We start from the raw sequence: 44,816 nt of genomic DNA, 5'->3' as shown, positions 1-44,816 counted from the left end.
CACCCCGGCGATCATCGGGACCGGCTGGCGGTTCCTGCTGCCGATCTACGCCAGCGAGTTCTCGGTCCCGGTACCCGCCGGCGTCTCCGACCGGCCCGCGGCCCGGCACCTCGCCTACCTGGTCGGGATCACCGTGCTGCTCGCTACTGCCATTCTGGCCCGGGCCAGCGCGCGGCGGCCGATCGTCGCGGCCGGTCTCTCCGTCGGGCTGATCCTCGCCGTCGGCGGCGGGCTAACCCAGTCGCGGCCCGATCCGGGCATGGCGGCGGCCCGCGCGACGGTCGAAGACCGGCCAGCGAGCATCCAGTCGTGCGTGACCCGCGCAGACGTCACCTACTGCTTCTTTGACGGGTTCGGCGGCTTGGTCTCCGGATGGGATGCGGTGGTGACCTCCGTACGCGCGGTCGTGCCGGACACCGCAGCCTCGCCCGGGCCGCCGCTCGCGGTGCGGCAACGGATCTCGCTCGACGAGATCTCAGCGGAGGGTCACAGCGGATCGATCGCCGAAGACGTGCGAACTGTGGCCGGTTGGAAAGCCGCGGACGCGGCGGCGGGCACCCCGGAGGCGGTACGGGTGGGCACCGAATGGGGCGACGATCGGTCAACCGCCGTTCTTGCCGCTGGGGTCGCCTACCGGCTGATGGCCGGAGAGGCGTACGGCGGCGGGTTCGGACTGTGTGGGGCTCGGGCGGCGCTGCTGGTGTGGTTGGTCGGGCAGGCGTCGCCGGCCACTCTGGCCGGTTTGCGCTCGCTGAACGAGACGAGTTGGGGTTCGCTCAGCTTCGGCGACAGGTCCACCATGTTCGGCATCTCGGCACCCGACCGGGCGGCGGCACCGGCGCTGGAGCTTCTGGAGCGGCCGTCTGCCGAGGTGGCGCCGCTCGTCGAGCGGCACTGGGCCGAGCTGACCGCGCCAAACACACCGCTGGAGCGCTTCGGTGCCATCTTCGGGGTGCCAGTCCAGCCGCTGTCGCGAGATGAGGGCGTGTCATGCAGTGTGTGAGCGGAGTAACCGCCGCGGACGCCATCGACGCGTCGGGCCAAGCCATCGGCGCGTCCACGCTGAGGCGGGGCGGGCGACTTCGCACGGCGGCGGCGCTGATCTGGCCGACGCTGCGGGCGACGCGCATCTCGCCGCTGTTGGCGGCCGGGCTCGTCGGTGTGGTGATCGTGACCCCACCGGCCGTTACCGGGTCGGTCCTGCAGCCCGACAACCACATCACGTTGCTGCGGTTGGTGATGGTCTGCGTCGGCATCGGCGTCACGTTCGCGCTCGACGACCCCGCGAAGCCGACAAAGGAGACCCTGCCGATTCCGGCCTGGCTCGGCGCGCTGGTACGGGCGGTCGCCGCTGCGCTCGTCGGCGGCGCGTGCTGGGCGGCAGCGCTGATGGTGACCCGGTCCGGGCCAGAGACCGCGTCGCTGCCGTACCCGGACCTGACCCGCGAGGCCGCGACCGTCGCGGCGGTCGCGTTCCTCGCCTCGGCAATCGGCTGGCGACGTTCACCGCGCGGGATCGGCAGCCCACTCGGCGCTCCGATGCTGCTGCTCGGGATGACGGTGATAGCGCTACTGCCGGCCTCGGTGGCGCTACTCATCGGCATGGGCGACGCCTGGGACGCAGCCCACGACCGCTGGACGTACCTCCTGGCAGGCACGCTGTTGGCGACCGTCGGGGTGCTCACCGTCCGCCGCTAGCCGCGCCCAGAACCAGGCCCAGGGCGCGAATGACTGCCCCTGGGCCCGGTTCTGCTTCTGGGACGGCATCAACTTCACCCACCTGCGTGGCAAGCTCAGCCACTGCGGCCCGGCAGGACCTGCACACCCACGACTGACACGACCGCACCGGGTCGGTGGCACAGACCCTCGCTAGTCGTCGCTGGCCTCAGGATCTCGCAGCGGGCGCCGGCGGTCGCCGCCGAGGTCGGGCAGGTGAAACGAGTGCCGCCGTGGACGTTGATGTGGGCGCTGACGTACGGCGACAGCCGTTGCACATCGGCGTCGAGAACCGGGTAGCCCTCGGCGCGCAGCCGGGCCACGGCGGCGTCCAGGTACACAGTGTTCCACAGCGTGACGCAGTTGAGGACCAGGCCGAGCGCGCCGAGCTGATCCTCCATGCCTTCGGTGTAGGCGCGGTGCAGCTCGCCCTTGCGGCCGTGAAAGACGTGCCGGGCGCGGCTGTGCCGGCTCTCCTGCAGGTTGCGGATGCTCTTGATGTCACGCCGGTATCCGGCGGTGTCGACGTAGGCGAGCACGTGCAGGGTCTTGAAGATCCGCCCGAAATGGGCCAGAGCGTCGCCGAGCTGAGTAGGTTGACCGCCGTGTTGCAGCATCCGCATCGCGTCGTAGGCGCTGACCGCGCCAGTGTGAATGGAAGCGACCAGCCGCAGAATGTCCGGCCAGTGCCGGCGCACCCGCTCGAGGTCGACGCGGCCACGGGCGGTGGCGTTCAGCGGACCATAGTCGGCGGCCAGGTTGATCCGCCACAGCTTCGCATCCGGCAAGTCGGCCAGCTGCGGCCGATAGTCGAAGCCGAGCAGCCGCAACAGGCCGAACACCATGTCGGAGTAGGAACCGGTGTCCGACACGACCACCTCGGGCCGGCGGCCGCCGTCCTGCCGATACAGCACATCGATCATGTGTAGGGAGTCGCGTGGGGTGCCGGACAGCACCCGCCCGGCCAAGCCCACCGCCTGGTCATTGACCAGGTTCAGCCAGGTCGTGCCACGCCTGCGGCCAAAGTACTTCGGGTTCGGCCGGGCGTGGATCGTGCGGACCGGCACCACGAACCGGATGCCGTCCACCGCGGCGACCAGGCCGCCGCCCCACGCCTGCGCCAGCTCGACACCGCCCTGCGCCACGATGAGCGGGGCGTTCGCCGCCGCATACGTCTCGGCGCGCAGGTAGTTCTGGTCGACGTGGCCGATCCGGGCCCGGGTCAGCGCGGGTGTTCCGGACACCACCGGGGTGTAGCCGACGTTGAGGGCGTGTGCGGTCAGCGCGGCCGCGATCGTGACGTGTAGGTCGGCCAGCCGCGCCTCACCCCCGGACACCGCGGTGAACGCCGCCGGAAACGCCGGCCGCCAGCTCATCACCTCCAGCAGCAGCTCACCCAGGTCGACCCGGGGCAGCATCGCCTCGACGCGGCGGCGCAGGTCCATCAAGCTCGGCGGGTCCGGCACCGCCTTGATCTTCTCGGTGTGCAACCGTCCGTCGGCGTCGATACGGACCTCCGCATCGGCGTCAACCGTCTCGGCCAGCCGGGCGGCGACATGCCGCCATGCCGCGTCCAGCTCGCCGGCGTCGGCGTCGAGCAGCCCGTCCGGCTGCTCCGGCAGGCGCAGCACGTCCAGCACCGGTCCGCGGGTCGCCTCCCACGCCGGCCCGGTGAGCAACTGCGCCCGCGGGTCTGCCCACCGCGAAGATGTCGCGGCGCTTGAGCCTCTGGTGGAACAGCTCCAGCACGCAGAACACATAGGCCCGGTCCACCGTGCCCTTCGGCCGGCCGGGCGCGAACACCAGCGGCCGCCACCAGCCCGGCGGCACCACGTCCACGCTGGCGTGCCGGGCATCCAGGAAGCCTGTCGGCACCTGCTTGGTCGCCCGCGCCGCCATCAACTCCGGCAGCCCCTGCAACGCGTACAGCACCGGCGCTGCCTCCGCCGTCGCCTCCAGCCGGATGGTCTTGACCAGCAATGGACCGAACCGGGCCACGACCTTGTACCGGTCCATCAGCTTGGCCCGCCACTCACCGTGCGGGTCTGCCTCCGGCGGCGACGTCATCTGCGCCAAGTTCGCCACCGCCGTACGCAGCTCCGCCCGGGACACCCGGCTCTCGATCGCGTCCCAGATCACCTCCACGCTGATGCCGTCGCCCCACTCAACGGCCTCCAACAGCACCTCGACCGCCGCCGCGCACTTCGCCGCGTCCCGACTCAACCGCGGGAACCGGCGCAGCTTCTCCTTGCTCGATTCCCGCTCCGCCCGGCCCATCAACTCGGTGGTCATCAGCACGCCGAACAGCTCAAGCGCGTCATCGGTGGCCCGGGCCTCCAACATCACCACCGTGCTCAGCAGGGTGGCCAGCTTCCGCGCGTACCCGTGCCGGCGCAACGCCGGCGCTTTACCCGTCAGGCCATACCGGGCCAGCTCCGCAGCCCGCCGCGGTGGAACCACACTCAGATCCGCCCCGCCCACCCCGAGCCCGGCCAACTCCGTGATGCGCTCCAACGCTGCCGCCAGCGCCGTGCCCGAGACCCGGGTCGGGCCGCGGCGCAACCGCTCCAACTCCGACACCCGCTTACCCTCGGGCACCTCCAGCAGATCCTCCAACAGCCGGGCCCGCTCCGCCGTGACCAGCCCAGCCACGGTCTCCCACAGCCGCTGCAACGCCGCGTGGCGAACCTGCGCAACCAGCCGAGCCAGGGTCGTGACGCCCGGCAGCAGCACCCGACGCTCGCGCAGCCACAGCACCGCAGCATCGAACAACGCCTTCGGCCCACCCCCAGTCAGCCACGCCTGATGATCAATCGACCGAGCCAGGTCCTGCTGCACACCAGAGAACTCGCGATACCCGTAAGCCGCCGCGATCTCTGCCTGATGCTCGAACCGGGTCGACCGCCGCTCCAGGTAGCCCTTCACCGCCGACGCATCCGCGACCTCAACCTGCTCGGCCAGGAAATCAAGCACCTCGGTCGGCACATCCAGCGGGTCCACAAGGAACGTGCCCAAAAAACCGCACCGTCACCAACTGAAGCCCGAACCCAAGCCGATTGTGATCACCCCGCCGCTTCGCGACCAGCTCCAGGTCAACGTCATCGAGATAGAAGAACCGCTCCAAGTCAGCCCGCGACGGCGGCCCCACGAACCGCCCAAAGACCGACGCCTGCTCATCCGTGAGGAACTCGACCGGCACGGTCGATCAACCCACCGAGCATCGACTGCCACGACTGCGCTGGGTCTAGCGTGACTTTTCGTTCCGATGCTCCCCCAGGGCCTGCCCCAGCCTGGACCTGCCAGCCGGGACAGCAGCAAGAACCGTTGCGCCTCAGGCAAGATCGACAGCCGCGAACCGGCGGCCTGGTAAGCGGTACCGGGCAGCGCAAGGTTGGGACAGCAGCGGAGATAGGCCGGTCGGCATTCGCGAGCGCTGGAGACCCAGGCACCAAGACGCAACCCGTCAAAGGGTGGCGCTGGTGTCGGGAATCAACCCGGACGTGGATCCCGAGGGCCCGAGGCCGAGCCGCGACTGCCGATCCTATGACGCCTCAGCAACGAATACCGGCTCAGCATAGTAGGACTGAGGGCTTGCGCTCCTCATGCTTCCGCCATACCCGCGATCGGTGGAGTTCCCATGGCTGTGCGACGCGTCAACATACGCCACCGTCTAGAGTTGAAGCGTGGACGCGATGTCTCATCTGCTCAGTGATCTGAATGCGCGAGACGCCTTCGTGCTCCGCTGTTCCCTGCAACCGCCATGGTCGATGCGCATCGAGGACGAGGCTCCCGTCAGCGTGGTGGCGGTAGTGCGGGGCCAGGCGTACATCTGTCCGGACGGCGCGGACGCAGTGCTGGTTCGAGCGGGAGATGTCGCGGTTGTGCGCGGGCCCCGACATTATCGGGTGTCCGATGAAATCGACAGTCAACCGCAGGTGTTGATCCGCCCGGGCCAGGTGTGCATCCCTTTGGCTGGGGCGGACACCCCGCCGATGAGCACTGTCGGAGTGCGGACCTGGGGAAATGCTGTGGACGGCTCGACGTTGATGCTCGACGGCACCTACGAAGCGCAGAACACGATAGGCCGACGGTTGTTGAGTAACCTGCCCGAGCTGATCGTCGTTCCTCGCGAACAGGTGCCCGCTGCGCTGGTCAGCTATCTCGCCGAGCAGATCTCGCGCAACGATCCGGGACAAGACGTCGTTTTGGACCGGCTGCTTGACCTAATGCTGGTTGCGGTTCTGCGCTGGTGGTTCGCCGAGCGCCAGGTCGAGGAGCCCAACTGGTACAGGGCGCACGCCGACCCCGTGATCGGGCGTGCCCTGCGATTGATGCAAGGCAGCCCCGCCTCGGCCTGGACGGTGGCCGGTCTGGCGACAGAGACCGGCCTGTCTCGCGCAGCGTTCGCCCGGCGCTTTTCCGATCTCGTTGGCGAGCCGCCAATGGCCTTCTTAACTAACTGGAGGCTTGCGCTGGCTGCTGATCTACTCTCCGAATCCGATGCGACAATTACCTCGGTAGCCGCGAAGGTCGGGTACGCCACCCCGTTCGCCTTCAGCGCGGCATTCAAGCGTGTGCACGGAGTCAGCCCTCAGCAGTTCCGCCAGGAGCGAGGCGCTCCGACCTTGACTGAGGCAAGCATGGGTCCCAGAGGGATTCAACGGCGAGTAAAAGCAGAGGCAAACCCACCCGCCTTGCACGGCAAAACTGGACGGTGAAGAACATGGGCTGCGTCAACGCATCTTTGTGAGCCGAGCCGTTGTCAGACAAGATTCGCTTGCCAGTGGCATCCGCACGCGACGAGACAGGTGACCCTGTTTTCCGAGCGCTGTGCCGCTGTCCGGTACTTCGTCTCCAGGTTGCCGGGACGATGGCAGCGCGCCGGCGCCCGAACTCCCTCCGGTGGCGGGATATGGCCTGCCAGGGCCGCAACCGAGCGGACCCGGCAGACAAGGCGACTGAAGTTACCCGGCTTCCCCAGCCTGTCGAACTGGGTGCCCACAGACGGTGATCTGGCCGTCGATCCACTCGGCTGCACCAGCCGGGGACGGCACGGCTGAAGGCAAGAGAAAGTCCGCCGACGCGCGAACCATCGCGCGTCGGCGGACTCGGACACCGGCTCTTTCTAGCTGAGCTCGAGGTCGGTGACGCCTGCGGCCTGGGTAGCCCATCCGGCGTTGAGGGGTCCTTCCTTCACGTTGACCGTGCCGTTGGTGTGAAGGACGCCCACGCGGTCACCGTCGAGCTCGACCGACTGGCCGCCACTGGCGACAGAGTCCCAGCCAGACCAAAGATTCCCCTCCTTAACCTGGACCCGACCGTCGGTCAACACCACACCGATGCGGTCACCAGCCAACGACAGATCCTTGACGCCCGCGGACTGAGTAGCCCATCCGGCGTTGAGGGGTCCTTCCTTCACGTTGACCGTGCCGTTGGTGTGAAGGACGCCCACGCGGTCACCGTCGAGCTCGACCGACTGGCCGCCACTGGCGACAGAGTCCCAGCCAGACCAAAGATTCCCCTCCTTAACCTGGACCCGACCGTCGGTCAACACCACACCGATGCGGTCACCAGCCAACGACAGATCCTTGACGCCCGCGGACTGAGTAGCCCATCCGGCGTTGAGGGGTCCTTCCTTCACGTTGACCGTGCCGTTGGTGTGAAGGACGCCCACGCGGTCACCGTCGAGCTCGACCGACTGGCCGCCACTGGCGACAGAGTCCCAGCCAGACCAAAGATTCCCCTCCTTAACCTGGACCCGACCGTCGGTCAACACCACACCGATGCGGTCACCAGCCAACGAGAAATCCTTGACGCCCGCAGCCTGCCAAACCCAATCCGCAAACAGATTGCCTTCCTTCACATACAACTCACCGCCCTTCACCACCCCCACCCGGGCGTTGACGCTCGCGGCGGCGCAGTTGACACTAGTGTGCCGGTAGGTCGCGCCGTCGTACTTCATTGCCGTGCTGTCAACGACGATAGGAACTCGCACACCGTCGGCCAGCTGTTCATAGTGGAGGTGAGGGCCCGAAGAGTTGCCGGTTGATCCAACTCGGCCAATCAGCTGGCCCCGATCGACCGTCTCGCCAACCCGAACGCTGATCGCGTTCAGATGCGCGACCCGGGAGCGCCAGCCCGATCCGTGATCGACCACCACCTCGTTGCCATAACCGCCGTTCAAGCCAGCCGCGACCACCGTGCCGGCAGCCGAGGCCAGTGCTGGAGTGTCCAGGTCCGCAGTCCCGGCCAGATTGAAGTCGATTGCATTCGGCACCTCGTTGGAGTGATGAAAGTAGTCACGCTGTTGCCCACAGGTCCAAGGAGCGCGGAAATCCGGCCGAGCTCCGGCAACGGTGGCCGAGAAATCGGCGACCCCGGCGCTCACAGGCGCGACCGAAGTCAGAGCCGCCACTAAGGTAAAAACAAAAGTGGTACCTGCCGTCAACCCCACGCGGCGCGCGATAGCTCCACTTTCACAAGATGGCGTCATGCCAGCCCCTTTCATGGTTTTCAGTGACGGAGACAGACGATGCTCTGCTCGGAAACCGGAAGGCTTCCGCCGTTGAAATACCTAAGGGCGCGCTTGAAGTCGTCGCACCGCTCCAGGTCTTCCGTGGTCGACGCCCTGTAACCGATGTAGCGGGAAATGAGGCCCATGTCGTAGCTGTCGGCAGCGGCGTTCGAGCCCGACCTGGACACGGTCCAGTACCAGCGTGCAATGGACGCACTCCAGGCGAGCGACGCTGCAGCATCAGGATTTGCAAGAAAGTTTTGGCCAAAATAGGTCCCAGCAGGACCGTAGTTGAAGTCGCCCGTAAGTTGGACATAGCCACGGCCGCGGTAGGTCGAGGTGCTGCCAGCTTCCACGGCGTTGTAGCGCCATCCACTCTCGTGTCGCAGCGTGGACAGGAAGGCTGCCTTTCGGGCAGGGGAGGTGATCCCGCCGATTGCCATCTGCTGATTAAGGGACGGCAAACCCTCTGCGACTACTGCCGCGTTGGGGATCGCTCCCCAAATGTTCTGCAGGTCCTGCATGCTCACAGGCGTTGCCGGCGCCGCAGAGGCTGCAGCGATTTCGAGGTCGGTGACGCCTGCGGCCTGGGTAGCCCATCCGGCGTTGAGGGGTCCTTCCTTCACGTTGACCGTGCCGTTGGTGTGAAGGACGCCCACGCGGTCACCGTCGAGCTCGACCGACTGGCCGCCACTGGCGACAGAGTCCCAGCCAGACCAAAGATTCCCCTCCTTAACCTGGACCCGACCGTCGGTCAACACCACACCGATGCGGTCACCAGCCAACGACAGATCCTTGACGCCCGCGGACTGAGTAGCCCATCCGGCGTTGAGGGGTCCTTCCTTCACGTTGACCGTGCCGTTGGTGTGAAGGACGCCCACGCGGTCACCGTCGAGCTCGACCGACTGGCCGCCACTGGCGACAGAGTCCCAGCCAGACCAAAGATTCCCCTCCTTAACCTGGACCCGACCGTCGGTCAACACCACACCGATGCGGTCACCAGCCAACGACAGATCCTTGACGCCCGCGGACTGAGTAGCCCATCCGGCGTTGAGGGGTCCTTCCTTCACGTTGACCGTGCCGTTGGTGTGAAGGACGCCCACGCGGTCACCGTCGAGCTCGACCGACTGGCCGCCACTGGCGACAGAGTCCCAGCCAGACCAAAGATTCCCCTCCTTAACCTGGACCCGACCGTCGGTCAACACCACACCGATGCGGTCACCAGCCAACGAGAAATCCTTGACGCCCGCAGCCTGCCAAACCCAATCCGCAAACAGATTGCCTTCCTTCACATACAACTCACCACTCTTCACCACCCCCACCCGACCAGCCCCAGCCGGAAGAGGTGCCGCAGATGCTGATGATTCGACTGCCACGACGGCAGTCAAAGACAGCATGGCGGTAAGTGTCCACACGTGCGTCTTTTGGAGCCTGTTCATTCCTTCGATTCTCCATCTCAAGGCAGCCGTCTTCGGCCCTGAGCCGCAGTTGAGACAGCCGACCTGCCCGCACGATCATGGGCACGATAACGGATTCCACTATCGCGGAACGGGCTCAACTATCGACAGCGACTGTTGCCGGGCTGTTTCTACCCGATCGTCAACTTCAAATCAGCTTCTAAGTGGCGACACTTGCTCCGAAGTCAGGAAAGTTTCCAAGGAGGTCAGCAAACGAAAGTGGGTCCGCCGGGGCCTTATCTGACCGCCCAGCGACGCATTTTCCCACCTCAACAGGCTTCTAGCACTCCAGCCGGGGTTGTTGACTTTTACTGAGCGGGCGGCACGGTCCGGAGCGGATGCGAGGGCAGGCCACCGTCGATCATGGACGGTTGGCTGGATCAGCCATGACCCGGCGGTGGCTGCCGGATACAGGGCAGACGCCCAACAATGGCGGATATTGTTCGATGATCTGATGATGCTGTTGGGCAGCGTTCCTGCAGGCCAGAGCCGCGGCGCCGGATGCGGGACTTCGTGCGCGGGTTGCTGGCGCCGCTACCGGCCAAGAATTGCTGGAGTATCGCCGAGCATGGCGGCGATGCCGGTCCGGACGGGATGCAGGAGCTGCTGAGCAGGGTGAAGTGGGACGACGCCGCGGTGCGTGCCGACGTCTACGTTTTTCGGCGAGCAGCTCGGCGATGCCGAGGCGGTGCTGGTTATCGATGAGACCGGTGATCTGAAGACAGGCCGACACACCGTCGGCGTCCAGCGGCAGTACTCCGACACGGCCGGCGAGATTGAGAACTGCCAGCTCGCCGTGCACCTGGTTTACACAACCGAGACAGCCCACGCGATGCTGGACACGGCCCTCTACCTGCCAAAGTCCTGGTGCGACGACCCGCAACGCCGCGCCGAGGCTGATGTCCCCGAGCAGGTGCGCTTCGCGACCGAGCCACAGCTGGCAGCCCGCATGATCGAAGCTGCGGTCACCGGCGGGTTGCCCTGTCGTTGGGTCGCCGGCGACGAGGCATACGGTCACGATCCGCGCCTGACCGCCCAGCTCCGCGCCCTGCGCCTGATTTACGTTGTGGCCGCGGCCCGCTCGCATCAGGTGAGCACCGGCCTCGGCGTCTACCGCGTCGATGCGCTAGCCGCAGGGCTTACCGCCGCCGCCTGGCAGCACATGTCCGCCGGCCAAGGCGCGAAGGGGTACCGCTACTACGACTGGCCCTTGGTCGCCATGCCCTACGCCACCGACAGCCACGGCGGGCACCACTGGCTACTCACCCGCCGCAGCCGCAGCACCGGCGAGCTGACCTTCTACCGCTGCTGGTCACCGCAACCCGCCGCGCTGCACATGCTCGTCACGGTCGCCGGGCGCCGCTGGAGGTTCGAAGAATCGTTCCAAGCCGCGAAGACCGATCTCGGCCTTGACCAGCACCAACACCACCGCTGGACGTCCTGACACCGCTGGACCACCCTCACGATCCTCGCCCATGCCTTCCTCGCCGCGGCCACCGCAAACCACGCCACAACCCCACCGGGCTGATCCCGCTGACCGTCAACGAGCTACGCCACTTGTTCAACACGCTGATCATCGAACCCGCCCGCCGCCGATCCGACCCGCTGCTCTGGTCCATCCGCCGACGCCGCCACCAAGCCCAAGTCGTGAAGAGCCACTACGCCCGCGAAAACCTCATCGAGCCGTGATCACGATCCCCGGCTGGAGTACTAGCTGTTGCGCGGCACGAGGTTCACGACGCCCGCTCCCGGAACCCGATTGCGTGGGACCGGTGGGTTTGAGTAGTGTTGGTGCCATGTCGAGCCCTGAGGCATCCAAGGTGGGGGCTTTCGGTCACGCCGTCAGCCCCCTGAATCACTGAGCGCATAGTCCGCTTCCCAGCAGTCTTCGCTGCGTGGGACATTTGCGTGCGCGCCTTGGGGCGCTGGCCGCGGTGACGAGACGTCTTCTTCTCCTTCTCGCTCACCTCGGAGCTCTTGATGCCTCTTCCGCTGTACCTGCTTGCCGTGGCGATCTTCGCCATGGGCACCTCGGAGTTCATGCTTGCCGGCTTGGTGCCGGACATCGCTACAAGCCTCGACGTGTCGGTCGGGGCCGCCGGGCTCCTCACCTCGGCGTTCGCTGTCGGGATGATCGTCGGCGCGCCGCTGATGGCGGCGCTTGCGCGCCGTTGGCCCGCCCGGGCCAGCCTCTTGAGCTTCGTGCTGGTCTTCGCCGTAGCCCACATCGTGGGCGCCCTCACGACGAGTTTCGCAGTTCTGCTTGTCACCCGCGTGCTCGCGGCCCTGGCCAACGCCGGCTTCCTGGCGGTGGCACTGAGCACCGCGACCACGCTCGTCGCACCTGATCAGAAAGGGCGCGCGCTAGCGGTGCTGCTCTCGGGTACGACGGTGGCCACCATCGCCGGGGTTCCCGGCGGTGCACTGCTCGGCACGCTGCTTAGCTGGCGGGCAACCTTCTGGGCGATCGCACTGCTTTGCCTTCCCGCTGCCTACGGTGTCATGAAAAGCATCCCGGGCCGTGCCGGAAAGACCCCTCAGCGCGCTCCGGCTGGCTCGTCTCTTCGGAACGAGATCGCCCAGCTCGCGATGCCCAGGCTGGCTCTGGTCATGCTGCTCGGTGCCCTAATCAACGCTGCCACCTTCGCCACGTTCACCTTCCTGGCACCGATCGTGACTGACACCGCCGGCTTGGGCGACTTGTGGGTCTCGGTCGTGCTGGTGCTCTTTGGGGTCGGAGCCTTCGTCGGCGTCACCCTCGCGGGACGGCTCTCCGATCAGCGTCCCCGCCTCGTGATCGCAGTCGGTGGCCCATTGCTGTTGCTCGGCTGGGTCGCGTTGGCGACCCTGGCTGCCCAGCCGGTGGCGCTTCTGCTCCTCGTGTTCGTACAGGGCACGCTTTCCTTTGCATTGGGCAGCACCCTGATCGCCAGGGTGCTGTATGAGGCAGCAGGCGCCCCCACTATGGGAGGGTCGTACGCGACCGCGGCGCTCAACATCGGTGCCGCTGGCGGCCCCATCGTTGCGGCAGCGACCCTCGAGGCCAATGCCGGCGACCTCGGGCCGGTGTGGGTCAGCGGCCTCCTGGTTACGGTCGCACTGCTCATCGCCCTGCCGCTCCAGCGATTCATTACACCCCGCGTCGGTCAGGCGATCCGATGACCCACGCGAATGCTCCGCTGAGCATTGAGGGACGGCGGCGACTCATCCAGCGCTGCCAAACCCGCCCAATCGCTCATGTTGCCGCCGAGATAAAGAACTCGCGGGCCCGCGCCAGCAAGTGGGTCAATCGCTGGCGTCACCACGGTGAAGTCGGACTCCAAGACCGGTCCTCGACCCCGCAATGCAGCCCAAACGCAACACAGCCAGAGGTCATCGAACGGATCGAGACCTGGCGACGAGAGAAGAAGTGGTTCGCCGGGCGGACCACCGACGGACTGCTCGCCATCGGGGTCCGCATTCATCGCCGCACGGTCACCAGACATCTGGCTCGACTTGGCCTTGGACAGCGCAGGTTCATCGATCCGAACGGCGAGAACAACCGCAAGCCGGGCAAGATCACCGCCAGGTGGCCCGGACACATGGCGCACCTCGATGTGAAGAAGGTAGGCCGAATCCCGGACGGCGGCGGCTGGCGCATCCATCGTCGAGGCAGCAATCAGGCCAAGGTCGCCGGCCGAGCGAAGTCTGCGGGCGCCAAGCGCGGCTACGTCTATATGCACTCCATCGTCGACGGCTTCTCCCGTCTTGCCTACACCGAACCGCTGGCTCACGAGAAGGGCGCCACCGCAGCTACTCTCCTCTCTCGGGCGCAGGTTTGGTTCGCCGCACACGGCATCACTCACATCCACCGGGTCATCACCGACAACGGTGCCTGCTACCGATCCGGCGACTTCGCTCGGATCGGTAGCAGCCAGACACGGCATCAGAAGACCAAGCCCTTACCGCTCGACACAACGGCAAAGTCGAGCGCTATCAGCGCATCCTTGCCGAGGAACTGCTCTACGCCCGCGAGTTCACCAGCGAGGACGCACGATCAGCCGCAATCGCGGTAAGGAACATCCACTACAACTACCACCGGCCACACAGCAGCGCAGCGAGTGATCGCGTTCGACGAGTTCGGGCCCCTGGTGATCCGGCCGCGGGCCGGTGCCGGGTGGGCGTCAGCCGGGCACCCACACCGGCTGCCGGCGAACTATCACAAGCTGCACGGGTTCCGGCAGTTCCGCGGCTGCTACCCCGTTGGTGATGATCAATTCTGGGGCGTCGTCCGACGGCGCAAGAGCACGGCGAACACCCCGGCCGCGCTCACGTCGATCCGCGCCGCCCGCCCGGACGGTGCACCGATCTACGTGATCCTGGACAATCTCTCGGCTCACAAGGGGCCGCAAGATCAGCAGGTGGGCGGCCTGCAACAAGGGCGAGCTCTACTTCACCCCGACCTACGCCTCCTGGGCCAACCCGATCGAGGCCCAGTTCGGGCCGCTGCGCACCTTCGTCATCGCCGGCTCGAACCACCCCAACCACCCCGTCCTGACCCGGCGGTCGCAGTCCTACCTGCGCTGGCGCAACGCCAACGCCCGCCACCCCGACGCCCTGGCCGCCCACCGCCACGAACGCGCCCGCATCCGCATCCGCATCCGCATCCGCAGTAACGACAACGACACTGGGGCCAAACCGCCACCCGAGCTGCCTGACCCCAACACCGTCAACGTCCCTGGACAGCACACCTAGACGATGGACTTTTCCCGACGTCGTGGCGGGGCCGGCGTTACCAGCGGCCCTACCCTTGGGGAGTCGATCCACCGGCTTGGGCTGGCGACCGTAGACCAAGATGACGTCGTCCCACTGTTCGGTCAGAACCAACCGTATCGCGCTCTGGCTCTTGGCCCCCGTGCACGGCACGCGAGTACACGTCCTGCAAAGCGGGGAGTCAGTCCCCAGCTTCGGTTTACGAGATCCACGTGGGAGCCTCGTCGAGATGGTGGCGTGTTCGACGACGGCGGAAGACCCCCGGTCCCTCCGCTGGAGGGATTCTCCGCACATTTCGCGAGCCGTCCGCGAATCGACGTCGGATGCCGGCAAATCTGAATGATCAGACTGACGAACATGCAGCTGCTACGACTAGGGCGGAGAGCCAGTCACGGGCGGGTGCGGTTACTGCACGGTGGCCAGCGAGTGGGAGCAAAGAGACTACACAACCACCATCGAGATATGACGGCACGGAGATCGCGTCGCCTCCGAGCCCCGGAATGCTGATGCCTTGTCTCCGCAGAAGGCGTTTTCAAGGTGTACCATCAATGTCCTCGGCCACAGTTGCTGCACTCCGGTCGCGTCGGCGACCGATCGGTCGTGCACGACCAAAAGCGTCCGCCCGACCCCATCGCCCCGGAATATCGAGTAGATCAATACGCTTTATGGATTTGGGGAGAACTGGGTCGACCTGTAGATGGTCTTCGTGGGCGTCTATTCCCAGCATTGTTCTCAAGAGCAGAAGCGGCACGCCAGCCGACCAAGCCTGAGGGCTGCAGGCTGTTGGATACTCAACCGGATAGCTGGTCAGATTACGGTCGAAGCCGGCAAATGCTTCTGGTAAACGCCCTTGGAAGAACTCTGAGGCATCGATCATGGCTTCGGCAATCCGCGCGGCTTCAGCGGCAAATCCATAGCGCCGCAAACCCCATGCAATGAAGGAATTGTCGAACGGCCACACAGTGCCCACGTGATAACCAAGAGCATTGTAACGTGACTCGCCCTCGGCAAGCGTGCGCACGCCCCACCCGGAGAACAGCCTCGGCCCCATGAGTAGGTCGACAATCCTCTGAGCTCGGTCCGCGTTGACGATACCGCTCCACAGCAGGTGCCCGATATTAGAGGAAAGCACCTCTGTGGGCCGGCCATCACCACCTAACGCCAACGCATAATAGCCTTTGTCAGACAACCAGAAATCCCGATTGAACCGTTCTTTCAGGTCGTCGGCTTCACTATCCAAGCGTCGCGCGTATTGGCTATCCCCCCAAAAGCTCCTTGCCAGCCGAGCGCTCCGTTTCTTAGCGTCATAAACATATCCTTGCAGCTCGCAAGTAGCACGAGGAAACGCTGGCAGGCTTCCGTCCTCGTGAGATATGGCATCCCACGAGTCCTTCCAGCACTGATTTTCTAACCCCGTATCCTCGTTTCGACGCTGATAGGAGAGATAACCATTCCCCATCAAATCACCGTACTCGTCTATCCAGGTGAGTGCCGCACGCGCGAAGGGCTCCATGCTTCGCACTAGATCCTGATCTCCCGTCCACCGCTCATATTCGTCAAGCAGTATAAGGAAAAGAGGCGTCGCGTCAGCGGATCCATAGTATGGCGAATGTGGTTGCTCCTCGAATGCGGCTGACTCGCCTGAGCGCGCTTCATGCAGGATCTTTCCAGGCTCTTCCTCCCGGAAGTCGTCCTGCCTGCTGCCTTGCAGCGAAGCCAAAACCCGCAGGGTCGTCGCGGCGAGCTCCGGGACGAAAGGCAAGGCTTGCAGGCTGGTAAGCAAGCTATCACGACCGAACACCGCCATAAACCAAGGTAGACCGGCTGCTGGAAGCGTCCTGCCGAATTGCAGTGTGGTGTAGCGCAACGCGGCGAGATCCACGAGAGTGCGCTGATAGGCCTCGGACAAGATCTTTGAGTCGCACACCAGTTCCGGTGCTTCTGCAAGCCACTCCCCGAGCTCGCGATGCAAAGCAGTTCGTCCGCGTTCTGGCTCACCTTGCAGGTTGGAGCGGATGTCTCGCCCGTCCGCGCCTAGCATCTGCACTCGGAGTTCGGTGGTCCAGCTCGCATGCGGCCCGAGATGTATGCGGAAGGTGAGGCCCTTCTCATCCATGTCGGCCGGGTGGGAGCTTGATATGACCGTCTCCCTCCGGAAGGTGTCTCGTACGTATCCAAGCCTGAGCCTGTCGCCCTCAAGGCGAGTGTACGAAGTGCCCCTTTTGGCACCGACGTCTTTGATCTCGAAGAGGTCAGCGAAATCACTCGCGGCGTCTACTCGAACATTGAGATCGGTTGATTCACCACCAAGATTGAGGACTGTCAACGACTCGTCGAAACTTCCTCCTACTGTTTGCTGACGGATGACGGAGATCTTCGCATCCACATAGTGAGTCGCTCCCCCTGGGACTAGGAAAAATCGCGCCTCAAAGTAGTGGACGTCGTCCACCGACAGAGCTGTCATCTCCTCCCCGTCGATGCGCAGTTGCCAGGTCGACAGAAATCGCGTGTCGAAGGAGAACAGTCCGGTAGGGAATTTATTTGACGGATCCAGGTCACCGTTGCTCCCGGCGACCACGAAAGTACTTCCGTCCAGGATCCGAATTCCGCTTTCATTCATTTTTTGCCCTACTTGGTGCAAGGCGTGCGTACCGCCTGTCAGACATGCCCGGCTTCTGAGGTAGTAGGCGTTCGAACGCCCGAAGGAGGTACAGCGATCCATGAACCAGGTAGACATGCCGAAGCCAGCCCGAGCGCATATCTTTCGCACCAGATATCGCGGCCTCGAAGAAGTCTCTTGGCATATTTATAACGCAGTCGGCATTGCCTTCTTGCTGGGCGATCGCGATTTCGCCGTTCTGAAAGGTTATGATCCAGCTTTGAACTTCGCCATCATTTTCAAGGTCGAAACGAAGTCTACCGGTGATATCAGCCAGCATGCTGTCATGCCCTCGGCGCCGCAGTCCGTCGAAGAAGATCTCAACGTTGTCAGGCATAGTCCCTCCCTCCTACACTCGATGGCGTCAGGCTAGCGACCGGCCCAGTGGTCTGCAGTCAGAGTTACAGTCATCACCCTAGCTAAGGGTGGATTGGGTTCGCCGCTGATTGGAAGGCTCGCGCTGTATCGGAGCTGGGTAGAAACCGGGCAGGCGAGCCTAGCTTCAAATACGCAGACTGGCGACCGGAGGACGAACGTTCACCCGGTCGGGGCTACAAAGCCAGTCATCTGCGCCACCGAAGTGAATTGAGACCGCACCATGTCATCGCAGTGGCAAGGATCGAAGCCGCTACTCGCTTGGCCGGTCGTTGCCCGGATAGATCGAAGTTCCCCGTAGGACAGCTCGCAATGCGGTCCTCCCGATCAGCGCAGTCAGGGAGCCAGCCTGCCCGCAGGCAGCTAGTACTGCAACGGCGGTTGGTTAGGGGTAGCCGTGTCGTCGGCAGTGGCAGGTTCGGGCTTGGTGTTGGCGTCATCGGCGCCATCGAGATCAGGCCCAGACTTGCTCGGGTAGGCGAGTTGATCGGACTACGAGTGCGGTGAGCAGTCTTCGGATCTCCGGTATCGTGTAGCCGATCATCATGTCGTCGCCGGTGCTGGATCCCCTTTTCGCGTCGTATTCGCGGGCGCCGAGACGAGTCAGGCCGGTGGCCGGGTTGGTGCTGCCGTCGACGAAGCCACGCGTGGCGGCCGGCCAGCCAGTGGTGCCGCGGTCGTTGCCGAACGGGTCGAGCCGCCGAGGCGTCACCGCGTGGCTTCTGGAGTCGATCACGGCGACCGCGGTGCCATTGCGGTCCGTGGCCGTCCACTTCAGACCGTTGGCTGCCATGGTGCGCAGGCCAACGCCCGGGTAGTACCGAGCTGCGGCGACCGTTGTCTTGGTGGTGGTGTCGACGGTGACCTCGCTGCTGGCGACAATGAGAACTGGACGCGGAACTCAGCTTTCGTAGTGCTCCACACCGAGCGCGCCTCACCTTGGCCACCCCTCGCCTGCAGCCGCTCGGCGAGCAATCCCAATTTCGCCCCACTCGCCCTTCGACGTAGCGGAAGAATCAACGGTTGATTTCCGCCCGCGAACTCAGTCAGGCGAACGGCCCCCACCCTTGCGAGGGTGGGGGCAGTTCGCCTGACGGGACCCGTCTCGGCGGGCCGGACGACGGGTCGCTCTGTTCCCGCCTGGCAATTGGTCGGTGATCAGGCCCGCTCAGGTAGCGCGCAAAATGCCACGTTAACGGGCCAATCAATGAAGCTCACGGCATCACTCCTGCTGTGCCGATAGGATCGTGTCGCGTTCTCTTTCGTATGCAGTCGTCGCCCACTCCCGTCGCTCTAGATAGGCCTCCCAAAAGTCATGCGTCCTCCAGGCGTTCGGTCCGATCGTCAGCAGCCCGGATTCGTCGAGCGAGACGGTCCATCCTAGCGGCATTGTTGACGAGGTGACTTCGAATAGACGCACGTCGTATAGCGCTGGCGGCTCACCGCCAATGACCTCTATTCGGAAGTAGGATGGCCGGTCGGCAAGCGACGAGATTTCAAGCACCGTGTACTCGCGTCCTACCGATAGGGCATCGATCCCATGAGACATACCTTCTTGCCATTGGCCCACATATCGAACCCTCATCGCTACCTCGCGTTCATCACAGCTTTGTAGTCGTAGTCGTAGGAAACGCTTCCAGTCTTTGAGTTGTAGTAGTAGTGAACTTGAAAATCGCCGTAGGAACTGTGATGCGTTCTCGTCGTGTATTTACCCCAGTCCGCGATATCGCTGCCATCGCGGGTTAGGTGAGACCGGAGATGCTGGTTGCCGAGGTCGCTGCCACGAATGATCAGTCGCGACTCGGCAATAGCTTGGTTGGCAAGGCGGCCACTGGGCGTGAATACGGAATTCACGGATTCCGAACGGTACTGGTCTGCCAATTTTTGCCCATCGGCCGTCCCTGGAACAGAGCAGCCGTTGTTGTTGTGGACCAAGATGGGCGTGTTGTCGGCCATCACATAGTACGTGTGCACAGTGGCAACGGTCAGGTCATACATGATCTTTGCGCCGCGGTGGTTGTGCACCTTGCGGACAGTCGTGGTCCTGCCATTCAGGGCACGCAGACGTTCGCCCTCCCGCAACATGCCCGCGTCGACCCACTCCGACCGCGTCACGCTCCAGAACGGGTGATGCTGAGTGGTCCGGATCTGGACCTCACCGTCCACGGTGGCGACGGTCACCTCGGTGAGATCGTTGTCCTGGTTGGTGTGGGTCTGGGTGACCTTTCGGGTGGTTGTCTCTCCGGTTTCGGGGTCGGTCGCGGTGACCTCGTCACCGACATCGACATCTTCGATCGCCTTGAGTTGGCCGCCGGCCACGACGACCTTGGTACCCGGCGCGAAGCTGTGCTTCGCGCACGACTCGGCCGCATTGGCCGCGGAGGCGAGAACGTCATCCGCCCACTTCTGGTTCTCCCGCCATCTGCCGATGGCCTTGAAGATCTTTCCGCCGGTGGAGATGATTTCGTCCCACTTGCCGAGGATCTTGAAGAATTTAGCCGGAGTGAAGTTCAGCACCGCGTTCAGGCACGAGCCAAAGCCCTCGCCGTTGGCACAGTCGAGCACATCCTGGACGCCGATCAGGTCGAGCAGCAGCTGGCCGCCGGCTTCGATGATGACGGTGATAATCGGCGTCTCTTTGACCTTTTTGGCAACGCTGACCGTCGAAGGGCTCGGACCTGCTGATTTCCCGGACTTCTTGCTGGCTGGGTTGTTGTAAACCGGGGCGACTTTGCCCTGCGCCCGCAGTTGCGGTCCGGTGTTCGCGCTGGTGTTTTGGTTGCAGCGGCCGTCCGGGCAGTTGTAGAGCAATCCGCTCGCGTCGTTCATGGTGACCGGGCTGTTGTTCGCGTAGGCGTACAGGTTCAGCCGTTGCGGATCTCCGGCGGCGACGATCGGATCGGTCGAGATGAACTTGCCAAGTTTCGCGTCGTATTCGCGGGCGCCGAGACGAGTCAGGCCGGTGGCCGGGTTGGTGCTGCCGTCGACGAAGCCACGCGTGGCGGCCGGCCAGCCAGTGGTGCCGCGGTCGTTGCCGAACGGGTCGAGCCGCCGAGGCGTCACCGCGTGGCTTCTGGAGTCGATCACGGCGACCGCGGTGCCATTGCGGTCCGTGGCCGTCCACTTCAGACCGTTGGCTGCCATGGTGCGCAGGCCAACGCCCGGGTAGTACCGAGCTGCGGCGACCGTCGTCTTGGTGGTGGTGTCGACGGTGACCTCGCTGCTGGCGACAAACAGAGTGGCGCGGTTGCCCGGGTCCTTGCGGATGAGCAGCTTGCCCTCGGCGTCGTAGATGTGCTCGGTCGCGGTGTTGTCGGAGTTAGCGATCTTCGTAAGCAGGCCCTGCTTGTCCCAGGTGAGGGTCTGGGCCTTGGTCCCGGTCGGGTCCGGCCGCGTCACGGTGTTGCCCGCGGCGTCGTAGCTGTAGCCGGTCACGGCGGCGCCGGTCACGTTGGTCACCGCGTGCGGCCGCGCCACGTTCTCGCCCGATGCCGGGTAGGTGTATTCGTCGGTCTTCGCACCGGCACCGCCGGCACCCCGCTTGACAACCGACTTCCGGTTGCCGATCTCGTCGTAGGTGTAGCTGTTCCAGTACGGGGACACACCGGCGACCACGCCCGCCGTCGGCGCTGTCTGGCAGGCGGTCGCTCCGGTGGTCCAGGCCTCCTTCATCCGACGCAGGTAGTCGTAGGTATAGCACTGACGGTCGGTCACGGTGCCAGTCAGGTCCGCGTTGGCGGCCTGGTTCGTGGTGGACAACACGTTGCCCGTCGCGTCGTACGTGTAAGACATCCGGTGAAGAGCGGCGCCGTCGGCGTTGCGCAGCATGGCCGAACCGGTGAGACGCCCGGTCTTCTCGTCGTGGAACGAGTCACGCACGACCCTTGAGTCGATCTCGGTGCCGACTGGCTTCGGCCCGAGTAGCGATCGTTCGTGCTGGCCGATAGCGGAGTAGGTGGTGCTGGAGACATAGGTGGAAGTTGGCGTCGACACCGTGTTCAGGGAGCCGAGGTCCGTGAACGTGTTGTTGACCGTCTCAGAGGGCATACGCAAGGCGTCGAGCGCCGGGTGGGTCATCGTCGCCGGCGTGCCATCGGCCGCGTACGAGGTCCGCGACGTGTAAGTGGTCAGCGGGAACGTGCTGTCCCCGGTAATGGTCAGCGTCTCCTGCTGCGGTCGGCCGGCGGCGTCGAAGTCGCTGAACGAGCGCTTGTACTGGGCGCTGCCAACGAACCGGGTTGACGCCGTGTGGTAGGCGGTTGTCGCATCGTAATCGTTCTGGACGACCTTCGTCCCGGTGGTCTTGTTGTCCAGCCAGACCTGCTGGACCCGGTCCAGCGAGTCGTGGACCTGCTCGACGCGGTGGTTGCGGGCATCGACAGTTGCCTTCACCCGATTCGCGTCGTCGTACTCGGTGACGGTTTTACCGTTGTCGGGATCATGCGCCACGATCTGGCGGCCACGGTCGTCGTACTCGTAGCGCCATACGTTGCCCAGGTGGTCTTTGACTCGGCTCGGCTCGCCGTTCTTGTGATAGGCGTACTCAGTGACGTCAGCCGTACCGCTGGGTGCCGTGCCGTCTACCGGTCGGTCACGGAACTGCGCAAGTTTGACGGCCTGGCCGCGAGCGTTGATGTGGCTGGTCGTGACGACGCCCCCCTTCGGGGGCACGACACTGACCCGGTCACCGCCGTAGAAAGTGCGGGTCTCGTTGAACGCCGGCTCGTCCTTCCACAGCGAGGCCTCAAGGGTTCGCCGACCGGCACCGTCGTACGCATAACCGGTGGTGGCGACCGACGCCCCGGTCGCGGGCTGATACAGGACCTTGTCCGGCGTCGGCGGCTTGGTGTTGTCCCAGTAGGGCGTGCGGATCTTCTCGACCAGGCCGCGCGAGTTGTAAAGCGTGTCGGCAAGGACGCGGCCGCCCTTTGGGCTCGGGCTCTGGGTTTGCCGTAGCCGCATGAGGCCGTCGAACAGCTCGTACGTGCCGACGTAGGTGGCATTCGGCGTCAGGTTCTCGGTGTAGATGTAGCTCGGCCCGTCCTTGCGGAGCTCGTACCTGAACACCTGCTGGGCCTTGCCGTCCGGCGGGGTCTGGCCGGGCCGGTAGATTGCCGTCGTCCGGCCGGCGGCGTCGTACTGCACGAGCGTGGTCCGCGAGCCGGGCTCGACGACCTTGTTCGGCACGCCCCACGCCGGGTCGAGGTTGGTGATCGTCGCCTGACCGGCCGGGTTCGTCACCTTCGTCGCGGTGGTCAGCCCGTTGTTCTCGGTGTACTCGGTCTCGGCGACGCGCCCGAGCTGATCCGTGACCTTCTTAACCCTGCCGTACTCGTCGTAGGTCGTGGTGGCGGTGGTGAGGTAGTTGGGCTGGTTGCTTGTGTAGTCCTTGACCACCTGGGCCGTGGTGGCGTTGCCTTTAACCGGAGGGATCGCCGATTTGGTGGGATCTGCGGCGTCGTAGAAGGTCCGGGTGTCGGACACCACCGACGACGATGGCGGCGTAACGCCCTCGGCCACGCAGTCGCTGTTCAAGGTCCGCTGCCGGTAGGGCAGGTTCACCAGCCAATTGTTGATGTTCGGCTGGTACCAGTTCGTGGTGCACCGTTTGTCAGACTCCGCGACGTCGAATACCTCGACGACGTTGCCGAAGTCGTCGAACTTCGTCCGGATGCTCGTCGTCCGCTCGCCGGGTGGCGATTGGCTCAGCAGAGCCGTACGGCTCACGACTGTGTTCTCGGTCTGCCGATGTGAGCGCCACGGGTTACCTGCGACGACCTCCTTGGTCACGTAGTCGGTGACGTCACTCGCGATTTTGACGGTGCCGTCGTACGTGGCGACCTCCCGGGCCATGCCGACCAGCGCCTCATGGTCGACGACCTGCGTCCCCCGGGTGTCGGTGACCATGAAGGACCGCGTGCCCCCGGCCTTCTTCTTGTCGCCGTTCATGCCTCGGTGGGTGACATAGGTACTCTTCGAGGTCGGCTTGCCTCGATCGTTCACGTCGGGGTCGCCGACCACGACGTCGACCTTTTCGTAACCCCGCCACTGCGACCAGGTCCGCCGGTTCTCGGGTACGAGCCGGTTGTCCTCGTACGCCCACGCTCCCGTGCCGTTGTAGGTGTACTTAGTGACCAGCGGTGTGCTGCCGCTGAAGGAGTCGTACTCCTTGATCTCGGCGACCACGTACTTGTGGAACCAGTCGTCGACGGCATCGGGAAGGTCTGGCGGTGACCAGCGCATCGGGAAACACCGGCTGCCGTTGTCGTCCACCGCCGGCCGCGGCGTCGGGCATGACGGGGCGGCATAGGTGACCAACGTCTGGCCGCCTGACTCATTGGTGATCGTGCTGATCCGTGGCTTGTACAGCTCGGTCAGGTCGTCGCCATAGGTCTCGACCCGATTCTCCAGCGGGATCGGGCCGAACTCGACCTCCGGCATCCGGTTTTCGCCGGCGCCGGACACACCCTTGTGCGTAATCCCGTAGAGCCACAGCACCGACGCCTCATGAAGGAACGCCGGGAACTCCTGCCGGAAATCCCACCGGTCGACGTCACCGTACTGGCCGCTGCCCGTGTGCTGGAAGGTGGTGATCGCGGTCAGTCGCTTCTTGGTCCAGAACGTCGGTGCGTTCTGCTCTCTTTGGCAGGTGGTCACGCACTCCTGGTCCAACGGGGTGTCCCGCCACCCGCCCGGGGAGCAGTCCGTGAAGCATCGGTCGGCGACGGTGAATTCCACCTTCGCCGGCGCGGGAGCGGTGCCGCCGTCGCGCAGGCCGTACTCGATCTTCTTCAGGAAGCCGCCTCGGTTGTACTCCTGCCGCTTGGTGTTGAGGTTGCCGCCGTAGAAGTTCTGCTCCTTCTCGTACTGGTACCGCACGACGTTGCCGCGCAGGTCGACGGACTTGTCGAGGTTCCACTTGTACGTCTGAAGGCAGGAGGAGTCGGCAAAGGCCGTCTTGTTGCACGGCTCACCCGGGTTGTTGCCGTACACGGGCACGTTGAACGCTGAGTCGGCGTACTGGCCGAAGTAGTGCTTGGTGCCATCCGTGCCGGTCACCACCCAGTACTCGCCGGCCTTGCCGACCAGGCCCGCGTCACCGTTCGCGGCGTTGTAGAACCGGTTGATCCGGGTGCCGTCATCGACGCGCGGACGCCATTCGTCCTCGTTGACCTTCACTAGCGGTCCGGACGAGTTGCCGAACGACATCGTGAAGTTCTCCGTCGGCGTGTCCCAGCAAAGGTCACCGGTCTTCACCGTGAGGTTGCTGGTGCCGCCCAGGTTGTCCGCGCACGACATGAATGACCGCTCGATCGAGCCGACATCGAGGCTCCAGCCCTCGCCGAGCCACGAGGTCTGGTTATTCCGCGACACCGTGCGTCCGTCGGTCGCCTGCGACGAATAGCTTGCCGCGAGCTTCGGCGCCATCGCGCTCGGCACGGGCGGCACCCGGAACGGGTAGCTATAGGTGAACCCGCCGCCCGACGTCGACACCTGCCACGCCCCCGTAGCGGAGAAAGGCGTGGCCGAGAAGTCGCCCGAGCCGCCTCCCGCGGCCGCAGTCAGCGCAAACGTGCCGGCCGGCACCTCCGCGGACAATCGCCCCGCCCGCGGTTCGTTGCGCACGGCGGTGGGCTCGGCGGACCCGTTGTGTGAAACGAGCCGCAGCCGGGCCGCCCAGTCGCCGCCATACGCTTCACGGAACGCCGAGTAGTCCACGGAAATCAAGGTTTTTCCGGTGCCGGACGCCACACCCTCCGACCGCACCGAGAAGACCACACCCTCGACGTTCGCGCGCTCGGTCGCCTTACGGTCCCATACTTTCACCCGCACCGGTGACGCGGCGGCCGCACCCGGCCCACCGGCCATCGGCGCGACGGTCACCGGCAGACCACCCACCTTCGCGGCCGCCGCCGGCTGGCCGGACAGCCGCGGTGCCGATGCGGTCCGCTTGGCGGCGGCCAGGTCGAGCACCACCTCGCCGCCGGCCGGCCACACCGCAGCGGGGCGCCCCGCTGCCTTAAGTGTCTGCGGTGTCTTCTGCTTGCTGCTCGTGACTGGCACCATCGGCACCGGCTTCACGCTCTTGGGCAACGGCGGGCTACCGACGGGGGCGGCGATCGCGGTCTTGGCGCCAGTGACGCCGACCACGGCCACGAGCAAGGTAGCGAGCCCTCCCGCAAGGGTTCGACGCAATCTGCGGTGGTTCATGTATTCGTGTCGTCCTGTTCCGTGTTAAGAAGGGCAGGTCATCGCAGGAAGGTGCTGATCCAGCCGAGCGGCACGGCCTCGCCGATGGTGCCGACGTCGCCGCAGGCGTAGTCCGTCGACTCGAAGCGGTCGCCGGTCGTGGCCTCGCAGCGCCACAGCATGGTCATCTCCGGCGTCACTCCCGGATAGTTCTCTGGGTACACACCGCCGGTCGCGATCACCAGGCGGGCTGTGGGGTCGGCCGAGCGCTCGCAGTCGCCCGCTCCCGAGAGGTAGAAGTCATCTGCGCCGTTCTTCGTCCGGGCGCAAAGATAGAGTGACTTCAGTCCGGGCGCGGGCTGCATCGGCACATAGCCGAGCGGCTGCTGCGCCTGGAAATCGGTGGGCACGCGTGCCACCCCCGCAGCACGATCGCCGACGCCGGCTCGGCGGTAGCCCACCAGGTTGCCGTAGTCCAGCGCGTAACCGAGCCGACCCTCGTTAACGGAGCCAGCGGCACCCTCGCAGTCCTGGTGGCGTGAGACGTAGTGCCCCCGGCCATCCAACAGCCGGCACCGGTAAAGAGGGGTGGACGGCCTGCCCCCCGGCGCGGTCCGGTACAGCTTGCCGAGCCGGCCGAGGAACTGATGGGTGATACCAGTTTCCGTGCAGTTCGATTCCACCGTCAGGAAGTAGTCCTTGCTGTGGGATCGACATGCATAGATTTCATTCGTGGGCTCCGTCGTGCCCTCTGGAGCCAGCTGCCCAAGCGGCTCCTCGAATGTCGTCGTGGATGGCACAGCGCCAGTGGTGATCACGTGGTAGCCGTCGTAGCTGTTGTACCGCGAGAGCTGACCGCTGAACGGGTTCTCCGCCGCGCGGTCCCGAAGGGTGTAACTCCGGATCGCCTCCGATTCAATTTGCTGCGAGTTTCGTACGCCTGACCAGGCATGCACGTCGGCGATCCAGCCGAGCCACGGCTCGACCGGAACTCCGGAGCTCGTGCCGTGACCGATTGTCAGCGCACCTGCCGCCTGCCAGGGCTGCACACCGAGGGCCGCCGTCGCCTTAAGCTGTGCGCCGACGTAGAGGCTGATGCTGTTCGTCGCGGCGTTGTATACGCCTGCAAGGTAGGTCCATCCGGTCGTTGCCGGAGCCACCACCTCTATGCTCGCGGCCCCCGGGCTGTCAGACTGGGACATCGAGAAGACCCAGCCTCTGGCGGCGTCATGCCTTAGGGCGAACCCGTGCTTGTTCGTCCCGCTCTGACTCATCACCGTGCGCACGCCGGTGGCCCCGTCGCCGAGACGAACGCGCGCAGTCACGGTAAAGCTGTTATCGGTCCGCACCACCGCCGGCGTGGTGAGGCCGCTACCGGTCGAGCCGGTGAACTTGGCCGAACCCCTGGCATCGCCGAGCGGTCGCACCGTGGAGTCGAACACGACGCTCCCGGTGACCCGCCGGTACCAGCCGGACATGTCGATCGCGGGATCCGCCGTCCGCTGTGCCACCTCCAACGGCAGGAACAGCTCCTCGGTGGCCGGCCCGGTCGCCAGGTCGGCGATCTCGTTCGGGGGCAGCCGCCGGTCGAATGCGTAGACCTCGTCGATCGTGCCCGGCCAGAACTCGCTGGGCGCGCTGTTCCATCGGGATCGCCCAAGTGCCAGCGGCCCCGCATCCGAGGGCGAGTTCGCGGCGCGGGCCTTCACAGCGCTCAACGTGCCGTTGACGTAGAGCTGGACCTCCCTCGCCTCCGAATCCCAAACACCGGTGAGGTGTGTCCAGGCGTTCAACGTGATAGGCGAAGGCGACACCGCAGCGGTGGGTGCACCGCCCGCGACATTCGAGTCGAGCATCGCGAAGCTCCACCGGTTGTCTGCGGTGGCCTTCAGCTGGAATGCGGAGGTGACCCTTCCGTCTTGAGAGACGATCGTCGCGTTGCTGCCTGACCGCTCCAGCTTCGCCCACGCGGACACGGTGAAGGACTTCGTCGGGTCCAGCACTTGACGCTGCGTCTGAACGGCGGACGGGGTGGACAAAAAGCGCAGCCCGTCACCGTGCCTTCCGGCTCGGAACCCGACCTTCGCCGCATCGACCGGGAGATGGTTGCCACCCGTTCCGTAATCTCGTGCCTGTGTTTCCGAAAGGCCGTCCAGCGGCCAGTACCCCTTTGCCGGGTTGCCGGCCTGCACCTGGTAGTCGAATGAGACCTGGTTACTCTCGTTGCCTGCTGCGTCGACCGTGCGTACGTACAGTCTGGCGGGACCGCCGGCGATCATGGTCACCGGTACCAGTGCGCTGCCGTCCGGCTGAACCTCGGCAAACGACCGGCCGTGTGCGTGCGTGCCCCACAGGAAGCCCTTCAACGGGGCCTCACCGGACGGGGACGCCGCCGCCGTGAAACGGAACATTTTCGGCAACCCGGCCTTGGCGGGCGTTGTCTTCTCGACCGGCTCGACGGTCGTGGGCGGCGCGGGCATCGTCCGGTCGATCGAGACGTTGCACCAACCGGTGAGTGCGCTCCAGGCACCACCGTCGAACGACCGGGCCCGGTAGTGCAGCCTCTTGCCCGTCTCAGTACCGGCAGACGGCAACGTGGCGGTCAGCGTTGCCAAGGACCAACCGCCTTGAAAGAGGGTATAGGCGGTCTTGATCGCCGAGTCCGGCTCCGAGCGCTGCTTCCATTGGAACTCGACCTGCGTCTGGCTGCCGGTGTCCACGTCCCATGCCTTCGCCGAGAGAATCGGCCCGCGCGAAGGAGTCGACACGTCGCGGTTCGGGTTGACCCACGACTCGTCGGCCGTCATGCACGGCGTACCTTCAGCGGCCAGGTAGTCCGGACGGTCCGGCGGCGAGTTGTAGGTGACGTTCAGGCTCGGATCAGTCCGGAATTTCTTCCAGGCCAAACCGTCGTTCTCGTCGGCCGCAGTGAGGACGAATGCCGTGGAGCTGCGATCCTCCAGCCCCGCCAGGGTGAACCTGGTTAGCGCGTCGAACTCCACATTGCTGGCACCACAGTTGCCGTTATAGCCGTGAGCCACGTTGCGCTGATCCATGAAGATCCACCCGCCTCGGCGGGCATCCATCGTTCGGTAGGTGTCGCCCGGACCGAAATCCGCCGTCGCGAACAGATTCACCGGTCGCGGAGTGCAGCTCGGCGCGTACACCTCGTGCGTCATCAGCTTCGCCCTGGTGACTTGCCGTCCATTCAGGAAGCTGGTGTCATACCGAAAGTACGACCGCGCGGTACGGATCCCATCGCAGGCTGCCGACGGGTAACACTCGCCGACCTTAGCCACGCCATCGGTGTCGATGCCGCCGTTCCAGCCATTCTGGTCCGGCTTGCCCTCGAACACCAGCGACCAGCCGATCCGGGGGTGAGATGCCGGGTAGCCCGGTTGCTCCAGCAGCGAGAAGCTGGCCGTGAACGTGCCGTTCGGGTTTGCCACCACCGCCCGGCCCGGAGCGCTGTCAGCCGGCACCGGCACTGGCTTGCCCGTCCGGCGTGCCTCCGCCGAGGCAACGGTGCCGCGCGGTGGCTCTTGGGGTTTGGCCACCTGCCGGCCTATCATCATCGCCGATGCCGGTGCTGCGTTTAACCCGCTCAGCACTACGAGGCCGACAAGCGTCGCCCGTAGCAGTAGTCTGCCCATCACTGACCTCCGAGCCCAGCCGCCCACGTCAGGCGGACAAAATCCCGCCAGAGGATTGCTGAACGCTCATTCAGCGCGACCGCACTGCAATCTCAGTCGAGCGTCACGCCTGTGAAGTCGCGTCGCGGACGAGGAGAGAAACGCCGGCTGCCCTGCACCCGGAGGCCCAGCGACCCGCCCCACGCGCGGCGCGCGGCGCGCTCTTGCTTTTTCAACGTGATAGACCGGCTAGCGCTGTTCCTGCAACTGGCTCTTAGTACTGCAACGGCGGTTGGTTAGGGGTAGCCGTGTCGTTGGTGGTGGCAGGTTCGGGTTTGGTGTTGGCGTCGTCGCCGCCATCGGAACCAGGCCCAGACGCGCTCCGGTGGATGGGTTGATCGCATCGTGAGTGCGGTGAGCAGTCGTCGGATCTCCGGTACGGTGTAGCCGATCATCATGTCGTCGCCGGGGCTGGATCCCCTTGTGTGGTAGGGACAGCCCGGCGTGGACGGCCACGGACAGGGTGATGTGGGCGTACCAGGCTCGCCAGTCGCGGACCTGATACTCGTCGAGGCCGGCTTCGTTCTTGGCCTGCTGGAAACACTCCTCGATCCCCCCGTCCCCCCGCGATCCGGGCCAGGTCGACCAGACGGGTGCGGCGCAGTCCGTAACAGACGTAGTACGCGATCTCCCGGTCGTCATACTGCGCCGCGGGCGAGCAGCCAGTGCCCCCGACCGGGCTGCCAGCAAACACGCACCGGCACCCGCGCCCACCAGTACACGCCGGGCCGGTGGACCCCGGCGCCAGCGGACAGCCGGCCCCACGCCCGAGCCGGCAGCACGGCAACGAGTCGATCGGCGCGGGAAGCGCCCATCCTGGGGGTAATCATGTCGTCGTTGCGGCGCATCGCGACCACTAACCCACATCCCGCTGCTCCAACCACACCCGCAACGACTTTCGACTGCCCGTAGGCCTCGTCCACCGTCACCCGCCCCACCGACACCCCGACATCCAACGCCCGGGCCAGCACCTCCCGGGCCATCCGCACCTTCGTGGCGAACAGCACCCCGTCCAGGATCCCCGCCACCCGACACCGATCCCGGTCATCGGTCCACGACGCCGGCAGGTAAAGCTGCCAATCGGCCAACGCGCGACCCTTCACGGACCGTTAGGCCAGAACACCCCAACCTGGCAGTTCTCCGTCCGAAACTCGGGACGTCGCCCCTGATTGCCCGGCGACCGGCCACTGCCAAACCATTCCGTGGTCAGAGCCAGCCGTTGTCGCGGGCGGTGCGTCCCGCCTCGGCCCGGTCGGCCGCGCCAAGCTTCTGTACGGCGGCGGAGAGATGGTTGCGGACGGTGCCGGTGGACAGGTGCACCCGGCGGGCGATCACCGCGACCGGTGCGCCGAACTCGGCCAGCCGCAGCGTCTCCAACTCCCGTGGCGTCAGCGGGCACGCCGGAAGGGTCAGCGCGTCGGCGGCCAGCGACGGGTCGACGTACCGTCCGCCGGCGTGCACCCGGCGAATCACGTCGGCGAGCGCGCCACCGGGCGAGCCCTTAGGCACGAAACCGCGCGCCCCGGCGGTCAGCGCCTGCCGCAGGTGCCCGGGGCGGCCGTGCCCGGTCAGCACAACCACCGCGCACTCAGGACGGACCCGGGCCAGCTCGGCGGTCACCGCGATGCCGTCCAGGCCGGGCATCTCCAGGTCCACCACCGCCACGTCCGGGCGATGGGCGAGCGTGGCGGTCACCGCCGAGGGCCCGTCGGCGGCCTGGGCGACCACGTCGATGTCCGGTTCGAGGCCGAGCAGCGCGGCGACCGCGACGCGGATCAGGTCCTCGTCGTCGGCGAGCAGGACGCGGATCACGACGGCACCGGCACGGTCGCCTCCAGGGTGAACACCCCGTCCTCCCGGCGGACCCGCAGCTCTCCCCCAACCGCGGCCAGTCGGTCGGCCAGGCCCCGCAGGCCGTGGCTGTGCTCGTCCGGGCCGCTGTCGTCGGCCCCGTCGTTGGCGATGGTCATCCTGGCCCCATTCTCGTCCCGGTCGATGTGGATCCGGCACCACTCGGCCCGGCTGTGCCGCAGCACGTTGGTGCCCGCCTCGCGCAGCACCACCGCCAGCTCGGTGGCGGCTGGCTGCGGCAAATCGACGCGGGGCGGCACGGTGCAGCGCACCCCGCAGGAGCGCAGCACATCCGCCACAGCGGCCAGTTGCTCACCGAGGTCGACGGCCCGGTAGCCGTGCACGCTCTCACGAACCTCGGTGAGCGCGGACGCGGCCAATCGTTGCACCTCGGCGGCCTCCTTCCCGGCCCGCTCCGGGTCGACCGGGGCGAGCCGCGCGGCGAGTTCGGCCTTCAGCGCGATCACGGTGAGACTGTGCCCCAGCAGGTCGTGCACGTCGCGCGCGAAGCGCAGCCGCTCCTCGGCGGCGCCCAGCCGCGCCTGGGCGGCTTGACCCTGCCGAGCCTGCACCAGCAGGTCCCAGAACCAGACCTGGAACCAGTTGACGGCCGCCACGCCCACCCCGATGCCGCCAGTGACGGCCACCGACCGCCCGACCGACCCGCCGGTCCACAAGGCCACGGCCGCCGACACGAGCAGGGTGCCGGCGGTGACCGCCAGCGCGCCCGGGAGGCGGACCAGCAGGGGGGCCATCCCGACCAGGGAGGCCCCGATCCACGCCCAGGTCGGCCAGACCCCCGCGGCGACCGGGGCCACCAACGGCACGGTCAGCGCCGCCACGACGACCAGGCCGAGCTGGGCGCGACGCCGCCACCGTTGCGCGAGCCAAGGGGTGACCGCCGCGTACAGCACAGCGGTCTGGGTGGCCGCGAAGAGGAGGATCCCGACCGCGCCGAGCACGACGCGGCCGGCGGACGGCTCCCGGGTCAGGCCGACCGCGGGCAGCAGAACGCTCGCCCACACGCCGGTGGCCAGCGACAGCAGCGTCGCCCGCCGAGCCCGGTGCAGCCGCCGGTCCGCCCGGGGGGCCACCGCCTCACTCGCCACACACCGATCCTAGTACTGCGTCGGCAATAGGTTAATTGGATTGGGTTCGTGTTAGTTGGTTCGCCTTTGGCGGGTGTTGGTGTTGCCCGGTGGCGGGGAGTTGGACCGGTTGGATGCGCGGGTTGGTTCTCGGTCTCGGCGGGTGGAGCTGCGGGTGTGGGTGTGGGTGCGTCAGTACGTGTGCGGGCTGGTAGCTCACCGGCCAGCGCCACCCTCTTGTCCTGATTGTCGACCAGGCCATGCCGAGGCAGGACATGGACGGTGCGGACGCCCTGCTGCGAGAGTGACATCATGGTCGTCAGGCAACGATTAGCGTGTCACTGTCCGCTGAGGATGACGAGTTGTTGGGTGGCCCGGGTCATCGCGACGTAGCGGTCGACCGCCCCGGAGATGCCGGTGCCGAACGTTTCCGGGTCGACGAGGACGACCAGGTCGAACTCCAGCCCCTTGGCCTGCTCCGGGCTCAGTGACCGGACCCGGGCCGTGGGCGGGAAGGTCGGGTCGCCGATGACGCAGGCGATCCCGTCGGTGTGCGTGGCGAGCCAGGTGTCGAGGATCGTCAGCAGGTCGGCGACCGGTCCGTGGACGACGGGAAGCCCGTTGCCGCGGATGGAGGTCGGTACGTTGGCGTCGGGGAGCACGGCCCGGATGACCGGTTCGGCCTGCGCCATGACCTCCGCTGGCGTCCGGTAGTTGATGCTCAACGACGCCACTGTGACCTGGTCGAGCCCGATCCGCTTGAGGCGTTCCTGCCACGACTCGGTGAACCCGTGCCGGGCCTGGGCGCGGTCTCCCACGATGGTGAAGCTGCGCGACGGGCAACGCGTCAGCAGCATCTGCCACTGGGCGTCGGTCAGCTCCTGCGCCTCGTCCACGACGATGTGCGCGAACGGGCCGGCCAGCAGGTCCGGGTCGGCGTCCGGCAGCGCGGACTCGTCGACCAGGACCTCGCGCAGGTCGGGTTGGCGCAGCATCGCCAGCAGACCCTCGCCGTCGTCGTAGGTGTCGGCCGCGAGCAACTCGTCGACGACCCGGGCCATGTGCTCGCGTTCCACGGCGGCGGCCGGGTCACGCCGGCGGGTGCGCCCCGACCTCTCCGCGTCGCCGAGCCGCTGCCGGGCCGCGTCGAGCAGCGGCAGGTCGGACACGGTCCAGGCCCGGGGCTCGTCGCGTTGCAGCTTGCGGACCTCCTCGGGGCTGAGCCACGGCGCGCACCTACGCAGGTACGCGGGCACCGACCACAGGTCACCCACGACATCGGCCGCGTCGAGCAACGGCCAGGCTCGGTTGACCGTCGCCCGCAGCTCCCTGTTACGCAGCAGCGAGTCGCGGAGCACGTCGTCCGGCTCCTCGCCGTCGTACCTGTCGACGAGGATCGTCAGCAACTCCTCCCAGATCTCCTCGCGCGCCTCGTTGTGCGGGGTGCCCGGACCCGGCGCCCGGAACGCGTCGGCCCAGTCGTCGGCGCTCAGACGGACGTCGGAGTCGCCGACCGGGACCGTCATCGCGGCGGTCGGTGGGTCCTCGTAGAACCGGACGGCGGCGTCGATCGCCCGGACCAACTCGGCCGAGGACTTCAGCCGGGCCACGTCCGGGTCGGTGTCGGCGGTTGCGGTGGCCCCCTCTTCGACGAGGTCGCGCAGGGTGCAGGTCTGCACGTCCTCCTCTCCGAGGCTGGGCAGGACGTCGGCGACGTAGGCCAGGTAGGGCTGGTGCGGCCCCACGAAGAGCACCCCACCCCGGCGTTGACCGAGGCGCGGGTCGGAGTAGAGCAGGTACGCGGTGCGGTGCAGGGCGACGACGGTCTTGCCGGTGCCCGGACCGCCGTCGACCACGAGAGCGCCGGCCGACTCTGCCCGGATGATGGCGTCCTGGTCTGCCTGGATCGTGCTGAGCACGTCGCGCATCCGGGCCGACCGGGCGCTGCCCAGACTGGCGATGAACGCGGATTGGTCGTCGAGCGCGACGGCGTGCCCCACGAACCCGTCCGGCGTGAACACCTCGTCCCAGTAGTCGCTGATCCGGCCGCGGGTCCAGCGGTACCGACGGCGGCTCGCCAGGCCCATCGGGTTGGCATGCGTCGCGCCGAAGAACGGCTCGGCGGCGGGTGAACGCCAGTCGAGCAGCAGCCGCCGACCCGTGCTGTCGGTCAGACCGCGACGCCCGACGTACCCCGGCTCCGGGTTGTCCGCCTCGACCACGTGACCGAGGCACAGGTCCAGCCCGTAGCGGCTCAACGAGCGCAGGCGGGCGGTCAACCGGCGGACCTCCTCGTCCCGGTCGACGGCCTGCCGGCCCTTGCCCCCGGGCGCCCGGCGCGCGGTGTCCAGACGGTCGGACAGCTCGGCGCTCAGCTGCGCGAGGCCCTGCGCCATGGCCGCGAAGTGCCGCTCGTCGTGGGCGATGAGCGCCGGGTCCGCCTTGGGGGCGAGGTGAGCAGGGAGGTCGAAAATGTCACTCGTCAGCGGCCTCACGTTAACGGCTCCAATCTAATTCCGGTCAAGACCAGGCGCGTGCGCAGTAGCGGACTGGGAGATCGCCCCGATTTCAATCGGGGCGATCCCCCATCGATGCACGCATGTCGGCTGCCGAAGCCCGGATACAACCAGTGGCATGTCAGCTAGTTGCCGGGGTTCTGCCGATGCGGCTCAGCGTTGCTGCGGACCGCCTGCGGCAGCCTCTTCCTGAGCCCGCCGCTCGTCACCGGTCAGCGTGTGCAGGGCCTTCTCCTTGATGAAGAGAACCGCGACCAGCGTCAGGGCGGCAACCGGCGCGGCGATCAGGAACAGCTCGCTCGTCGCCTGGCCGTACACGTCCGCGACGACTTCGCGGGCTTGCGGCGGGAGCGCCGTCAGGTCGGGGACCGACGTGGTGCCGCCGCCGTCCACCGTCGCCGCACCGAAGCGCTCAGCCATCAACGTGGTAACCCGGGCGGCGAGTACCGCGCCGAGAGCGCTGACACCGATCGCACCCCCCATGCCTCGAAAGAACATGAGCGCGGACGTTGTTGCGCCCAAGTTTTGGGCTGGCACATCGTTCTGCGCAGCGAGGACGAGATTTTGCATCAGCATGCCGAGACCAACGCCCAGCACGGCCATATAGATCGACACCAGGAGCACGCTGGTCTCCGCATCGATGGTGCTCAGCAGTGCCATCCCAACGGTCATCACCGATGCTCCCGCCACCAGGTACGCCTTCCAGCGGCCGTACTTCGTGACGAGCTGGCCTGCGATCGTCGAGGACATGAGGACGCCGAAGATCATCGGCAAACTCATCAGACCGGCGACAGTCGGCGACTTGCCGAGCGAGAACTGGAAGTACTGGGACAGGAAGACCGTGCCACCGAGCATCGCTACGCCGACGAGCACGCTGGCAATGATGGTCAGCGAGACTGTGCGGTTGCGGAACAGCGACAGTGGGATGATCGGCTCGCGCACCCGTGACTCGACCCGAACAGCCAAGCCAAGCAGGATTAGTCCACCGGCCAAGAACAGCACTGTCTGCCAGGACAGCCAGGCAAAGTAGTTGCCCGCCAGAGTCGACCAGATCAGCAGATCGGCGACGCTGGCCGTGATGAGAACTGCGCCGAACCAGTCGATGCTGACCGGGCGCCGCACATGCGGCAGGTGCAGGGTGCGCTGTAGAAGCAGGATCGCCGCGAGCGAGAACGGTACGCCGATGAAGAAGCACCAACGCCAGCCCAACCAGGAGGTGTCGACGAGCAACCCACCGATCAGGGGTCCGGCGATGGTGGCGACGCCGAAGACAGCACCGAACATGCCGGAGTAGCGGCCCAACTCACGCGGCGGAATCATCGCAGCCATCACAATCATGGCGAGCGCGCCCATGCCGCCGGCGGCGACGCCCTGCACGACACGGCTGAAGATCAGTACCTCGACACTTGGGGTGAAGCCTGCGATGAGCGAGCCGGCGACGAACAAGCCGAGGGAGAGCTGGATCAACAGCTTCTTGCTATAAAGGTCGGCCAACTTGCCCCACAGCGGCACAGTCGCTGTCATACCCAGCAGCTCTGTGGTGACGATCCAGGTATAGACAGACTGCGAGCCACCGAGGTCAGCGACTACTCGGGGCAGGGCGTTCGCGACGATCGTCGATGCGAGGATAGACATGAATAGGCCGAGCATCAGGCCGATGAGCGCCTGGATGACCTCTCGGTGGGACATCTTGCTAGCGGACTCGGCGACTGCGCCTCCCGATACCGACTTGTCGGCGCGAGCCGCGGACGGTTTAGCGTCGGCGGTGACCAGTCGGGTGCTGGCGTCCGATTGTTTAAAGCGCGTCATCAAAATTCCTCTTGAGTAGAAACTGCAGGCCCTCTTGCGAGAATGCTGACGGAGCCTGCTGCGCAGAGTCGGCGGGCGGCCGTACGGAGTCGTCCACACTCAGCGTCATCGCGGTGCTAAAGAAACTGTGGCATGAGTTAGATGTCGCCCAGGACCGACGGTTGCTGAACGCAATCGTTTAGTTCCGGCGTTCGGAGTTTTGTCGCGCGTTCCAGCACGAATCTTTCCTAGATAGATCATCCGCAGTGATTGACGCAGAAACGGCAGCTATTGCTGGCTTACCAGGTCCAGCCGGAGTCACCTGGCTACCGATATTCACCCATACGGAGCGGCCCGGGCCCGGCAACCCCACGTGCGAGGCCATCGGTCCGAGCCGTCCAGGGGTGCAGCCGACGATGGTAGAGCGAAGACCGGATGAGCTGCCGGAGGTCACTAACATCCTCCTGGTGGCCATCCTTGGCCATCGATCGCCTGTCGGTCACGCCAAAACAACCTTCCGGCCACACGGCCCGTCGCGTCTCTAAGCCGCTGCGGCCAACTTGTTGAACCGACCATCGGCCAACTCCGCGGCAGGCCGCAGCGGAGCCGGCGACGATGGCGGCGCCACAGCCACCCGACGCGCCAGCTGACTGTGCGGCAGCACCCGCGCGCCGACCCCAACCATCCCCAGCGCGGAGTACTCGCGATTGCGGGACCTCGGCGCAATCGCTCGGGCGTGCGAGCCGCCGAACATTGCGACCCTCACCGACGGACCGACGGCGTCCCGTGAGCTGATCAACATGAACATAGGCATTTCACAAATCCCCCATATCCCTTCGTTCCTGACCTCGGTCGGCAATTGTGCTGCATGACCCGGGTCTTGCCGCAAGCCCCCCAGTGCGGTATAAGTTAGAAGAGGCGGAAGACAGGCACTGCCCGCGTCTGGTCAATCAGATGGATGGGCACGCTGGTGACGAAGCGGCACATCAAGGCTTGCCTGGTACGGACCGCCCAAGGATCCATGGCACCCCAGCGCCGCTCCCGCGTGTGAGCGACTTCCTCAGCTATGCCAGCAAGGCAAGAGCACCTCCTTGGTAGCTCCTCGGTTCTGACGGCGCTCTTCGTCGTACCGCTCGCTGCCTCCGGCCACGCCTTCAGTCGCTAGCCACCTTGTTCACCGCCGCCCGAGGCTTCACTCAGGCCAGGTAGCAGAAGGTCCTGCACGGCGTTTCTCGATTTCACCAGGGTGAGGAAGCCTGCCGGCGGGACAAACCGGGACCGGAGGAGTCGGATTCAATGTGACCGAATTTGCCCAGGATCGCCCGGTGGGATGCCAGAGTGTTGCCCGCCTGGCGGTTCACCATGGGAATACGAACCTGGCGGTTAGGTCAAGCAGCCAGACCGAAATGATCTCGGGGACGTGCCAGCTGCTGTTCGGGTTCGTTGGACAGCGGTGGCACTAGCGGTGCCGGCACCGCGATCTGGGCGAACGTTGCCGGCGGACCTCTGGTGAGCCCGTGCCGCCGCGAGGACGACCGCCACGCCGATAGCCGGCATCCCTAGGATCAAGGCGACGACCGAGCCTGTCGATCGACTCAACGCCGACGTGTGCCGACGTCCCCTCGGCAGCGACGGGGCGGATGGGGCGGCCACGAGCAGGACACGCTAGCGCCGTGGATATAGGCGGCGTACACACGCCTGCCACAGTGGTCGATTCGTCAACACGCGGTCGCGATCACGGCAATTGAGGATCTTGCCGGGTGGGCGCTCGGGCTTGAAGGGTGCCCGCGACGCGGAGCGATGATTCGTCGCCGATGCGGGCCGGGCCGTAGCACGCGGTAGCGCGAGACCCAGCTAGTAGGCGACAGGCCGGTTCATGTGCCCGTCCCCATTAGGCATATGAACCGGCCTGCTTGCGCGACCGACAGAGGCCCTGTCGGTTTTTTACCCCACGGTGGAACCGACTTGACAGTACCTATCCGCGCCCGCTGAGCGGCTTCAAGCGAGCACCAACGTCATCGCGGACGGCGCACCGCGCAAGCGACCGCTCGATGGTGAGTTGAAGCTGAAATGACGCCAGTTTGGTGGAATATGAAACCATAGGCTCGATATTGAATTCGTTTTGAGTGACGTAATACTTAACCTTCGCCGCTATAACTAGGTCACTTCGTAGTACAGCTTCTTGTGGACCTCGGTCGAGCTCTGATCCGAACGGTCTGACCCCGGGTCGGGCTCGCCACATCCGGTGAGCCCGACCCGGGGCCGTTCCGCGATTGGGTGTTACAACACTCCACTCGCACGTTGTCACCACCGTGTCGGCCGTCCGACGCGCCCCCTGTCTGGAGGACCACCCCATGGGCCGTTATCTGTTGAGACGGCTGCTCCAACTCGTGCCGGTCTTCATCGGTACGACGTTCCTGATCTACTGGCTCGTCTGGGCCGTTCCGGGCGATCCGTTCGCCGGCAAGTGCGGTGAGCGTCGCTGCCCGGACCAGTACATCGCCTTCATGACCGAGAAGTACCACCTCGACCAGAACGTCTTCGTGCAGTACGCCAACTACATGAAGAACCTGCTCCAGGGCGACTTCGGTCAGACGTTCTCGCAGCGCGAGATCAGCGACATCATCCTGACTTCGTACCCGAACACCCTGAAGCTGGCCGTCGTGGCGCTCGCCATCGAGGCCGTGATCGGCCTCGGCGCCGGCGTGCTGAGCGGTCTGCGGCGTAACGGCTTCCTGGACAACCTGGTCCTGGTCTCCACCCTCTTCCTGATCGCACTGCCGGTCTTCGTGGTCGGCTTCGTGCTCCAGTGGCTGCTGGGTGTGCAGTGGGGCATCATCAAGCCGACCGTCTCCTCCGAGATGCGGTGGTCCGAGCTGATCGTGCCCGGCTTCGTGCTCGGCAGCGCGTCAGTGGCGTACATCGCACGGGTGGCAAGAACGAGCATCGCGGAGAACCGCCGCGCGGACTACGTGCGCACCGCCATCGCCAAGGGCCTGCCGATGCGCCGAGTCGTTGGTGTGCACCTGCTGCGCAACTCGCTCATCCCGGTGGTGACCCTGCTCGGCACCGACCTCGGCGCCCTGATGGGCGGCGCGATCGTCACCGAGGGAATCTTCGGCATCAACGGGATCGGCCGCCAGGTCTTCCGAGCGATCATCACCAAGGAAAGCGCCACTGTAGTAGGCATCGTGGTCGTCCTGGTGCTGGTCTATCTCGTGATGAACCTGCTGGTTGACCTGCTCTACGCCGCCCTGGACCCGAGGATCCGTTATGAGTGACCCGAGTACCGCATCGATCGTCAGCACCCCTGGCGCACACCCCACCGACTCCGCCGCCCCCGCCACCGCGGGCCAGCCGCAGAGCAACGACAAGCCGCGCGGCCTGCTCGGCGACGCATGGCGGGACCTGCGACGCAAGCCGCTGTTCTGGATCTCGGCCACGCTGATCGTGATTTTCCTGCTGATGGCGGCCTTCCCGGCGCTGTTCGCCCCGGGCGACGCGGTCAACGGCTCGCTGTCCCGCAGCCTCGACAAGCCGTCGGCCAATGGCTGGTTCGGCTACGACGTGCAGGGCCGTGACGTCTACGCTCGCGTCATCTACGGTGCGCGTGCGTCCATCCAGGTCGCCGTGCTCTCCGTGCTGGGCACCCTGCTCATCGGCGGAACCATGGGCATCATCTCCGGTTACCGCGGTGGCTGGGTGGACGCGCTGCTCAGCCGGATCGCCGACGTTTTCTTCGGTCTGCCCTTCGTGCTCGGCGCGATCGTCATCCTGACCACCTTCAACGGCTCGGGCGCCGGCAACAGCAAGAACAAGATCATGGGCCTGGTGACCGCGTCCCTGATCGTGCTGAGCTGGCCGGTCGTGATGCGACTGATGCGCTCCTCGGTGCTCGCCACCAAGGAGGCCGACTACATCGTGGCGGCCCGCGCACTGGGTGCCGGCACCGGCCGGATCATCCTCAAGCACCTGCTGCCGAACTGCCTGGCCCCGTTGCTGGTGTACGGCACGATCATGGTCGGCTCGTTCATCGGCGCCGAGGCCACCCTGTCGTTCCTGGGCGTCGGTCTGAAGTCGCCGGTGGTGTCCTGGGGCATCATGATCAGCGACGGGCAGCAGTTCATCCGGGTCGCGCCGGGGCTGGTGTTCTTCCCCGCCGCGTTCCTCGTCACCGCAGTGCTGAGCTTCGTGATGCTCGGTGAGTCGGTCCGCGAGGCCCTCGATCCGAAACTCCGCTAGGGGAGATCCAGTTGTCCGACATTCTCGTGTCCGAGCAGTCAGCGCCGGGACCCGGCGGGTCCGGGCGTCCCTCCGGCCGCCTGCTCGAGGTCGACGACCTGCGGGTGGAGTTCCGCACCCGGGACGGCGTCGCAAAGGTCATCAACGGGGTCACGTACCACGTCGACGCGGGGGAGACCCTCGCCGTGCTCGGCGAGTCCGGCTCCGGTAAGAGCGTCACCGCGCAGACCATCATGGGCATCCTCGACACGCCGCCCGGCTTCGTCACCGGTGGGCAGGTCCGCTTCCACGGCAAGGACATGCTCCGCATGTCCGACGAGGAGCGCCGCCGCATCCGCGGCGAGGGCATCGCGATGATCTTCCAGGACGCGCTCTCCGCGCTGAACCCCGTCTTCACCGTCGGGTTCCAGATCGCTGAGCAGTTCCGGGTCCGGCGGGGCATGAGCCGCGCGGAGGCCAAGAAGCGCGCGATCGACATGCTCGACCAGGTCAAGATCCCGAACGCCAAGGGCCGGTTCAACAACTACCCGCACCAGTTCTCTGGCGGTATGCGGCAGCGCGCGATGATCGCGATGTCGCTGGCGCTCGACCCCGAGGTGCTGATCGCGGACGAGCCGACCACCGCCCTCGACGTGACGGTGCAGGCCCAGATCATGGACCTGCTGGCCGAGCTTCAGCGCGAGCGGCAGATGGGCATGATCCTGATCACCCACGACCTCGGCGTGGTTGCCGACGTCGCGGACCGGATCGCTGTCATGTACGCGGGCCGGATCGTCGAGGAAGCCGACGTGTACGAGCTGTACGCCAAGCCGGCGCACCCGTACACGCTGGGTCTGATCGACTCGATCCCGCGCCTCGACGAGAAGGGGCAGCAGCTCCGGACGATCAAGGGCCTCCCGCCGAACCTGATGAACATCCCGCCGGGCTGCCCGTTCAACCCGCGGTGCCCGATGGCTCAGCCGGTGTGCCGGGAGAAGGTCCCGCCGCTGCTGCAGGTCGGCCCCGCTCGGGCCAGCGCCTGCCACTTCGCCGAGGAGCTGGTGAACCGTGTCTGAGAACATCCTCGAGGTCAATGACCTGGTCAAGCACTACCCCGTCACGCAGGGTGTGGTGTTCAAGAAGACCGTCGGTCAGGTCAAGGCGGTCGACGGGGTCTCGTTCGGACTGCGCGCCGGTGAGACGCTCGGTGTGGTCGGCGAGTCCGGCTGCGGTAAGTCGACGCTTGCCCGGGTGCTGATGAACCTGGAGAAGCCGACCGCCGGCAACGTGGTCTACAAGGGCCAGGACATCTCGAAGCTGTCCGGTGGGGCGCTGCGGCGTCTGCGCCGGCAGATCCAGCTGGTCATGCAGGACCCGTACACCTCGCTGAACCCGCGGATGACCGTCGGTGACCTGCTCGGCGAGCCGTTCGAGATCCACCCGGAGGTGGCGCCGAAGGGCAGCCGCCGGGCCAAGGTTCGCGAGCTTCTCGACCTGGTCGGGCTCAACCCCGAGCACATCAACAGGTACCCGCACCAGTTCTCCGGCGGTCAGCGTCAGCGCATCGGCATCGCCCGCGCGCTCGCGCTGCGGCCCGAGATCATCGTCTGCGACGAGCCGGTGTCGGCGCTGGACGTCTCCATCCAGGCCCAGGTCATGAACCTGCTGGAGCAGTTGCAGGGCGAGTTCGGCCTCTCGTACGTCTTCATCGCGCACGACCTGTCGGTGGTCCGCCACCTGTCGGACCGGGTCGCGGTGATGTACCTCGGCAAGATCGTCGAGATCGGCACCGAGGACGAGATCTACGAGCGACCGACCCACCCGTACACCCAGGCGCTGCTCTCCGCGGTGCCGGTGCCGGACCCGACCCAGCGGCACAACAAGACGATCATCCGGCTCACGGGTGACGTGCCGTCGCCGATCAGCCCGCCGTCGGGCTGCCGGTTCCGGACCCGCTGCTGGAAGGCGCAGGACGTCTGCGCCGAGCAGGTCCCGCTGCTGGAGATCCGACGGGACTCGGACCACCCGAGCGCCTGCCACTTCGCCGAGAAGCGCGAGATCGTCGCCCGCGAAGCGTGAGTCACCATATATCATCCAGAAGCAAAGGTAGTGACGGCAAGGGTCAGGAGATGCATCATCGGAGAGATGGTGTGTGTCCACAATAGTCCCCGCGCAGGTGATCGCAGGATGCCGGATCAAACTGGACGCCAATTACTAATGAGAACGGCCCCGGGTGCGCTTCTGTAGCTCGCGGGGCCGTTCTTGCGCATAGTGCGGATCAAGGACTCGAAGCTCCGAACGGGCACGGACCCAGCAGTCGCCCTGCAACGGATACCGCTCCCCCAGCAAACGTAGCCCCGTGAAGGAACCGCTCCCCCGCTGAACGTCACCCTGCCCAAACCCCACGGCTGACGGTTGAGATCTGAACGGCGACTTCATGGACGTCGGATGGCTCGCTCACGTGGCGTGGTGACCGCTCCGCCAAATCGAGACCCGGGTGCGAAACGGACCTCGTCGAGCCGGTTGCAGCTCCGCAGCCCTCGCGGCCTGAAGACGCAGGCGCATGAGGATGCGCGTCTCGGGCATGGATATGTCGGAGTTGAGGTGTTGAAATCATCGCATGACGAAGACACTCCTGACCTTGTCCGTTCTCACAACCGGTCTAATGGCCGGCCTGTTCGCCGCTTTCAGCTATGCCGTTTTGCCAGGCCTCCGCAGGACCGACGATGCCACCTTCGTCAGCTCTATGCGTGGAATCAACCAGGCCATCCTAAACCCGGTCTTCGGGATCATCTTCGGTGGAGCCCTTCTACTGCTGGCCGCCTCCCTAATCGCATTCCGGCAGAACGGCGTCGTCCGACCCTGGATCGCCCTGGCGCTCCTGCTCTATATTCTGACGCTTTTCGTGACGATGGGACTCAATGTGCCGCTGAACGATCGCCTGGAAACCGGCTCCGGGTCCGCCGAGTCTCTGCGCGCAGCGTTCGAGAACCGTTGGGTCTTGTGGAACGTCATCCGGGCAGCGCTGAACACCGGAGCTTTTGTCGCAGCCGCACTCGCATTGCAGCGCGTCTGAACACTTATCTCTATTACCTGCTGACCGACGGGCGTACCAGGGCGCCGATCAGGAGCCCTCTGTCAGCTGATTGCCGAGGTCACTGCGACGGTAAAGGACGTGACGGCCGTCCCGTGCCTGTGACGCGGCCGAAGGCTCCGGGCGACGGTGTCGGCGGCTACTGCGCAGGCGCAGTCGCTGCCGTGCCAACTCCCCGACCCGCAACGCCTAGATCCCCGTGTAGATCGCCTCGTGCGACCCGCATCGCCTCGGCCTCGGGATAGTCCAGGAGCAACCGCCCAGCGACCTGATCCGGCGAGCAACCTTCACCCAACAACGCGACCACCTCCCCCAGCGGCGCGTCCACCTCCAGCTTGCGCGTCTTCAGCCGACGACGCGCCCGCTGTGCCTGCCGCGCAAAGGCCACGCCCGATAGAAACCCCGGCCCACCACCGCGGCTGCTCTCCCCGTGTCGGTAGAGCACCATGCACCCATGAGTTTGAAGGAGCTGAAATCCTGCGGACGCACCGGCGTGGTACCGAGCCCGATTCAGGCGCTAAACAGTTACGGGCTGGCCAGCGCAACGACATTGCGGCCACCACCAGTACAATGAAGCCACAGTGACACTGAACCGAAGCCTGAGCTACGTAGAGTATCGAGCATGCGTAAATTTTTGGTTCTTGCGGTAATGGGCACAGGGCTCTGGATCAGTGCAACGCCAGCCCAGGCAGCCCCAGTGGAGGCTGCCAAGCAGAGCAGTTCGATCAGCCCGATGATGTATATCGACTATGGACGGTACAGCAGCTTGGCCAAATGTCAAGCCGTGGGAGCGTCCATGTTGGTTCAGCAGCGGATCCGTTCGTATCAATGCACTTACAACTCAAACAACATGTGGGTCCCCTGGGTTCTTTCTGTCACGAAATGAATTCGAACTTGCCGGAT

At 65.8% G+C, this 44,816-nt stretch carries 21 protein-coding genes and 5 pseudogenes; 13 read left to right on the top strand and 13 right to left on the bottom strand.

Going from position 1 to position 44,816, the window contains the following annotated elements; genetic code table 11:
• From OG992_RS32085 to OG992_RS33945, 3 genes and pseudogenes are all read left to right on the top strand, one after another.
• Window positions 1–1,003, top strand: a 1,003-nt coding sequence (locus OG992_RS32085; RefSeq protein WP_266305117.1) for a hypothetical protein, incomplete at its 5' end; no start/stop codon positions are given.
• A complete protein-coding gene (locus OG992_RS32080) occupies window positions 1,000–1,698 on the top strand; it encodes a hypothetical protein (protein WP_266305116.1) in 699 nt (232 codons plus the stop codon). The genes OG992_RS32085 and OG992_RS32080, both read left to right, overlap by 4 nt.
• Before the next feature lie 19 nt (window positions 1,699–1,717).
• Window positions 1,718–1,873: pseudogene (locus tag OG992_RS33945) on the top strand (hypothetical protein); the annotation flags it as partial.
• On the opposite strand, the pseudogene OG992_RS32075 reads toward OG992_RS33945, so the two are convergent.
• Window positions 1,870–4,915 (bottom strand): annotated as a pseudogene (locus OG992_RS32075) (Tn3 family transposase). The pseudogenes OG992_RS33945 and OG992_RS32075 sit on opposite strands and share 4 nt — an antisense overlap.
• A gap of 493 nt (window positions 4,916–5,408) precedes the next feature.
• On the opposite strand from OG992_RS32075, the gene OG992_RS32070 reads away from it, so the two are divergent.
• The gene (locus OG992_RS32070; protein WP_266305315.1) at window positions 5,409–6,434 is read left to right on the top strand and encodes an AraC family transcriptional regulator; all 1,026 of its coding nucleotides are present in this window, start codon (window positions 5,409–5,411) and stop codon (window positions 6,432–6,434) included.
• 407 nt (window positions 6,435–6,841) lie between these two features.
• On the opposite strand, the gene OG992_RS32065 is transcribed toward OG992_RS32070, so the two are convergent.
• Window positions 6,842–8,170 (bottom strand): M23 family metallopeptidase, encoded by a 1,329-nt coding sequence (locus OG992_RS32065; RefSeq protein ID WP_323181936.1) that lies wholly within the window; start codon window positions 8,168–8,170, stop codon window positions 6,842–6,844.
• A 59-nt stretch (window positions 8,171–8,229) separates the two neighbouring features.
• Window positions 8,230–9,543, bottom strand: a complete 1,314-nt coding sequence (locus OG992_RS32060; RefSeq protein WP_266305114.1) for a glycoside hydrolase family 19 protein — start codon at window positions 9,541–9,543, stop codon at window positions 8,230–8,232.
• A 645-nt stretch (window positions 9,544–10,188) separates the two neighbouring features.
• Here OG992_RS32060 and OG992_RS32055 point away from each other — a divergent pair.
• The 4 genes and pseudogenes from OG992_RS32055 to OG992_RS32040 all read left to right on the top strand — a co-directional run.
• A pseudogene (locus OG992_RS32055) lies at window positions 10,189–11,376 on the top strand (IS701 family transposase).
• A 291-nt stretch (window positions 11,377–11,667) separates the two neighbouring features.
• Entirely contained in the window at window positions 11,668–12,849 is a 1,182-nt protein-coding gene (locus OG992_RS32050; RefSeq protein ID WP_266305113.1) for a Cmx/CmrA family chloramphenicol efflux MFS transporter, read from the top strand.
• A pseudogene (locus tag OG992_RS32045) lies at window positions 12,846–13,780 on the top strand (IS481 family transposase); the annotation flags it as partial. The gene OG992_RS32050 and the pseudogene OG992_RS32045, both read left to right, overlap by 4 nt.
• Window positions 13,781–13,793: 13 nt before the next feature.
• Window positions 13,794–14,384: pseudogene (locus OG992_RS32040) on the top strand (transposase); the annotation flags it as partial.
• A 587-nt stretch (window positions 14,385–14,971) separates the two neighbouring features.
• Here OG992_RS32040 and OG992_RS32035 read toward each other — a convergent pair.
• From OG992_RS32035 to OG992_RS31990, 10 genes are all read right to left on the bottom strand, one after another.
• Window positions 14,972–17,059 carry a glycogen debranching N-terminal domain-containing protein gene (locus tag OG992_RS32035; RefSeq protein ID WP_266305112.1) on the bottom strand — a complete coding sequence of 696 codons (2,088 nt, stop codon included), beginning with the start codon at window positions 17,057–17,059 and terminating at the stop codon, window positions 14,972–14,974.
• Entirely contained in the window at window positions 17,052–17,435 is a 384-nt protein-coding gene (locus OG992_RS32030) for an SCP2 sterol-binding domain-containing protein (RefSeq protein WP_266305111.1), read from the bottom strand. Before OG992_RS32030 ends, OG992_RS32035 begins: the two co-directional genes overlap by 8 nt.
• Before the next feature lie 492 nt (window positions 17,436–17,927).
• Entirely contained in the window at window positions 17,928–18,266 is a 339-nt protein-coding gene (locus OG992_RS32025) for a hypothetical protein (RefSeq protein ID WP_266305110.1), read from the bottom strand.
• Between the two features lie 794 nt (window positions 18,267–19,060).
• Window positions 19,061–25,630 carry a polymorphic toxin-type HINT domain-containing protein gene (locus tag OG992_RS32020; RefSeq protein ID WP_266305109.1) on the bottom strand — a complete coding sequence of 2,190 codons (6,570 nt, stop codon included), beginning with the start codon at window positions 25,628–25,630 and terminating at the stop codon, window positions 19,061–19,063.
• Window positions 25,631–25,722: 92 nt separating this feature from the next.
• Window positions 25,723–29,316 carry a LamG domain-containing protein gene (locus tag OG992_RS32015; protein ID WP_266305108.1) on the bottom strand — a complete coding sequence of 1,198 codons (3,594 nt, stop codon included), beginning with the start codon at window positions 29,314–29,316 and terminating at the stop codon, window positions 25,723–25,725.
• Between the two features lie 677 nt (window positions 29,317–29,993).
• Entirely contained in the window at window positions 29,994–30,458 is a 465-nt protein-coding gene (locus OG992_RS32010; protein ID WP_266305107.1) for a transposase, read from the bottom strand.
• Window positions 30,459–30,561: 103 nt separating this feature from the next.
• On the bottom strand, window positions 30,562–31,167 hold the full coding sequence (locus OG992_RS32005) for a DNA-binding response regulator (protein ID WP_266305106.1): 606 nt from the start codon (window positions 31,165–31,167) through the stop codon (window positions 30,562–30,564).
• Entirely contained in the window at window positions 31,164–32,315 is a 1,152-nt protein-coding gene (locus tag OG992_RS32000) for a histidine kinase (protein WP_266305105.1), read from the bottom strand. Before OG992_RS32000 ends, OG992_RS32005 begins: the two co-directional genes overlap by 4 nt.
• Before the next feature lie 317 nt (window positions 32,316–32,632).
• Window positions 32,633–34,780, bottom strand: coding sequence for an RNA polymerase recycling motor ATPase HelR (gene helR, locus OG992_RS31995; protein WP_266305314.1), 2,148 nt, complete (start codon window positions 34,778–34,780; stop codon window positions 32,633–32,635).
• Between the two features lie 183 nt (window positions 34,781–34,963).
• Window positions 34,964–36,499 carry an MDR family MFS transporter gene (locus tag OG992_RS31990; protein WP_323181999.1) on the bottom strand — a complete coding sequence of 512 codons (1,536 nt, stop codon included), beginning with the start codon at window positions 36,497–36,499 and terminating at the stop codon, window positions 34,964–34,966.
• Window positions 36,500–38,952: 2,453 nt separating this feature from the next.
• Here OG992_RS31990 and OG992_RS31985 point away from each other — a divergent pair.
• The 5 genes from OG992_RS31985 (at window position 38,953) to OG992_RS31965 (ending at window position 43,895) form a co-directional block, all read left to right on the top strand.
• Entirely contained in the window at window positions 38,953–39,879 is a 927-nt protein-coding gene (locus OG992_RS31985) for an ABC transporter permease (RefSeq protein WP_238677478.1), read from the top strand.
• On the top strand, window positions 39,872–40,840 hold the full coding sequence (locus OG992_RS31980; RefSeq protein WP_238687761.1) for an ABC transporter permease: 969 nt from the start codon (window positions 39,872–39,874) through the stop codon (window positions 40,838–40,840). The genes OG992_RS31985 and OG992_RS31980 overlap by 8 nt, the downstream gene beginning before the upstream one ends.
• A gap of 26 nt (window positions 40,841–40,866) precedes the next feature.
• On the top strand, window positions 40,867–41,895 hold the full coding sequence (locus OG992_RS31975; protein WP_238687860.1) for an ABC transporter ATP-binding protein: 1,029 nt from the start codon (window positions 40,867–40,869) through the stop codon (window positions 41,893–41,895).
• Window positions 41,888–42,898: an ABC transporter ATP-binding protein gene (locus tag OG992_RS31970; protein ID WP_266305103.1), complete on the top strand. Its 1,011-nt coding sequence runs from the start codon at window positions 41,888–41,890 to the stop codon at window positions 42,896–42,898. The genes OG992_RS31975 and OG992_RS31970 overlap by 8 nt, the downstream gene beginning before the upstream one ends.
• 541 nt (window positions 42,899–43,439) lie before the next feature.
• A complete protein-coding gene (locus tag OG992_RS31965; RefSeq protein ID WP_266305102.1) occupies window positions 43,440–43,895 on the top strand; it encodes a DUF1772 domain-containing protein in 456 nt (151 codons plus the stop codon).
• Window positions 43,896–44,816: the final 921 nt, after the last annotated feature.

Source organism: Micromonospora sp. NBC_00362 (genome assembly GCF_026342155.1).
In the GTDB taxonomy this organism is placed as follows: Bacteria; Actinomycetota; Actinomycetes; order Mycobacteriales; family Micromonosporaceae; genus Micromonospora; species Micromonospora hortensis.
The sequence above is the reverse complement of the archived record's forward strand: the minus strand, read 5'-3'. Positions and strand labels throughout refer to the sequence as shown.

What these genes read in the sequence shown, in the direction of transcription:
- OG992_RS32070 (WP_266305315.1), top strand. Translation starts at nt 5,409, where the DNA reads ATGTCTCATCTGCTCAGTGATCTGAATGCGCGAGACGCCTTCGTGCTC.
- OG992_RS32050 (WP_266305113.1), top strand. Translation starts at nt 11,668, where the DNA reads ATGCCTCTTCCGCTGTACCTGCTTGCCGTGGCGATCTTCGCCATGGGC.
- OG992_RS32035 (WP_266305112.1), bottom strand. Translation starts at nt 17,059, where the DNA reads ATGAATGAAAGCGGAATTCGGATCCTGGACGGAAGTACTTTCGTGGTC.
- OG992_RS32030 (WP_266305111.1), bottom strand. Translation starts at nt 17,435, where the DNA reads ATGCCTGACAACGTTGAGATCTTCTTCGACGGACTGCGGCGCCGAGGG.
- OG992_RS32025 (WP_266305110.1), bottom strand. Translation starts at nt 18,266, where the DNA reads ATGGCAGCCAACGGTCTGAAGTGGACGGCCACGGACCGCAATGGCACC.
- OG992_RS32015 (WP_266305108.1), bottom strand. Translation starts at nt 29,316, where the DNA reads ATGGGCAGACTACTGCTACGGGCGACGCTTGTCGGCCTCGTAGTGCTG.
- OG992_RS31990 (WP_323181999.1), bottom strand. Translation starts at nt 36,499, where the DNA reads ATGTCCCACCGAGAGGTCATCCAGGCGCTCATCGGCCTGATGCTCGGC.
- OG992_RS31985 (WP_238677478.1), top strand. Translation starts at nt 38,953, where the DNA reads ATGGGCCGTTATCTGTTGAGACGGCTGCTCCAACTCGTGCCGGTCTTC.
- OG992_RS31980 (WP_238687761.1), top strand. Translation starts at nt 39,872, where the DNA reads ATGAGTGACCCGAGTACCGCATCGATCGTCAGCACCCCTGGCGCACAC.
- OG992_RS31965 (WP_266305102.1), top strand. Translation starts at nt 43,440, where the DNA reads ATGACGAAGACACTCCTGACCTTGTCCGTTCTCACAACCGGTCTAATG.